The sequence below is a fragment of the Methanofollis sp. W23 genome, from assembly GCF_017875325.1.
Classification (GTDB): Archaea; Halobacteriota; Methanomicrobia; order Methanomicrobiales; family Methanofollaceae; genus Methanofollis.
The window spans coordinates 1,666,447-1,724,117 of the sequence record NZ_JAGGMN010000001.1 but is presented as its reverse complement, the minus strand read 5'-3'; the positions used below and the strand labels follow the sequence as shown (position 1 = coordinate 1,724,117).

At 57.7% G+C, this 57,671-nt stretch carries 48 protein-coding genes and 3 tRNA genes; 10 read left to right on the top strand and 41 right to left on the bottom strand.

Annotated features, from left to right (window positions below; genetic code table 11):
* Positions 1-52: 52 nt before the first annotated feature.
* The 6 genes from J2129_RS07370 to J2129_RS07345 form a co-directional block, all read right to left on the bottom strand.
* Positions 53-1,186, bottom strand: coding sequence for a PD-(D/E)XK nuclease family protein (locus J2129_RS07370; RefSeq protein ID WP_209630249.1), 1,134 nt, complete (start codon positions 1,184-1,186; stop codon positions 53-55).
* A complete protein-coding gene (locus tag J2129_RS07365; protein ID WP_209630248.1) occupies positions 1,183-7,380 on the bottom strand; it encodes a DEAD/DEAH box helicase in 6,198 nt (2,065 codons plus the stop codon). Before J2129_RS07365 ends, J2129_RS07370 begins: the two co-directional genes overlap by 4 nt.
* A complete protein-coding gene (locus tag J2129_RS07360; protein ID WP_209630247.1) occupies positions 7,377-8,426 on the bottom strand; it encodes a hypothetical protein in 1,050 nt (349 codons plus the stop codon). Before J2129_RS07360 ends, J2129_RS07365 begins: the two co-directional genes overlap by 4 nt.
* Positions 8,419-10,575, bottom strand: a complete 2,157-nt coding sequence (locus J2129_RS07355) for a hypothetical protein (RefSeq protein ID WP_209630246.1) — start codon at positions 10,573-10,575, stop codon at positions 8,419-8,421. The genes J2129_RS07360 and J2129_RS07355 overlap by 8 nt, the downstream gene beginning before the upstream one ends.
* A gap of 300 nt (positions 10,576-10,875) precedes the next feature.
* Positions 10,876-11,694: an HNH endonuclease gene (locus J2129_RS07350; RefSeq protein ID WP_209630245.1), complete on the bottom strand. Its 819-nt coding sequence runs from the start codon at positions 11,692-11,694 to the stop codon at positions 10,876-10,878.
* A 435-nt stretch (positions 11,695-12,129) separates the two neighbouring features.
* Entirely contained in the window at positions 12,130-13,107 is a 978-nt protein-coding gene (locus J2129_RS07345; protein ID WP_209630244.1) for a site-specific DNA-methyltransferase, read from the bottom strand.
* Between the two features lie 136 nt (positions 13,108-13,243).
* On the opposite strand from J2129_RS07345, the gene J2129_RS07340 reads away from it, so the two are divergent.
* Positions 13,244-13,429 carry a YegP family protein gene (locus tag J2129_RS07340; protein ID WP_209630243.1) on the top strand — a complete coding sequence of 62 codons (186 nt, stop codon included), beginning with the start codon at positions 13,244-13,246 and terminating at the stop codon, positions 13,427-13,429.
* 16 nt (positions 13,430-13,445) lie between these two features.
* Here the strand turns inward: J2129_RS07340 and J2129_RS07335 are convergent, their stop codons facing one another.
* The 10 genes from J2129_RS07335 to J2129_RS07290 all read right to left on the bottom strand — a co-directional run bounded on the left by J2129_RS07335 (position 13,446) and on the right by J2129_RS07290 (position 23,547).
* Positions 13,446-14,114, bottom strand: coding sequence for a hypothetical protein (locus tag J2129_RS07335; protein ID WP_209630242.1), 669 nt, complete (start codon positions 14,112-14,114; stop codon positions 13,446-13,448).
* A 532-nt stretch (positions 14,115-14,646) separates the two neighbouring features.
* Positions 14,647-15,078 carry a DUF61 family protein gene (locus J2129_RS07330; RefSeq protein ID WP_209630241.1) on the bottom strand — a complete coding sequence of 144 codons (432 nt, stop codon included), beginning with the start codon at positions 15,076-15,078 and terminating at the stop codon, positions 14,647-14,649.
* A gap of 143 nt (positions 15,079-15,221) precedes the next feature.
* Positions 15,222-15,764 (bottom strand): YqhA family protein, encoded by a 543-nt coding sequence (locus J2129_RS07325; protein WP_209630240.1) that lies wholly within the window; start codon positions 15,762-15,764, stop codon positions 15,222-15,224.
* 130 nt (positions 15,765-15,894) lie between these two features.
* A tRNA-Thr gene (locus J2129_RS07320) sits at positions 15,895-15,966 on the bottom strand.
* Positions 15,967-16,031: 65 nt separating this feature from the next.
* Positions 16,032-16,775: a carotenoid biosynthesis protein gene (locus J2129_RS07315; RefSeq protein WP_209630239.1), complete on the bottom strand. Its 744-nt coding sequence runs from the start codon at positions 16,773-16,775 to the stop codon at positions 16,032-16,034.
* 11 nt (positions 16,776-16,786) lie between these two features.
* Entirely contained in the window at positions 16,787-17,635 is an 849-nt protein-coding gene (locus J2129_RS07310; protein WP_348632308.1) for a prenyltransferase, read from the bottom strand.
* Positions 17,632-18,483: a phytoene/squalene synthase family protein gene (locus tag J2129_RS07305; protein WP_209630238.1), complete on the bottom strand. Its 852-nt coding sequence runs from the start codon at positions 18,481-18,483 to the stop codon at positions 17,632-17,634. Before J2129_RS07305 ends, J2129_RS07310 begins: the two co-directional genes overlap by 4 nt.
* A gap of 12 nt (positions 18,484-18,495) precedes the next feature.
* Positions 18,496-19,971, bottom strand: a complete 1,476-nt coding sequence (gene crtI / locus J2129_RS07300) for a phytoene desaturase family protein (RefSeq protein WP_209630237.1) — start codon at positions 19,969-19,971, stop codon at positions 18,496-18,498.
* A gap of 916 nt (positions 19,972-20,887) precedes the next feature.
* The gene (locus J2129_RS07295) at positions 20,888-22,540 is read right to left on the bottom strand and encodes an AarF/UbiB family protein (protein WP_209630236.1); all 1,653 of its coding nucleotides are present in this window, start codon (positions 22,538-22,540) and stop codon (positions 20,888-20,890) included.
* Positions 22,541-22,881: 341 nt separating this feature from the next.
* Complete coding sequence (locus J2129_RS07290; protein ID WP_245320679.1) at positions 22,882-23,547, bottom strand: Dna2/Cas4 domain-containing protein; 666 nt, start codon at positions 23,545-23,547, stop codon at positions 22,882-22,884.
* A 40-nt stretch (positions 23,548-23,587) separates the two neighbouring features.
* Here J2129_RS07290 and J2129_RS07285 point away from each other — a divergent pair, with 40 nt between their 5' ends.
* On the top strand, positions 23,588-23,881 hold the full coding sequence (locus tag J2129_RS07285) for a DUF3467 domain-containing protein (RefSeq protein WP_209630235.1): 294 nt from the start codon (positions 23,588-23,590) through the stop codon (positions 23,879-23,881).
* A 595-nt stretch (positions 23,882-24,476) separates the two neighbouring features.
* Here the strand turns inward: J2129_RS07285 and J2129_RS07280 are convergent.
* The 6 genes from J2129_RS07280 to J2129_RS07255 all read right to left on the bottom strand — a co-directional run bounded on the left by J2129_RS07280 (position 24,477) and on the right by J2129_RS07255 (position 30,842).
* Complete coding sequence (locus tag J2129_RS07280; protein ID WP_209630234.1) at positions 24,477-25,403, bottom strand: nucleotidyltransferase domain-containing protein; 927 nt, start codon at positions 25,401-25,403, stop codon at positions 24,477-24,479.
* Positions 25,400-25,981 carry an L-threonylcarbamoyladenylate synthase gene (locus J2129_RS07275; RefSeq protein WP_209630233.1) on the bottom strand — a complete coding sequence of 194 codons (582 nt, stop codon included), beginning with the start codon at positions 25,979-25,981 and terminating at the stop codon, positions 25,400-25,402. The genes J2129_RS07280 and J2129_RS07275 overlap by 4 nt, the downstream gene beginning before the upstream one ends.
* Position 25,982: 1 nt before the next feature.
* Positions 25,983-26,684 (bottom strand): DUF5612 domain-containing protein, encoded by a 702-nt coding sequence (locus J2129_RS07270; protein WP_209630232.1) that lies wholly within the window; start codon positions 26,682-26,684, stop codon positions 25,983-25,985.
* A gap of 68 nt (positions 26,685-26,752) precedes the next feature.
* The gene (locus J2129_RS07265) at positions 26,753-27,766 is read right to left on the bottom strand and encodes a phosphatase PAP2 family protein (protein WP_209630231.1); all 1,014 of its coding nucleotides are present in this window, start codon (positions 27,764-27,766) and stop codon (positions 26,753-26,755) included.
* A 212-nt stretch (positions 27,767-27,978) separates the two neighbouring features.
* Positions 27,979-28,968: an HTH domain-containing protein gene (locus J2129_RS07260; protein WP_209630230.1), complete on the bottom strand. Its 990-nt coding sequence runs from the start codon at positions 28,966-28,968 to the stop codon at positions 27,979-27,981.
* Between the two features lie 695 nt (positions 28,969-29,663).
* On the bottom strand, positions 29,664-30,842 hold the full coding sequence (locus J2129_RS07255) for a PLP-dependent aminotransferase family protein (protein WP_209631289.1): 1,179 nt from the start codon (positions 30,840-30,842) through the stop codon (positions 29,664-29,666).
* Between the two features lie 261 nt (positions 30,843-31,103).
* On the opposite strand from J2129_RS07255, the gene J2129_RS07250 reads away from it, so the two are divergent.
* Positions 31,104-31,469 (top strand): protease inhibitor I42 family protein, encoded by a 366-nt coding sequence (locus J2129_RS07250; protein WP_209630229.1) that lies wholly within the window; start codon positions 31,104-31,106, stop codon positions 31,467-31,469.
* Between the two features lie 349 nt (positions 31,470-31,818).
* Complete coding sequence (locus J2129_RS07245; RefSeq protein ID WP_209630228.1) at positions 31,819-32,037, top strand: hypothetical protein; 219 nt, start codon at positions 31,819-31,821, stop codon at positions 32,035-32,037.
* A 17-nt stretch (positions 32,038-32,054) separates the two neighbouring features.
* Here J2129_RS07245 and J2129_RS07240 read toward each other — a convergent pair whose 3' ends face one another.
* The 3 genes from J2129_RS07240 to J2129_RS07230 are packed head-to-tail and all read right to left on the bottom strand — an operon-like array spanning position 32,055 to position 35,113.
* Positions 32,055-32,759, bottom strand: a complete 705-nt coding sequence (locus tag J2129_RS07240) for an ABC transporter ATP-binding protein (protein WP_209630227.1) — start codon at positions 32,757-32,759, stop codon at positions 32,055-32,057.
* Between the two features lie 3 nt (positions 32,760-32,762).
* Positions 32,763-33,959: an FtsX-like permease family protein gene (locus tag J2129_RS07235; RefSeq protein ID WP_209630226.1), complete on the bottom strand. Its 1,197-nt coding sequence runs from the start codon at positions 33,957-33,959 to the stop codon at positions 32,763-32,765.
* 5 nt (positions 33,960-33,964) lie between these two features.
* Complete coding sequence (locus J2129_RS07230) at positions 33,965-35,113, bottom strand: COG1361 S-layer family protein (protein ID WP_209630225.1); 1,149 nt, start codon at positions 35,111-35,113, stop codon at positions 33,965-33,967.
* A 1,082-nt stretch (positions 35,114-36,195) separates the two neighbouring features.
* On the opposite strand from J2129_RS07230, the gene J2129_RS07225 reads away from it, so the two are divergent.
* The gene (locus J2129_RS07225; RefSeq protein WP_209630224.1) at positions 36,196-36,681 is read left to right on the top strand and encodes a VOC family protein; all 486 of its coding nucleotides are present in this window, start codon (positions 36,196-36,198) and stop codon (positions 36,679-36,681) included.
* The gene (locus J2129_RS07220; RefSeq protein WP_209630223.1) at positions 36,674-37,174 is read left to right on the top strand and encodes a DUF6141 family protein; all 501 of its coding nucleotides are present in this window, start codon (positions 36,674-36,676) and stop codon (positions 37,172-37,174) included. Before J2129_RS07225 ends, J2129_RS07220 begins: the two co-directional genes overlap by 8 nt.
* Before the next feature lie 1,681 nt (positions 37,175-38,855).
* Here J2129_RS07220 and J2129_RS13190 read toward each other — a convergent pair.
* The 14 genes from J2129_RS13190 to J2129_RS07150 form a co-directional block, all read right to left on the bottom strand.
* Positions 38,856-39,023, bottom strand: coding sequence for a hypothetical protein (locus tag J2129_RS13190; protein ID WP_348632307.1), 168 nt, complete (start codon positions 39,021-39,023; stop codon positions 38,856-38,858).
* Between the two features lie 418 nt (positions 39,024-39,441).
* On the bottom strand, positions 39,442-41,262 hold the full coding sequence (cooS, locus tag J2129_RS07210; RefSeq protein ID WP_209630222.1) for an anaerobic carbon-monoxide dehydrogenase catalytic subunit: 1,821 nt from the start codon (positions 41,260-41,262) through the stop codon (positions 39,442-39,444).
* A gap of 86 nt (positions 41,263-41,348) precedes the next feature.
* Positions 41,349-42,155 carry a carbon monoxide dehydrogenase gene (locus J2129_RS07205; protein ID WP_209630221.1) on the bottom strand — a complete coding sequence of 269 codons (807 nt, stop codon included), beginning with the start codon at positions 42,153-42,155 and terminating at the stop codon, positions 41,349-41,351.
* 690 nt (positions 42,156-42,845) lie between these two features.
* Positions 42,846-43,496, bottom strand: a complete 651-nt coding sequence (locus tag J2129_RS07200; RefSeq protein ID WP_209630220.1) for a flavodoxin family protein — start codon at positions 43,494-43,496, stop codon at positions 42,846-42,848.
* A 57-nt stretch (positions 43,497-43,553) separates the two neighbouring features.
* Positions 43,554-44,006: a NusA-like transcription termination signal-binding factor gene (locus J2129_RS07195; protein ID WP_209630219.1), complete on the bottom strand. Its 453-nt coding sequence runs from the start codon at positions 44,004-44,006 to the stop codon at positions 43,554-43,556.
* Positions 44,007-44,297 carry a 50S ribosomal protein L30e gene (locus J2129_RS07190; RefSeq protein ID WP_209630218.1) on the bottom strand — a complete coding sequence of 97 codons (291 nt, stop codon included), beginning with the start codon at positions 44,295-44,297 and terminating at the stop codon, positions 44,007-44,009.
* 2 nt (positions 44,298-44,299) lie between these two features.
* Complete coding sequence (rpoA2, locus tag J2129_RS07185) at positions 44,300-45,472, bottom strand: DNA-directed RNA polymerase subunit A'' (RefSeq protein WP_209630217.1); 1,173 nt, start codon at positions 45,470-45,472, stop codon at positions 44,300-44,302.
* Positions 45,472-48,129: a DNA-directed RNA polymerase subunit A' gene (locus tag J2129_RS07180; protein ID WP_209630216.1), complete on the bottom strand. Its 2,658-nt coding sequence runs from the start codon at positions 48,127-48,129 to the stop codon at positions 45,472-45,474. The genes rpoA2 and J2129_RS07180 overlap by 1 nt, the downstream gene beginning before the upstream one ends.
* 14 nt (positions 48,130-48,143) lie before the next feature.
* Entirely contained in the window at positions 48,144-49,958 is a 1,815-nt protein-coding gene (gene rpoB, locus J2129_RS07175) for a DNA-directed RNA polymerase subunit B (RefSeq protein ID WP_209630215.1), read from the bottom strand.
* The gene (locus tag J2129_RS07170) at positions 49,955-51,520 is read right to left on the bottom strand and encodes a DNA-directed RNA polymerase subunit B'' (RefSeq protein ID WP_209631288.1); all 1,566 of its coding nucleotides are present in this window, start codon (positions 51,518-51,520) and stop codon (positions 49,955-49,957) included. The genes rpoB and J2129_RS07170 overlap by 4 nt, the downstream gene beginning before the upstream one ends.
* Before the next feature lie 14 nt (positions 51,521-51,534).
* Positions 51,535-51,786: a DNA-directed RNA polymerase subunit H gene (locus J2129_RS07165; RefSeq protein ID WP_209630214.1), complete on the bottom strand. Its 252-nt coding sequence runs from the start codon at positions 51,784-51,786 to the stop codon at positions 51,535-51,537.
* A gap of 75 nt (positions 51,787-51,861) precedes the next feature.
* Positions 51,862-51,935, bottom strand: a tRNA-Lys gene (locus J2129_RS07160).
* 354 nt (positions 51,936-52,289) lie between these two features.
* Positions 52,290-52,928: a response regulator gene (locus tag J2129_RS07155; protein WP_209630213.1), complete on the bottom strand. Its 639-nt coding sequence runs from the start codon at positions 52,926-52,928 to the stop codon at positions 52,290-52,292.
* Positions 52,928-53,302: a roadblock/LC7 domain-containing protein gene (locus J2129_RS07150; RefSeq protein WP_209630212.1), complete on the bottom strand. Its 375-nt coding sequence runs from the start codon at positions 53,300-53,302 to the stop codon at positions 52,928-52,930. Before J2129_RS07150 ends, J2129_RS07155 begins: the two co-directional genes overlap by 1 nt.
* Before the next feature lie 422 nt (positions 53,303-53,724).
* Here J2129_RS07150 and J2129_RS07145 point away from each other — a divergent pair, with 422 nt between their 5' ends.
* The 4 genes from J2129_RS07145 to J2129_RS07130 are packed head-to-tail and all read left to right on the top strand — an operon-like array spanning position 53,725 to position 56,313.
* Positions 53,725-54,651, top strand: coding sequence for a hypothetical protein (locus J2129_RS07145; protein ID WP_209630211.1), 927 nt, complete (start codon positions 53,725-53,727; stop codon positions 54,649-54,651).
* Between the two features lie 9 nt (positions 54,652-54,660).
* A complete protein-coding gene (locus J2129_RS07140) occupies positions 54,661-55,257 on the top strand; it encodes a hypothetical protein (protein WP_209630210.1) in 597 nt (198 codons plus the stop codon).
* A 56-nt stretch (positions 55,258-55,313) separates the two neighbouring features.
* Positions 55,314-56,099: a cell division ATPase MinD gene (minD, locus tag J2129_RS07135; protein ID WP_209630209.1), complete on the top strand. Its 786-nt coding sequence runs from the start codon at positions 55,314-55,316 to the stop codon at positions 56,097-56,099.
* A 1-nt stretch (position 56,100) separates the two neighbouring features.
* Positions 56,101-56,313, top strand: a complete 213-nt coding sequence (locus tag J2129_RS07130; protein ID WP_209630208.1) for a hypothetical protein — start codon at positions 56,101-56,103, stop codon at positions 56,311-56,313.
* Positions 56,314-56,616: 303 nt separating this feature from the next.
* Here J2129_RS07130 and J2129_RS07125 read toward each other — a convergent pair whose 3' ends face one another.
* Together J2129_RS07125 and J2129_RS07120 are read right to left on the bottom strand one after the other, a co-directional pair.
* Positions 56,617-57,474, bottom strand: a complete 858-nt coding sequence (locus J2129_RS07125; RefSeq protein ID WP_209630207.1) for an ARMT1-like domain-containing protein — start codon at positions 57,472-57,474, stop codon at positions 56,617-56,619.
* 22 nt (positions 57,475-57,496) lie between these two features.
* Positions 57,497-57,571 (bottom strand) — tRNA-Pro (locus J2129_RS07120).
* Positions 57,572-57,671: the final 100 nt, after the last annotated feature.

The window sequence follows — 57,671 nt, the reverse complement described above, 5'->3', positions numbered from 1 at the left end:
TGCCTTCATTCATGCAAGTCATGACCATGGTGGATCCCGCGTTGGTACCTTTTCAGTGTTTGGGCACATAGATGGTTGTATACTTACCTTCCGCGAAAACATCTGGTCTATCCTTATATTGTAGGAGAGAGAAGAGGTAAACTTCCTTTTTCTCTCTCTTGAGAGCAGGATGCCTCCCTGAGGAGACCTCAATGACCTTAACCTTAACATACTTGTCCCCTTCGTAAGGGGCGATGTCTAGGTAAACTCTGTCCTTACCCCACCGACCGGTTTCAATAATTGTACCATGGAGGTCATTTGGCCAGTCTTCGTTTGGTGCTCGGGAACGTCCTTCCCAATATGGAGCACATACTGGGCGGAAAAGACAAAGTGAGCACGTCTTCGGCGATGGCTTTGCAAGTGAAGAGAGTGCTTTCCTCTTGTCTAATGAAGCACTCCGTATGGTACAGTTGACCTTTGCGAGCAAGGTGTAGGCTTCCTTGAGGAGACTCTCACACTCGTCATGGGTAAAAGGTATTTCAATTTCTTGTCCCCCATTTGCAACAATTTTCAAAATCGTGGGCCACTCTCTATACTGTGCATGGTAGAGAGCAGCGTAGTATTTTAGTTGGGGGGTGTAGGTGCCTAGGTCATCTCCCATCTCAGCATGAGGGAGTAATACTTTTGATTTATAGTCAATAACCTCGATAACGCCTCCTTTGTTGTTGATACGGTCAACCCGGCCGACACACACTCCATCTCGTGTCTCTAGCCAGAGTTCGTCCCCACATGGTGGCCATATAGGAGGAGACCTCCGCCATTTTCGGCTAAAAGAGGGTTTTATGTCCCGTACTGCAAGCCAACACAATTCTTTTTTTTGTTCATAATTACGTACAGACTGAGAGAGCGGGACAAGATGTGCCTCAGTCCAAGACTGTACCAGCACCTTCTCCTCATTGTGCATACACTGACCCCAGATCTGTTCAAAGTCATCTCTTGACCTCACATGCTCTCTTCTTGCATACTCTATGGCACTGTGGATGACTCTCCCTAGCACTGCACCCGCAAAAGTTGGGAGCGGAGTATTTTGCCGGGCCGCGGACCACACCGCCCTTAGCGGGCACTCCCGATGGGCCTGGAAGGTACTCGGCGTGACACGTCGAAGGGGACTGATTGGTGGGGGTAGAGGGAGGACGCCCGGTCTCATTGGGGCAGGTGTGTCACAGAATTTTCTCCTCTTCCTTGTAAATCCTTGTTAAATTGTGAATAACACCAACTCGGCCGGCGCAACAGGTTGAACGTGTCTATACCATGTGGTGCGTACCCTTTTCTGATCACTTTTGAAACCGCCTTGTTGAAGATCCCTGCCCTAGTGTGTCTGTCCCAGAGGGGCTGGTGGACGATGAGGGCATTATCTCCATGTGTCAGGTATGGCAGCCCAACTTCTTTGGAGTTGTGATATTCAAACCCATAGAGCCTCGAAAAACGTTGTCCTTCCTGTTCTGCTGTCTCGTACCAGTCATGAAGTTCAGGGTGTCTGTAGTCAGCCTCTGTCAGGCCGCAGGTGTATGAGGTGTCGTTGAGGGTGCGTAGATATGAAAGACCAAGGCGCCAGTCCAACAGACCATGGTAAGACATGTTCCTAAAGGACATGAGGCACTGGTAACACGCCGTTCTGCACGGAGGAGTGTGTTCATCACCATATCGGTGTCTATCGGACACTAGTCTACCCATAAACGAGTCCGAATCAGGTGGAGTGTTGAGAACTTCATCCATGACGCTCTTCCAGTTATCAAAAGTCCAACATGCAAACCCGGATCCGTTCGGTAGTCTGTCACTGAGGACAACTCTCCCAACGACTGTTGTGTTATCAGTTCTCGTTGGCTGTACCCGGCATATCTCAAGTTCTTCTGGGTCGATATCGAGCATCTGTGCGATGACCGCTTGGACCAAGAACGCAGAGGAGTAGACGGCGGCCTTTACTCCACCACCTGGAGACAGGGGGTCGAAGTTTAGCCCTCGGGGCACACGCTGAGGCCCGAAGCTCATGATGTTTGTGACCTTTCTGGTCCCTATTGCGAGTTCCTCGATCTCCTCAGGTGAAGGTCTATCATTTTCATTTACTAATTTTTTGATATATGGCTCTGCTATCCACTGGTGCTCAAGGTTGACCCGGGGGTCTAATGAATCGACCTTCTGTGACGTCTTGACAATAGCCCCTCTGAAGTAATGTGGAACGTTCCCCTGACGGTTGTCGTTGATCCGCCAGACCTTCGATCGGTCAGAGAACTCAAGGTGATAGTTGCTAGAATCATCCTCTTCCTTTGGTTCCATTTTTTCTGCCGTAGTAGAGACCATACCAAAATAGGGCTCGTCCTCAAGGGAGTCCCGTCCTTCAGAGAAGTCGGTCCTGAACCCAGCAGGCGTCACGACTTTTGCGTACTCAATGTTCTCCTCGAGTGCCCTCTTGCATACTGGGCAGGCCTTTGGTGCGCCTACGTCATCTTTAGAAACAGAGATGTTCCCACAGGCCTTGCACCGCGCCACCCATCTGACGAATGGTATGGGGTTTGAGTCGTCACCTGAGGTGGCCATCCAATGTTTATTTCCAGCAGCCCATAGAGGGGAAGAAAAACCAATTGATGTGTGTACTGCTTTATCTTTGGTCTTTTGAGCTCCTGGAGCGAACTCTGTTATGGCCATCTCTATGTCTCGCTCGATAGTCCATGGGCTCTTTGAGCCCTTGGGCAAGTGGTGAATGAGGGATCTCACCCGCGAAGGCATGCCATACATTGGGAGGACTGCTGCTTCAGCAAGGCGTTCGGCGAGTCCTTCGCCAGGCAACTCATCGTCTTGTACGATATTATCGATATCCCGTGGCAGATCATCACTGAGGTAGTCTAGGAGTTCTCTCTTCTTCTCTTCGTTTTTCTCAGTGATTCCAGTCAAGGAGGATATGACTTCCTCCCTGTAAGGGTAATTCTTTAGCCAGTCCTTAACCTTTAACTGCACTTCACTTCCGTTCCATTTATCTGCTTTTCCAAACTCACCATGAGAGTCTCTCCCGCTTGGGCCATCCGCCCATGTGACTCCAGCATCCTTGAACGCCTTCCTGAGGCACTCCTTTGCAAGAGCCCTCTTGCGTATCTGTTCCTGGTCATCTCCCATGGTGAGGAAGGGTGCCGGTGGACGGTCACCTGTAATGTGCTCGGGGTATCGGTAATGATAGTCGTCGTGGCTCCGGCCTCCTCTACAGAGGGTGAGGACTGTAGAAAACGCCTGACCACGACGACCTGCACGACCTGCCCTCTGCTGATAATTGAACCGTTCTGGAGGCATGTTCGCCAGCATCACTGCCTGCAAGTCTCCAATATCGATGCCGACTTCCATTGTCGTGGTGACGCTCAGCATGTCGATCTCGTCAACTTCTGGGACTTCGCGTGGGCCTGTACCATTTCCATCACTGATGAATATGTTGCGGAACTGTCTCTGTCGTCTAGGCTGATCATCGGTCTGTCCGGTCAGTTCCTCGCAGTGGAGGCGTAAGAGAGGTCTCCCTGTACGTGTCAAAGAGGAGTAATAGTTCTTATCCCAGATCTCTTCACACAATCTGGTAGGCTCTTCTGGGAGAGGGGCTCCACAGTTTGTACAGATGCCACCTGACCTGTGGAGGTGGGGACGCTCACAGTTTGGACAGTCCCATACAGGATCTAAGACGGAGGCAACTTTAAAGGTCAGGCTACTTGTGGAGATTATCCCTCTATGGTGCCCAGATTCTCTAAGGGCCTTCAGGACTTCTTCACCGAAATCGTCTATCTTACGTTTTCCTACCTGCCCATTGCTTTTAGCTACTGCTTCGACCCACTTCCTAAACCTCCCGTTCCACTTTCCGCTATTCCGATAACCATCCCAGTCATCTTTTTTGAAATCAGAACCTTCGTGCCTGTAACAGTCTCCAAGGACACGGAGGGCCGCATCGCAGGTCTCACGGAATGTGATGTTGCTTATATCTAGCCTTTTCGCTGCTTCTTCTACATCTTCGTCTTTGAGGTTTGCTTTGATGATCCCGAGACCCGAGGATTCAAACCCAAAGTAGATCTTACTGAAGAGGAACTTGCAGACTTCTTCACGAACTTTTTTCTGTGCGGTGTACCTCGCAAAAACCTTCTCGACTGAGAGGCGAGTCCACAACCCAGTCTTAAAATCATACACTTCCTTCCAAGGGACATCTTTGGAATGGTCATCTTGGTTATCTTTGTACTTTTGAGCGCTTTTGTCTGGCCCTGCAGGGTTTATTCCAAGTCTAACGAGACGGCGCACAAGGCTGCCGGGGTCGAGGGGATCTAAAGCTCCACTGCCATCAGGAGGGTGGACGAGTTCATGGAAATGGACCTCTCGTGAAGCACCATCTTTACGGATGGTCTGCAACCTCTCTAATGCTTCAGTGTAGTCCTTACGATTCTTCTGGCGCTTGGCATGCGATGAGCCTTCTTCAGGGTCGTACTCTCTGACGGTGATGAGGTCATCACGTACTTTATTAAGAAAATTTATATCCCATTCAAGGTATTTTTTTGAGGCAGGACAGAGAAATGCCGGGTTGACGCTGTCCGTAGCACTGACCTCTTCATAATGGGCTTCCAGGTCTTCGAGAACTTGTGCCTTTCCGTTTGTCCTTGTCCGAAGTTCTTCGGTAAAGGCTTCCCTGAGTAACTGGAGGTAGTGGTTTCTTTCGACACCGATTGCCGTCCTCGCAGCTTCTTCCCGACTGTCAGAGAACGTTACAACCTTTTTGAGATCGTCTGGGAGTTGGAAAAAGAGTTCATCGGTGAGCAGTTGCGTCATCTTGGCGTAACCAGTCCTGAAACCCCTTACAGGCGAGACCTTTTTTTTGCTGTACTGATAGTCAGCACCACATGCGGCACAACGGGTAGGGAGAGCAGATACAGCGGCTAAGTTCTTTGGTCTCCCCCTGATTCTAACAGGGTCTCGCTCACCTTTTTTGTACACTTGAAAGAGGTATCCAGTCACCCAAACGTCCTCTTCCCCTGACGGGATCTCATGGCCACTTTCTACTTTCCCTGACCTTGTGTCAAGTATCGCCTCCGACCACCGTCCATCGTATTTGGGGTCATTTTTGCTGTCTCCTTTAGATTCATCCTTATAGTCCCTCTTTAGAGGCCATGGTCCATTACCAGCATCGTCATTTATGGACTGGTGAGGTCCATTCGGCCAGAATACCGCGTAATCGACATACTTTCTCTTTTCAACGATCTGTACAGCACCTTTGTCTGGGAGTGCTTCGATGTCTGGTTCAACTGGCAGCATCTCGACGAGGTCATCCTCAGTGACGAGCCTATTCCCTCCGAGGTAGACTGTGCCGCAGTTCTCGCAGTACAGTAACTCAAGCACCCTGCTGGGTTCTTCTCCCCGTGAGGTCAAGTGCGGCTGGGTGAAGAGTTGTCCCACAGGCCTCCCGTCGGGTGACTCCTCTTCTGGGCGTGTAGCAGCCCAAAGCCCGTCCAAGTTCCTGAAGAGCCAGTGAAACCTGAAGGACGGGAGTGGGGATGATGCACCATATTTCCCCTGGACATACTCAGCGGTATCTCTTCCTGAGATCCTCTCGTCCCTTAACTCTGTGCACAAACCTCGCACGATGAAGAGACCACGGACGGCGTTCCTTGCTTTTTCAGACTCGATCTCTGACCCGAAGATCTCTGTCCCAAAGTCCTCAAGGGAAACGGCCCGTGTCCTCTTCTCACTATTCTCAATTTCAGAGCACGCAGTGCGTACTTGAGACGATAAATTGAGACCTGGTGCTTCGAGTTGAGCGAGGAGGGTGACCCTCTTGTCACATTCGTCCATCCCGATGTTTGAACCAGTTGCCTCTGCGATGTACGCAGCAGCGTCCGCCCATACTACTTCAGGTATTGTTTCGACGGACCCAGCACAGTCTGCCCCCTGAGATATGGTGCAAAAAGCTTCGACAAACTCTTCTCCCAAGTGTCTGCTATCCTCAGGGCCAAACTCATCTACAACCTCTTCTACTCCATTAATAATTGTGAAACGCTCTTTTTTTGCCCCAAAGAACTTATGCAGGAATTCCAGTCCTTCTTCTTCGCCTCCTAGGGACGCACTTGAACCGAGTATCCTGAGTTGGGGACTGTCAGGGGTGAGCCCAAGGCGCAGGAGGAGGAGCCGCAGGAGGTACGCAACCTCGGTACCTGCTGTGCCCCGGTAGAGGTGTATCTCATCGATGATGAGATGGAACACATGGCTTGGGTCTTCTTGGAGCCACTCCCGCGTGGCCTCGAATATATTGTCCTCTTCCTCTCGCATCATCATAATGCTGAGCATAGAAAAGTTCGTGATCAGTACGTCTGGGGGCATGTCCTGCATGTCCCAACGGCAACGCATCTCACCACCATCTAAGTGCTGGAAGAAGTACTGTGCTTCTCGCCTCTTTTTCTCATCAGGTGTGCCAGGGGTGCCACCCTGCGTGTACTCCCGCACCTGCCTAGATGTCGAATCGATCTTCTGAAGTTCTTCTACGAGGGAATTGACTTTTTTTTCATTGATCCCCCCTGTTTCTCCGGGTTCGTTGTACTGGTGTCCAGGGACAGGAGTGATACCAGTGTACCTGCCAAAGTAGAAATGGTTTCCATCCCGGCGCTTCCTGAACCATTCTCGTGCGGTATCTGAGTCTAAAGCTCTCCTGAGCCTTGATAACTGGTCTTCGACAAGTGCATTCATGGGGTAGATGAGCATGGCCCGCACCGCTGCAGGCCGACCGGTGGTAGGGGCAGGACTCTCATTTGCCCTTTGGGATACCCAACAAATCTTGTCGTTGCGGAGCAGGTCATCTCTCCACCCTTTGATGTCATCATTTTCCTTCCACCAGTCGTCCTGATGGTCGAGTGGTTTAGCCGGTGTTTTCCATGTCTCTGCAGTGGAGGACTCCTTGATGAGTTCTGCAAAGAGAGGGAGTAAAAAGGCCTCTGTTTTACCTGAGCCCGTACCTGCTGTGATCACACAGTGGCGGCTCCCCTTTAACGCCTCCTGCAGCATCTCTAATTGGTGGGTGTAGAGGGTGAGTCCATCTTTGAAGAGTCCACAGGAGACAAGCTCTTTGAACTCTTCGAGTTGTCTCGCCGTGAGCGCGTTACCAAGGTCTTCTGGAGAGAGTTCTATGGTCCTGTCCCCATCTGTGGCTCGGACCATCTTTCCAGAACTCTTGTATACGGGGAGAGGCTCGACCCACGGGTCTTGGCACAACACTGTTGGGTCATGGAGAATTTCGTCTCTTTCTTGGTTTATCGACTCAAAACGAGTCCCAAACGCGGTACCAATATATTTAATCACATCTTCTTTTACTTCATCAAATGAATTGATTGGGTCGATCATAGAGTCACCAAACCTTGATTGTCTAAACGGAGTTTTTTCTTAATTTCTCTCTGGCCGAGTTTTGACACAATTTGGGACGAGTACTCGGGGGGAATTCCTCTGTATACAGAGACTGGAAAGTGTGGGGGTATGTCTTCTATGGCACTGTCCCCCGTAGAAGCGGTAAGAGGAATTGTCCCAGAGCAGAGTGTCGCAGCGCGCGATAGGAGTCGGGGAAGGGGCAGAGAAGCCGGGACGACCAAGATTTGTTGTTTTTCATCATATACAATCACCCGCCGCCCTGAAAACGAGAGAGCGATGTACCTTCCCCAGTCCCTGTCTACAACTGCTGCAACATCGTTTTTCCAGAACCAGTGGCTCCTCTGGTAGGTTATCGGATTGATATACTCAACAAGGCCGCCTGTCTTTTCTTCTGAGTTCTTTTTCTTGAACGCGAGTTTTGTCGGAGAGAACTCACTTCTCGCCCAATTTAATTCGTCCTCCCTGCAACGGTTCCATGACAGATCCGCCATGTATTCTGGGAGCCCAGCGCAAAAACATAAGAGTGGCCACGCCGTCGGGACGTCAAGAAATGCATGCAGCCCGCATTCACGAGCTAGGTCTGTCATGAGGTCTTTTTCAAGTCCATCTATGAGTATTGCAGACGGGAAAGTGGCGGCTGTCACTTGTCCTCTGTCTCTGTAAGATTCGATGATATTTTGTGACTTTTCGGTCAGGTTTAATGTGTCTGAGTGGTTTTTGATGAAGGATTTAACCTTGTCCAACATCTTTGGGTCACGTACCCCTGTGAGTACAGCCTTGTGTACCCCCCCTCCTGGCAAAGTGACCAGTGTAGGAGGACAGGGGTACACCTTGTTGACCTCAAAGTCAAACTCACAATACCCCATGGCGTCAAGCAACCTGACTGCTTTTCTGCGGAGGTTCTTAATGTTCAATTCATTTTTTACAGCGTTTTCGTTGAGACAGAGTTCTGTAAAAACTTCGTCGAACTTTTTAATAGACATCTCCCCGTAGGTACCGAGGGCGGCTAATAGAAGTTCAGACATGCTTTGCCACTTCCATATATTTTGACCATTTTTTTCGCAATTTTGGGATCTTAGGGGGGTTATTTCTCTTTCTGTTCACCCAGACTGATTCTTTCCATAACTTAAGGGTTTTATGACCAGTCTTTGTTCGAGTGTCCCTTGGTCTGCTATTATCATCTTCTGGTAACCCACAGTAGTGGACGTCTCTGCTGTTCCTTCCAGTTTTTGCGAGTGCCCAGACTGGGCTCCACTCCGTGGGCAAGGGGTCATTTGGCCAACACGCGACCATCCCTGGTTCGGGGCCGAGAAAAGTGATAGAGTTGGACAAGTAGGTCGGTGCACCCAGAGGCACGTTTCCAAATTCGGACACATCAACGCCATATACAACTACCCCCTGTGCAAATCTAAGGGGCTGCCCTCCTTCACCGTACCTCAAGAGTCTACCTTTAGAGTCCAACAGTGGTACGTTACTAAAATCTTCAATCAGTTCTGAGCCTACAAATTGTATCGTCCTGCTATTGCATGCCTTTTTACTGTCTGAAAGGACATCAATGGTGAGCGATTCGCCTATATTGTAACCTGAGGGGATATCCCACTGCATACCTTCAACTAGTTTCTGGGGGATCTCTTCGCCGTTGATCATTACGGTAACATTGCCACTGCTACCCTCTACAACAATAGTGGGCGGTGCAAAGTGCAGGAATTTATTACTGCCTGCCGAGTGGCGTACCCCCCCGACCAACTTGAGTCTGATCTCTTTGGGAAGAGTTAGGGGATCGAATCCCCTACAGTCTGTCTTAGCGTTCTCTCCCTGGAATAGTGACCAACCCTCCGGAATCCCCGAGGAAGAAACCTGTTCAAATTTTTCGGTCTCACTCTCTCCCCAACAGGTAATCCTTTCTTTAAACGAGTCACGGCACGCTATAAGGAATGGACAAGCATGTTCTAAGTGCTGTGCCTCAACGTATGTGTCTGGGAGATTGTCTCGTCCGCCAGGTAGGAACACACGTACATCTGCGGGCCGGAGTACAACCTTCCAGTCCATCTCCCCGTCTACAAAAGTTGCTCCTTCTGACCAGTCAAATAATTCAGCCTTTAGGATCTCTACTCGCCCGTCTTTTGAGGTCTGTAAAGGTCTTGACCATCCAGCCTTGTTTGTTTGATGGCTTGAGAAAACCTCATCCAATAACCGTTTTTCAGTAAGGTAAGGGTTCTCACTGACCTTGAACTCAAGCCCATCTTCTGGGAACACCACGTTGTCTGGGTTTACTTTAAATCTGATATGGGAAGAGAAACCACCGAGTACTCTTGATAAGCAGACTCTTGCATACACGTTCACCCAACGGTGTCCCCTCTGAGTTACTGCTGCCAGCGTGTCCTGTCCTTCTTCTAAAGCCTGTCCACTCTCAGGCACTGTGCCGTCCCATCTTTCAAGTTCTGAAAGCACGAGATCTATCAGTGCACCCAGCAACGTATTTTCTTGGTTCCAATTTGAGTTCAATAATTTTTTTGTTCGATTTTCAAAAAATTCCTCGCCATAACGTCTAAGTTTCGATTTGAGGATATCTTCTGTTGGAGGATCTGTAGGGTCTAGCCCTGCTCTTGAGAATATAGTTGGAAGATTTTTTCTCTCGTTTTCTGAGAGAATAGTCTGTGCATAGATGATGCCGACATTTACGTGGCCACCTCTCCTCGTTATTGTAAAACGACCATAGGCCTCCCCTGTTTTGACTTGACTCCATCTTTGTAAACCTTTCCAGAGATCACTGATATAATCGCTAAACAAAGCGGACATATTGATATCTTGATCGTCACCAACGAGATCCTTGAGTTTTGGGTAGTATGCGTTTCTATCATAGTCCCCGTCTATTGTGGCAGCACAGACAAAGAGAGCCAAATAAGCGATATATGAGGGATATTCCATGTCCATCTGCTTACCACGATTATATGTCTCATATGCCATTTTGCAAATATTTTCAGGGTTATTATTCACAAAATCAGGACCTCGTACTAAACACTGGACAAAATCATCAAAACCTCCCCCGTACGGTTTCCCAATTTCGTCAATAATTTCTTTATTTACAAAAAGGATGACATCTTTTCCTGCGTTATCTTCTTTAAAAAAATATTTAGTAATATGTTTATTCCAATCATGATATGTGAGGGGCATGATTTGCCATTATTCTGCCAAATATAAAGTTTTTATCATTTTTTTGGCTTGGAGTTGGTTTAATCCGATTTTAATTGTGTTTTCATTATGTGCGGTGGTTTGGAGTGGATTTATTCAGTTTTGTTGTTCATAACTGCTGTCTGATATAATATTTCAACAGTATAGGATTAACCACTCCTCTATTCCAGAAGAGAGTGTGAATCACCGATTTCCCCTATGTTCTCACTGGAGACGCTCCTAAAGAGCAGTAGGGTAAGATCAAATCCACTATCTTCCTTATCACCTGAGTTATTGAGATTGTCATCTATAATCGTGACCTTTGGGTTGGTTCTGCATGATCTTACGAAGATCCTCTACTGAAAGCAATTTCTTTCTCCTATGGATCATCCGGTGGCAGTTGGCACATACAGGCACAAGATCCGTTTCAGGATTGACCGCAACTTCCCCCTCATAAGAGGCGACGGGGTTCTTATGGTGGATCTCAATGTAGCCCTCTCCAATAGTGCCATAGGCTTCTGAAAAATCAAAGCCACAGACTGCGCACTTTGTCCCATGGACTTTCAATGCCTCAGCCCTCAGGCGGGGATTACGTTCATAGTAAGTCTGAACCCGTTTCCTCTCCATTCCTTCAATGTATTCTTCAGGTTTTCGGTAGTTAGTAATCGGAACAGAACCGCCGCACTCGTTCGTGCCAACGTCCAATGCTTGGAGGACAAATCTTGTTGGTCTTTCTCCTTTGTGCGAGATATATTGAAATCGCCCCAAGTATCTGAACGCAGAATTAGGGTATTCATTTTTTCTGTTTCGGAAAAAAACTAGCAATTCATTGCCGTCCTCTGCGTGATGAATAATATTTATGTCGGTTCTTCCAGCCATCTGCCCATCAAAATTTAGGATTTGACCATCAAAATCGTCAGAGTAACCGGTCATGCCAGATGTCTTTTCTTTTGTTACGAATAGCCAGACTGATGACTGATCTCCCCACGGGAATACCCCAGTATCTATTCGAGTGTCAAAAATGTCAAACTTTTTTTTCAAATCCTTACGAGAATAGATCTTAAGAAGATCAAGAAATTCTGAGGGCTTCGTCATATGATATGGTGTGACAATGTCAGGCAATAATATTTTGATTCAATTATGTCAAATGTATTGTCAATTGCCCGAAAAGAACACACGAAAAGAAAAGTGATCATGAAGGGGTCGTTGCCGTCCCTGATCCCATCAGATGCGTGTAGGATTCGAGGAAGTCTCCATCCGTCCCATCCCAAACCTCACACACTCCTCCTCGTCCCCCCTCCATCACACACAAACCCAACCTTCTCCAGCACCCGCATCGAAGCACGATTTCCCACTTCCGCCTGCGCCGTCACCCGCACCACCTCGGGACACTCAAACGCCCACCCCAACCCCACCAGGGTGGCCGCCCGACAAACCCGCACGAACCGACGAGCACCCCTCCGCGGAGATCATGTACCAGAGATTCCAGCCCACGCTCTCGGGATCATCCTTCACCCAGAAGAAAAAAAGCGGCACGCCGTCAGCAAAAAGAGATCGTCACCCCTCCCATCCCTCGGCCCGCAACCGCTCCTTGGCGCGTCCCACATACCCCTCGTCCGAGTCCACGCAGACGAAGTGCCGTCCCGCCTGCACCGCCGCGAGTGCCGTGCTCCCGGCCCCGGCAAACGGATCGAGGACGACGTCCCCCTTGAAGGTATAGAGCTGGATGCAGCGGAACGGCAGTTCGACCGGGAAGGGTGCCGGGTGGCCCACCTTCTTTGCCGAGACCGTCGGGAAGGTCCAGATGCTCTTGGTCCACTCCAGGAACTGGTCCCTCGTGATCGTGTTCTCGTGCTCGCCCTTCTTGCGCGAATACGTCCCCTTCGAGAAGACCAGGATGTACTCATGGACATCGCGCAGCGTCGGGTTCGAGGCCGAACACCAGCTCCCCCAGGCCGTCGAGATCCCGGCTCCGGTCGCCTTGTTCCAGATCACCTCGCCGCGCATCAGGAACCCCAGGTCGTGCATGAGCGAGATGATATAACTGTGGTACGGGATGTAGGGCTTTCTCCCCACATTCGCCACATTCACGCAGGCCCGCCCGCCCGGCACGAGCACCCGGTGGACCTCGGCAAAGACCGTGCGCAGGAGGGAAAGATATTCTTCGAGGTCGAGGTCGTCGTCATAGGTCTTGCCGACATTGTACGGCGGCGAGGTGACCATCAGGTGGACGCTGCCGTCAGGCAGGACCGAGAGGTCCCTGCTGTCCTGGCAGAGTACCTTATCAAGGCACTCTTCAGGCACCCTGTTCTCTCCCTCCTCCCCCCGGCTCCCCTCTCCGGCGGCCGCATAGATCCGCCGACCATAGAAGGCGCTTGAGTTGTGGCATTCCCGTTTCGAGACCCCGAACTCGCTGGTCTCGGACTTTCTCCTCCCGAAGGTGACGCGCCGCATGCACGTCGGACAGGTGGTGGAATATTTTGCCTTCCCGGTGTATTCCCAGGAGAAACCGCATGCCGGACAGGTGAGATGCATCGATCACATCTTGTCCCCATCTGGTAATAGGAGTGCCGAAATACTCCCGCCAGGACCGGGTGCTCAGACATGCTATCGGCCGAAGTTTATAAAAAGATATATATGGGGTAGGCGCATCCATAGCCCAGGTGGAACTATGCCTAAAGGGAAATTTGAGGTGTACCGGGATAAAGGAGGCGAATACAGGTTCAGACTGAAGGCCTCGAACGGCCAGGTCATCGCCACCAGCCAGGGCTACAAGTCACGGGAGTCCTGCATGAAGGGGATTGACAGCGTGAGAAACAATGCCCCGAATGCCGAGATCATCGAAGTAAGCGAGTGACTCTTTTAAAAAAAGATTATTTTTTGACCTGGCAGAAAAGCCGGTCCATGATCTCTGGTGCCCGGTCTTTGAGACCGAAGCCGACGATGATCGCAATGGCGGCACCGATCCCGAGCCCCACACCCCATGCCAGCGGCCCGATGAAGAGATAGATGATCGTGAGGTCGAAGGCGAGCTGGGTCAGCGCGAGGATGATCACGACAAAGTACAGGAAGAGCCTCACCAGGAGGATCATCGGGCCGATCAGCGCGATCTCCATGTGTGTTCCATAGCGTTCCATCCAGTCTGCGAAGAAGTCGATGAGCAGGATCCCGACGACCAGGATCAGGACGAAGGCCACGATGTTGGGGATGTAGGCGACGATGGCGGCCATCATCCGCGAGAGCGACTCGATCTGAAGGACGTTGGTCGCCGCCGTGATGGCGATGAGGTAGACAAAGATTCTCACGATGACGTCGAAGAGATGCACGATCGATAACCCGCTCTTCTCGATCGCAGTGCCGGGTTCTGTTTTCCTGAGGGCGTCGTCCACCCCGATCTTGTCGAGGAAGACCGAGATCGCCTTGCCAAGCACCCGCCCGATGATCCACCCGATGAGCAGGATGATGATGGCGGCGATGATGTTCGGCAGGAAGATCACCACTCCGCCGACCATCTCAGAGACCTGGGACATGATATCAGCCATAAGACATCACGCCACAAATTATAATAGGAATATATATAATTTCCTCAGGCCCCGCAACCCCATCGTCCCGTGAATATCATGGTCAGAATATCTGGTCCTGTTTGCCGGGCGGTACCTGAGAGGGGATCTCCCAGGGAGGATGCGGGGGATCCATGGGAATTACACTGCTTGTTTCTCCGGCAGGAGGGTGCCCTCTCCATGGGGGGTGTATGGTCTTGTGGGAGGAGAGTAAAAATGGACGCTATAGAATCCTCCCAGATGCCCCTTCGCCTGCGTCTTGGAGGAGGATGAGTGGGCCGGGAAGGTGGAACGGCGGCCATGACAGGGGGTGCTCCTCCCCGTCTCTTCAGGGCCGTTTTTTGTTCAGGGGATGTTTCACCGCTGGCGGTACCGAGGAGTTCTTCGAAGACCTGGTGTTCTTCTCGGGCTATTCATGCTGGGTGGGGGACGGCTGAACGGTATTCCCCCCCCCTTGAGGGGGCGTCCGCACTTCCTGATCGCACCCGGGCTTTCGACCCGGAGAAGTGCGCCCTCATCCCATCCCGATCTCGACGAGGCTGGGGTACTTCCGCATGATCGCATACACGATCGCGTTCGAGACCCAGAGCTTTCCTTCCCGCATCTCGCGCATTTCGCTCAGTTCGCCGAGTGCCTGCAGCGCCCTGAACGCCGTCTCGTCCCTGAGATAATAACTGTCGGTGATGTCGAGGGTGGAGTAGAAGGTGACCGGGAGCATGAGGCGGAAATGGAACTTCTCGGGCAGACGTTCGCCGAGCATCTGGACCGCCTCCCGGTCGAAGGCATGTTCTTTCCCTCCTTTTGTCACCGCTGAGGGGGACGACTCTGTGAGCAGGCGGGCAAGGGACTTTTTTTCGGCCACCAGCCCGTCTTTGATCCTGCCGACCTCCAGGGAGATCCATTTTTTGAGGACCGACTCCTCGCCAAGGTTGGGGCGGTACGACATCTGATCCGCGGATAGGAGTGTGGAGATATATACCTTTGCTCGGACAGGGGCTCGGGCCGCGGGAAAAAAGCAACATCTATCGGAAACCATTGGTTCTACGAAGAAAACCGGCAGAGTGCTTCCCACTTCAGGCGGGGGAGCAGTCACCGTTTTACCCAGAGATAGACCGATATTGCGATGATCGTGACGCCGATGCCCAGACCGAAATGGAGGATTGAGGCCTCCCCCCGCCAGGTCACGGCCTCGCCGAGGAAGAGGACGGCCAGGGCGATGACGACGACGCCCAGGAGTTTGGTCTTGAGGTCGTCGAGGGTGCGGATCTCCGCCCACCCAGGAAGAGGCGCTCTCGCGATGAAAAGTTCGTACAGCCCAAGAGAGATGATGTAGAAGACCGTGGCCACCAGGAAGGTGTCGATGACCTTGACGGAGGTGGAGAGGATCTCGACCAGCACCTCGGCACCGGCCCTCCAGGCGACGAACATCTCGATGATCGTGATGAGAGAGAGAAAAAAGCCGGAGAGAAAGAGGGTGACGGCGGTCAGGGCTGACCCGACCACCGCCAGGGTGAAGAGCACCCTGCTGGACGAGGCGATGACCCGCACGCACCACTCTGACGACCCGCTCCCCTGACGGTCGTTTGTCGAGGGGTCTCCTCCGACCGGTCCCTCCTCCTTTTGTCCACTCATCACGTTCTCTTGCGGGACAGACCGCAGGAGGGGCATGGGATTGGGAGGATATAAATCTCATCGCTGTGATGAGGGCGAGACGATCCCCAGGACCGCAAAAACAGAGTGCAGAGAAAAGATGTCTGAAAAGAGCCGCTGGAGGGATTCGAACCCTCGGCCTGCTGATTACGAATCAGCCGCTATACCACTAAGCCACAGCGGCACGTCACCTCTCTGGGTGCTCTACAATGTTGGCGTCGCTCAATAATAAAGGTACGTGTCGCCCCCTCAGCCTCCCGTCTCCTCTCCAGACCGCCCAGACGGGAGGAGGAGAAAGAGCGCAACGAGCGCGGCCCCAAGGAGTGCCGGGAAGAGGAGACTCTCGCGGAGCAGATACCCGGTCCAGAACCCGAAGATCAGCACCGCACTCGACGCGACCTGTGGAGGGGGGACGTTCCCGCCGGCGGCGCGGTGGAAGATCCAGGCATAGAAAGCCCCAGTGAACGCCCAGCCGACAAAGTTCACCGCCGGGATCCCGTAGTAGATGCCGGTCCCCTCCCAGGCCCAGAACCCGGCCCAGACCGCCGCCGGGTCGAGGACGAGGTCGGCGGCGACGAGAAGGAGGGCGCTTGCCGGGAGAAAACGGCGAAGAGCAGTCCCGGCACCGATGCCCGCCGCCGTGACGACGGCAAGAAAGACCGGTGGGTAGGCCACCCCCACGGTCCAGGGGACCAGCCCGAAGACCTTCCAACCCAGGGCGTCGGCGTACGCGAAAGAACCGTACGGCACGCCGGTCGCCACCGCCGCCGCCTCGACGAGGAGGGGGAGGGCGGTCAGGATCCCGAGGAGCACCGCACCCCGCCGCGCCCCGAGCCAGGCGAGGAGAGCGGCATAGGAGGGGAGGGCCATGAGCACGAGAAAGAGCGCCGATGCCGCACCGGTCTCTGCCCTGAAGTCCACGAGGGCGAACCCGACGAGGCCGAGACCCAGGGCGCCGAGGCCAGACGCCGCCCGCCATGCACGCATGTTCATCTCATCTTCTCCTAGATGGCCTTCGAGAGGGTGACGGCCGTAAAGGCCAGGCCCCCGAGAGCCGTGTTGACGAGCGGGAGGTACCAGTACACCCTGCCGATGCGCATCCTCCGCGAGAGGAGGAGCAGGAGGGGGACCGCCGGGAAGAGGAGGACCGGCAGGGCGAGAGGTGAGAATCCTGCAAGTCCTATCACCAGGAGGGCGAACCCGGACCAGAAGAGCAGACACAGAAGAAGCGACGCCCGCTCGCCGACGAGCACCGCCGTCGTGGTGATCCCGGCCGCCCGGTCGCATTCGATATCAGGCACCGCCGAGAAGAGATGCATCGCGGCGATGTGCAGGAATCCCGCGGCGACGAGGAGGAGAGGCGGGAATGTCCCTGAGGCCAGGAGATACCCGAAGACGCCTGGCATGATATAGAGCATGTTGGAGGAGAAGTCAAGGACCGGTACCTCCTTGAACCTGAGCGGCGGGGCGCTGTAGAAGTACGAGAGAAAGAGGAAGAGGAGAAAGACGAGTTTTTCCTCCGGCGTCTGCGAGACGAGGAGGAGGAGACTGAACCCGGCGACGAGGAGGAGGACGGTCCTGAGATCCTGGCGCTCGGCGTCGACGAGGTAATGCTCCTTCTCCCTCTTCTTCTGGTTGAGACGGTCGGTCTCCCGGTCCCAGCGGTCGTTGACCCCGTAGATGAAGACGTTTGCCGGGAAGAAAAAGTACAGGAGATAGAGAGCGTATGTCGGGAGGAAGAAGGCCGTCCACGAGGCCATCCCGAGGGCGTAGCCGAGCACATAGGTGCCGCCGGTATAGATCCAGAACCGCGGCCTGGAGACCGAATATGCCAGGGCAAGAAGAGCGGTCACCAGGTCTCACCCCGCCCTGGCCAGGTGAGGACGAGGGTATTGGCACAGGCGCGGCCGACCGCTCGCAGGGGGGAGGGCTTGACCTTCTGGCGGTAGACGACGAACGGGTCTTTTCTGATCTCCTCGGCCGTCCAGCGGTAGAGGTCTGAAGCCGTCTTCACCGGCACCAGGTACCTGAACGGGATGGACCCAAAGCCCGCTTCTCCCTCCTTCTGCCAGAGGAGGTAGCGCTCGAGTTGTGCCCTGACAAATGAAGCGAAGGCCTCCGGTGCGGCGGCGGCCGCGGCATGGTCGAGCGAGGAGAGACCGAAGGCCGCCAGTTCGTCCTGCGGGAAGTAGGTGCGGCCGAGTTCAAGGTCTTCTGCAATGTCCCTGATGAAGTTGATATATTGCATCGCCTTCCCGAGGGCGCGGGCGGCCTCCTGTGCCTCTTCGGGGAGGTCCATCACCCGCGCCATCATCAGCCCGACCACCTCCGACGATCCGTACAGGTACTCTTCGAGGTCGGCGATCGTTGCATAGGTCGCCTTCCAGAGGTCGCACTCCATCGAGCGGAGAAACGCCTCCACCCATGCCGGTTCGATCCCCTTCCTCTCCATCAGGTCGACGAAGGCGTCGACGACGAGGTCGCCGCCTGGTTCGCCCCCGAGCGCTCCGAGGTAGCGCTCCTTGAAGGCGACATATGCAGCGGTCTCCTGGGGGACGGCGTCGACGAAGTCGTCGGCGATCCTGACAAACGAGTACAGGAGAAAGACGTCCTCTCGCACCGGCCGAGGAAAAAAGAGCGTGCTGTAGAAGTAGGTCGTGCTCCCGTGCCTGAAGATCTGGTAATGGGTGGGCGTGACCATGACCTCGCCGCCCTACCCCCGGTGCCGTTCGGCGATCTCGCGTGCCACGATGCTCGAGGAGATGAGGGTCATCGGCACCCCGATCCCGGGGTGGGTGTACTGCCCGGTGTAGTAGAGGTTCTCGACCTTCTTGCTCTGGTGTGCGGGTCGCCAGAGGGCCGTCTGGAAGAGCGTGTGCGAGAGCCCGAGGGCCGTGCCCTGGTAGGCGTTGTAGCGCTCCTCGAAGTCGTGCAGCGCAAAGATCCGGCGGACCACCACGGCGCTGCGGAGGTCGTCGCCCAGTTCTCGTTCGAGGTCGCTGATGACTCGCTCGAAGAACGCCTCTCTCAGGGCCGGCGTGTCCTCGAGGCCGGGCGCGAGGGGCACCAGGATAAAGAGCGCCTCGCCGCCTGGCGGGGCGGCCGTCGGGTCGGTCTTCGAGGGGACGTTGACATAATACGAGGGATGGTCAGGCCATGCCGCCTTCTTCGGGTCGAAGATCAGGTTGAACCCGGCCTCCCAGTCACGGTCAAGGACGAGGGTGTGGTGCGCCAGCCCCTCCACCCGCCGGTCCAGGCCCAGGTAGACGACAAATGCCGAGGGGGCAAGTACCCTGGACCGCCAGTATTTTTCCGGGTAACTCCGGTGGGCGTGGTCCAGGAGGTCAAGTTCGGCATGGGCATAGTCGGCATTGACCAGCACCAGGTCGGCGTCGCGCCGTCCTGCGGCGGTGACGACCCCGGTCGCCTCCTTGCCCTTCACCTCGATCTGCTCCACCGGTTCGTTCAGGGCGACTTGAACCCCGAGAGATCGGGCAAGCGAGGAGAACCCGCCGACCACCGCCCGCATCCCTCCGGCCGGGTACCAGACGCCCATCGTCATGTCGATATGGGACATGATATGGTAGAACGACGGGGTGTTCTGCGGCGAGCCCCCGAGGAACCCGATGGAGTACTGGACGATCTTCTGCGCCTCGTCACTCTCGAAATGCCGCGTGACGAATTTCTCCAGGCTCTCGAAGATATGCATCCGCCGCCCCTGCATGATCAACCGCCCGCTGAGAAAGTCGAAGATCGAGCGGTAGTCGCGGTACAGGAACTCGTTGATCGAGAGGTCGTAGAGCTCCTGTGCCGAGTCGAGATATGCCTTCAGTTTCTCGCCGCCCCTCTCCTCGAAGGAGTCGAAGAGGGCATAGTCTTTTTCCAGTCCGGCCGGGAGGTCGACGACCTCGCCGCCGCCGAAAAAGATCCTGTATGCCGGGTCAAGACGTTTGAGTTCATAGAAGTCGGCCGGACGCTTTCCGAACTCGTCGAAGAACCTCTCGTAGACGTCTGGCATCAGGTACCACGAAGGCCCCATGTCGAAGGAGAACCCCCCCTCCTGGTAGACCCCTGCCCGGCCGCCCACCTGCTCGTTCTTCTCGACTACCTCCACCTCGAAACCCTGGCGTGCCAGCAGGGCCGCCGCCGAGAGTCCGCCAAATCCTGCTCCGACAATGATCGCCTTCATCGCTCCACGTCCCCCCACAGGGCCGCAACGGCCCGGGTGCTTCATCTGCAATTGGGCATAAAAAAGGTATCGTCAGGTCAGGAGAACCAGGGATATGTTCCTGGTATAATCTCGTTCAGAGGAGATCATCCCGGAATGGAGTCACCCTTGCTCTCCCTCCTTGCGGATGAAGAGGGGGGCAGGTTCCCACTCCTCGCCGCCCCTCAGATCCCTTCGTCTGTGGGGTGAGATCAGATCGACGTGCCTTCCCACACCCCCGCACCGGGATGGCGAGAGGACGGGAAGGCAAAGCGATGATCGTGAAGGCGGGACGCGACCCCCCGCCACTCTTCATCGGCGGGGGTCCGGGGGGCGGCCAGCCCCCCGGTGGAGGAGAGGGTTCAAAATTTCAGGAAGGAAATGCTTCGGTTCGATGAGATGGCCACCCCAGGAGAGTTTTGGGATATGGGCTCTGTAGAACCCCTCACTTCCTCTTGGTGCAAGGGTGACTCAATCGCCTTCCCACACAATCACGCCGGGGGCGCTGCCCCCGGACCCCCAGGATGAAGATTGAACCGGGAAGGCACACAAAATGACCATGAAGAGGGGATTGCCGTCCACGACCTATCATGGCAGGGGGGGTTCGGAGGGCGGCCAGCTCCTCGCCGGAGAGAGACATCCAGAGGGTTTCTACAGAGCCGATATTCAGGATCATTTTCATGGTAATCTGGCATGAACCCATGGTTCAGGCATAGGGGATGAACATGATTGGAGGGGGTCTGGGGGCAGGGCCCTGGCACGAGATTGCAGTGAAGAGTCTACAATGGGGGCGGCCGTTCAGAGCGGCGCATCTTTCCACGCCCCCGCGCCGAAGGCGAGTGCGTGCGTCACACCCCCTGAACTGTGAGATGCCGTACACCATTGTCATGCATGAGGGTCACCTCCTCCTGACCAGGACCATATACACCGCCGCGACCCCGATGACGACCGCCGCCAGGTAACCAAGGAACGTCACCGACGAGACCACGCTGCAGAGTCCTGCAGAGACCGGGCGGTCGGTGGAGAGCATCACCAACGACGACCCCATCATGAACCCGGCTGCGACCATCCCGATGAGAAGCAGTCTGGCGGCGTACCGGATCGAGGCGCCGAGGGCGAGCATGTCGGGACTCTCGATATAGAACTTCACACTCCCGGCCGCGACCTTCTTGAGCGTGGTGTTGGCGGTCTGCGGGAGTTCGAGGAGGTCGCCGAACCACCCTTCCGCCGCCCGAGAGACCTCTGCAAGGTGTTCAAGGGACAGAAGATGTTTTTTCCTGATCTCGGCGATCCTTGGACCGGCGTGAGCAGGAAAATTGAACCCCGGGTCGAGGTCCCGGCAGATAGCCGTGAGAAAGATGAGCACCTTGACCACCTGCATCATCGTGAGCGGGACCGTGAGATGGTAGCGGCGCAGGGTGTCGGGGATCTGCTGCATCACCTCCTCGAAGTCCACCTGTCCGAGTTCGTATGTCCGAAACTGGCGGAGCGTGGCGTAGATCTCGTCCTTGAACGCGTCGAGATCCTCCTCGGCCGGGACGACCCCCAGGTCATGGTAGGCGGCGACGATCCTCTCGACGTCCTCGTCCACGACGCCCGACATAAGACGGATGAAGGTGTCCCTCCGCTCGGGCCTGAGGACCCCGACGGTCCCGAAGTCGACGAAGGCGAGTGTGCCGTCGCGGGTCACGAGAAGGTTGCCGGTATGGGGGTCGGCATGAAAAAATCCGTCTTCGAAGACCTGCTTGAGATAGGAAGTGAGCAGAAGGTCGGCGACCGTCTCTGGCCTGACCCCCGTCGCCGTGATCCCTTCGAGGTCGTCGATCCTCACCCCCTCGATATAGGTCATCGTCAGGAGACGCGGGCCCGAGTGGTCCCAGAAGATATCAGGGACGACGACGCGGGGGAGGTCCTTCAGGTTGTGGCCCAGGACCTCGGCATGTTTGCCCTCCTGCACAAAGTCGAGTTCACGCCTGATCTGGACTGAAAATTCCTGGACAAGACCGACCGGGTTGTAGAGCGCAAGGTCGGGGTACCGCTCTTCGATCTGGCGGGCAAGCGAGGCGAGGATCTCAAGGTCTTCCTCGATGACCTTCCTGATCCCTGGGCGCTGCACCTTGACGGCCACCTCGGTCCCGTCTTTCAGGACCGCATGATGGACCTGGGCGAGGGAGGCGGCCGCCACCGGGGTTCTGTCGAAGGAGGCAAAGGCGTCCTCGACCGGGCCGCAACACTCCTCGATCACCGGCCGCACCGTCTCGAAGGGGAGAGGCGCCACCTCGTCGGTGAGGCGCGTCAGTTCTTCGGCAAGGGGTTGGGGCAGGAGTTCCCGGCGGGTGCTCAGGATCTGCCCGAACTTGATGAAGGTGGGCCCGAGTTCTTCCATGGCCAGGCGGACCCGGCGGTAAAATGGGACGCCCCCATCGGCGCTCGCTCGCGTCCAGAGCCCGAGCCTTGCCAGGGGGGGCACGATCCCCTCGAGGGCGGCACCGAACCCGTACTTCACCAGCACTCCGGTGATCTCCCGGTACCTGCCAAGATGCCTGATCATGGTTCTCCCCCCGACCACGTCGTGGGAAGGGAGGCCGATCAGATATAGATTACCGGTCCTGGAGGAGACGGGGGAAAAATTCCGGAGATGCGGGCATAAACCGGGATGAGTGCAGGCGTGGTGTATTCTGCACGAGAGGTTTATGAGGAGCATGTCCCCCCACTCTCCAGGGGTGACTATCTCCTCGAACAGGGACGATTTTTTCCAGAAATTCTGAACCCTCCTCTATCCGGGGGCGGCACTGAGGCGGCGGTCTCACAGGGAGTCCTGTGCTGAAGGGGGGCACAGGTTTGCGTAGGCGTGAGCCCCGGGGTCATGCTCGAGTCTATAGAGCCGCCCTATCACAACAATTCAGAAAGCCGCCTGGGCCCTGGTCCGCACCGTTCCTGGTGCGGGCACCTGGCACACGGCGGGTTGAGGGGTTTTTTCGGAACCTGCCCCTCTTCAACCTTTTTTGCGGCGGCGACCGCCCTGAGCATGATCCGCCGGTCCCTGGGGCCGGGGGTGCAATACCTCAGGACACCGGAAGGGACATACTCCACCCACCCGCCGTCCACCTCGAACCCCAGGCTCTCGGAAACACAGGCGGCATAACAGGCGACCCTGATCCGGTCGGCCCCCCAGACCCCTGCCTGCGGGGCCTCGCTCGCCCTGGCCAGGGCAAAGGCCGGGCGCACGGGGTCGACCTTATCGGCGGTCCCCCTGACCCCGAGACGCATCGAAGCGACCGGGACGTCGAAGTCTGAGAAGAGCGGCCACTCTTTGCCCTGGCAGTTCGTCACGCACTGCTCGAAGAGGGTGCGTTCGTCCTCCCCCGCATATGGGAGGACGGTACACACCTCCTCCCAGACGGCCTCAGGCTCGAAAGGGGTGCCGAGGTGATACGAGACCTGCTTGCAGACCGCATAGCGCGGCGGTTCCTCGTGCTCTTCCTGGCGGTCGAGGTAGAGACGGAGAGGACAGAACCGGGCAGTGAGGACGGCGGCGATACCGATCAGGTCATCCATCACACAAATCCTTTATTGTTCCCTGCTTATACTTTACCCCATGGCACAACACGAACTCTCGGTGAACGTCCCGCAGACGCTTGACCCGGTCTATGCCAACCGGATCCAGGTGGCCTATAAGGAAGACGAGTTCACCTTCATGTTCCTTCACGAGATCCCGGGGACCAACCAGGCCAGGGCCAAGTCGATCGTCTCCATCACTCCAAAACATGCCAAAAATCTCCTTGCCGTCCTTTCAAAGAGCATGAAAGATTATGAAGAGAAGTTCGGGACCATCCAGCCGCAAGAGGAGAAGGCGCCAAGCACGAACGTGACCATGCGGGGCTACTCGTAAGGCCGGTCCCACCGATCATATCTCTTTTTGGCTCTGTAGAAATCCTTTTGATGAATCTCTCTGGCGGGGTGCTTGTCGCCCCCCGAATCCCCCGTCCCACGATAGGTCGAGGACGGCAGCACTCTCTTTATGGTCATCTATTCAGCCTTCCCGACCCTATCGTGGTCCCGGGGGTCCGGGGGCAGCGCCCCCGGCCAAAGAGGTGGGGAGGCGGGTGATACACGTCTCCCCCACACAAGAGGTGAAGGTTTTTACAGAGCCCTCTTTTTTGAATATCCTGGAACTCTCGTGGGGTGACCATCCCCTCGGACCGACGTGCTTTCTTTCTGAAATTCAAACCCCTCCCCTCCACCAGGGGGCGTGCCGTCCCCCTGGCCCCCGCACCACGATAGGTCATGGACGGTAATCCCCCTTCAGGGAGTTCGGATATCCCTTCCTGGCTCAATCTTCATCTCGGGGGGGGGGTCAGGGGACGGCGCCCGCGGCACGATTCAGGAGGGAAGGCATTTGAGTCGCGCACGTACCCAGAAAGGGTAAGGGTTTCTATAGAGCAAAAAAGAGAGACCAGTAGGAAGAGAGGCGCGGCCCCTCCCCCTCAGGCCTCTTCCATCAGGGTCTTTGAGACGATGTACTCGCCCTTCGCCTCGCGGGTCGTGCCCACGATGAGCCACTGGGTATCGCCGTGCTGCTCCAGGACGCCCTGGGCCTCGATCACCTCGCCCGCGAGGGCCTGGCCCGAATAGGTGTGGGTGAACGAGATCACCCGCGAGACCGACTCGTGCTCCACCTCATAGACCGCCGGGGAGTCGAAGGCCTTCGAGGCGTCGGTGACCGTCGCCTCGATCCGCCCTCTCCCGAGCACCGGACCCTTGCCGGTGGGGACCGAGGCCAGGTCGTCGTACGACCGCGTATACAGGAGGTCGAAGTAGGTGTCCCCGAACTCGCCGCGGTTCCATTTGCGCGACTCGTGGAGGACAAAGACCTCATAGGAGATCTCAGGGATCCGCTTGTGGTAGACCTTCTGCCACATCTCCTCGCTCATCCTCGGGAGTGTTCCGGCCTCGACCAGGCGTTTCAACTGGGCCTGAGCCGAGAACCATGCCTGGCCATAGACGACCAGGTCGATGTCTGAGGCCCCGTTCTCCAGGCCGAGCACCCGTGACCCGGTGCACCCGACCGCTCCCTTCGGGAGGTCGAAACAGTCGAGGAGACGCTGGACCCGTTCATCGCGGGAGGCGATCCACTCGATCTGCTCGTCAGGTTTGTAGACCTTTGTGATGTCGCCGCGCGGCACGCGGTGGAGATTGTCGAGGTACTCGGGCTTGTACTTCCTGATGTATTCGAAGGCAGGTTCGAAGTCCAGTTTGGTGTACCGCTGGCCCTCTGGGCCCACCCGCTCGCCGTGCTCGTCAGGGACGTACCTGAGCACGCACCCGACCCGTTCGTTGTTGTCATATGCCGAGACAGCGTAGAGACGGCCGTCGGTATCCTCGATAAAGTCGCGTAATCTTATTGCGTTCATTCTAATGCTCCCAGGAATGCTCCGACCTCCTCGACCTTTGCGCCAGGTCGCAGGATCGTTCGGTGCACGAGATCGACGACGGTGCTCGGCGTACCCGGGAGGACGCCGCCGTCGATGAGAAAGTCGTGGGGGACATGGACCTGGTCAGGGGTGATCGGGTCAGGGCCTCCATGGATATTTGCGCTTGTCGCCGTGATCGGGGCGTCGAGTTCCCTGATCAGGGCGAGGGCGACCGGGTGGTTCGGGATACGAACCCCGATCTGCCCGGTGCCTCCGGTGAGGGCGGGCGGGAGGCATGACTTGGCCTTCAGCACCACCGTCACCGGGCCAGGAAGGAACCGGTCGACGAACGCCTCGGCCGTCTCGTCGAGGCAGGCGACTGCCCCGAGCATCTCGATGTCGCAGACCGCCACCGAGACCGGCAGCGAGGACGGGCGTATCTTCGCCTCGTACACCCGCTCGACGGCAAGTTCAGAGAGTGCATCGGCCCCGAGGCCGTAGATCGTGTCGGTTGGGTAGACCACCAGTCCGTCGCGCTTGAGCACCTGGACCGCCTGCTGGATGACCGCTTCGTCCATCTTAAAACTCCTGCCCGCGGACGCGGGCGATATTGAAGACTGCACGCTTCGAGATATGCATCACTGCAAAGACCCCGGCCTGGATGGGGTCGGTGACCACGAGGTCGGCGTGTCTCGGGACGCTCCCGGCCATCTTCAGGGCGATGACCGGGATCCCAGCCGCCCGCACATGGTCGACCGCCGTCGAGATCGTCCCTCCCATCAGGGACCCGGCCAGGACCAGGATCGAGGCTCTGGGGAGGCGAGCGACGGCTTCGACCGCTTCGGTCAGGTTCTTCTCGCCGACGAGCGGGATGGTGTCCACCGAGATCCGCTCGCCCCTGATGTTGTGCCGGTCGGCCTCGTTCACCGCCCCGAGCGCCACCTGCGCCACCTGCGCCCCGCCGCCCAGGATGATCACCCTGGACCCAAAGATCTTGGAGAAGGTGTCGAGGGTGGTGGCCTGGTGCATCGTCGGGACGGCCACGAGGTCGGCGATCACCTTGCCGATCCCGCCGGCACACTCGACCTCGAAATAAAAGAGCGCTCTTCCCGCGTGGTCCCCGGAGTGCAGGATCGACTGCTGGACGGTGACCACGTTTGCTCCGTTTGCGGCCATAATCCCGGCGATGTCGCGCAGGACGCCGGGCTGGTTCTCGGCGATGATGCTGACCGCATGGAGTTCGAGGATCTCAAGTGCGTGCAGATGTTCAGACTCTTCCATATGTCGTAGAGACAGGAGTCAGGCCTGTCCCCCTCCTTTCGCAATATGAGAGTCGATGGCTGTACTCTTTAAGGTGTTTGATTCGGCGCATCGTACGACGTGCGACCCGTGGGGTTCACCTCTTCGGGCTCCATGAGTCCGGCTCTGGCAAAGAGGCGCGGGGCGCCCCCGGCCATCCAGAACCCGAGGGCCGCCGGGAGGACGAGGTCGAGGAGCCAGGCCACCGCACCGCCTGTCCACCAGGAGACGAGGACGAGAGGCGCCGTGATGAGGAGGGCAATGAGCATCCCGAGGAGGTAGCGGGCGGCCCGCATCCTGAGACGGCCACCGGTGCGGAAGGCGGTCCCGGTCCAGGCCGCCCCGGCGCCGGTACCGAGGAGGGCGCCGGCCGCGAGGAGCGCCGGAGTCATCGAGTACGGGTCGAGGGGATGTGCCGCCGTCCTGGTCCACGCGGGAGGGAGGGGGGCCTGGAGGAAGAAGACGGCCGTCGCCGCGGGGACGGCCAGGGCGGTCGCCCCGAGGAGGAGGACGGCGATCTTTGCCGGCCAGGAGGCGCTCGCCGCCCAGGCCGAGACCGGCCTCTCCAGCCAGAGAAACCCGAGGAGGAGGATGGCCCCGATCGCCCATCCTGCCAGGACGTCTCCAGGAAAGTGGACGCCGAGGACGACCCGCGAAAACCCGGTAAGGAGGATGAGCACCGTTGCCGCGGCCACGGCCCACCGTTTCCACCTGGTCCAGGCGGCCAGGAGTCCCCAGAAGGGGACGGCGTTCTGGGCATGCCCGGAGGGCATCGAGAAAGAGGGGTGGGTGGCGAGGGGGTGCACCGCGGCGCTCACCCAGTAGGGTCTGGGGGTGGCGAAGAGCAGTTTTGCGCTCGTATTGACCCCGACCGAGACCGTCAGCAGGAGACCGAGCCGCAGTCCGAGGCGCGGGCTGACGCACCAGTAGACCAGGGGGAGGATGAGAAGAAAGAACGCCGCCGACCCGGTGAAGGAGACCGCGGTCCAGAACGGGGCGGTCCATCCAAGGTGTGCCTGGGCGTCGAGGACGATCTCGGTCTCAGTCAGGAGCGCACCTATCATCGCTCCGGGTATGGGGGGTGAGGGGTGATATGGGTTGTCCCTGTCGGCTCCTGGGGATCAGGACTCTGGTCGCTCCTTGAAGACCTTCACCCTGGACTTCATGCTCCCGGGTCGGGAACAGATCTCTGTGGCGCCTGTCACGATCACTCTCATGCGGCAATGAATGAACTGTGAAATCGCGGGGGGAGGGGGGGTATTGAGCGCGAGGAGGGTCAGGCGAGATCGATGATCGTGCGAGAGACCTGTTTTGTCAGGACCTCGTGATCGATAAAGAGCGAGAGCAGTTGTTCGCCATTGATCAGAGTGATCGGCATCTCATCCTGCCCCTTTGCCTCTGCGATTGCACCTTTGCTGAAGTCGCTAAAGGTGATGAACACGCCCTGTTCATGGTGCTGCAGGGCACTCCTGAGTTTCTGAATATCTGGAGATTGCACTTCTTTTTTGTTCCAGTGCTTGACCTGCATCGCAACCTGGATCCTCATCACCTCCCCTATGATAAGGGTGCCCTGTATATCGGGTTCCCCTTCATGGGGAGAGGGGGTGACGGCCACGTCTTCGAACCCAAGGGCGGGCAGGAGGTCATAGCCAATCAATTTTTTAAATTCCACTGCATCCAGGTCTGCCACCAGTGTTTTCAGGTCCTCCCTGATCCCGTGGTTGTGGCCTTCAATCACCCTGGTCAGGGGATTGAGATGCCATCGCTGCAGCCCGATCATCCCGTCCCTGTAGATCTCAAACCTGGCCACATGCCCCTGTGCGGTCATCCTCCTGACCTCCCGGTGGATCGCCGAGTACATCGTCTTCCCTGGATCAAGAGCCCTGCTCTGGATCAGATCGAGACACTCTGCCATATCTGCGATATCTGCATAGTGCATCGGTTTGTTCTTGCCATAATGCTCCAGCACATATTCTGCAGCATCGACACGGGTGAATGGACGCACCTGGTCCCTGGGAGTGACATGGTTTTCCCTCAGATTAAAGAACCCGTAGTATTCACTCGCTCGATCATCGATACGATAAAATAGGGAGTTGTCGCCGAATCTACTGATATCGTCATATAATATGTTATATACTATCTTTGCAGGGTTTCTGCTCTTTGTTTCCCAGATCTTTAGATCAAGCATCTGCCGGGCGATCTCATGGCAGTCTCTGGGGTTGCCTGCCTGGCGGAGGACCTCATACGCGGCATCCAGCGTCTTCATCAAAATATCACCTTCCCTGGTGAGGGGGGAGTCGTTGGTGGAAGAGACCGGGAGCTGCAAGGACGGGAGATTTTGCAGGTCCTTGAAGTGGGGGGGGCGCTCTCTTCTGGTCTCGATATGCCCCGGGGAAATGGGGCGAATCGTGCGGAACCTGACCCGGGAGAACCGGCACACGCTGTCCGGGTGACGATCAGGATTGGTTTTGATTTCATTGCTTGTATGGTCATGGGATCATAAACTGGTCTGCTACAATGAAGGGAATATGTAGATTTATTATTTATAGTTATTCTTTATTTTTTACATATTTTTTAGTCGTATTTATGGTTTTTAGATATAATTTTCATGTTAATTACTTGAAATGCGGTGAAAACACATTAAATCAATATGCGGGTCAAACGAGAGAAAAGACTCTCTCATGGTGCATCTTGTGGAGTATAACGCCCGGTAAACGATAAAAAATGATAAAAATAGCCCTGTAGATCCCCTTGCTCATTCCAGGGAAGGGCGAGACTCGCCCGCCTACATCCCCCTCCGACCAGGACGGCAGGACCGATGAATCTGAAGAAAACTGTGCCGTCCACGCCCTCTCTTCATGCAGGGGCCCGGGGGGTCTCCCCCCGGCGCCTTCGATGTGGGAAGGCGGTTGGTTCACGCCTGTGCCTGGAAGAGGTGAGAATTTTTACACGGCCACTCTCTCAGACAAAGGAGGTGATGACGCGGGAAAGCCGTTCCATTCCCTCTTTGATGCTTGCGTCATCGGCATTGGAGAAGTTGAGACGGATGGTGTTCTCCCCGCCGCCGTTTGCATAGAAGGGGACACCAGGCAGGACGGCAACCCCTTCCTTCACCCCGGCATAGAAGACGTCCATCGAGGAAACCCCCTCGGGCAGCGTGACCAGCATGAACATCCCACCCCGGGGAGTGGTGTGGGTGACGCCCGCAGGGAAGCGGTCGTCGAGGAGGTCGCACATCAACCGGCAGCGCTCGCCATAGATCGCCGAGACCTTCCTGACATGGGCGTCGAGGTCGGTCTGGGAGAGGTAGCGGTGGAGGATCATCTGGCAGAGGAAGTTGGAGTGGAGGTCGGCCGCCTGTTTGGCGACATTGAACTGTTCCAGGAGGGGGGCGGGGGCATAGATCCATCCGATCCGCATCCCTGGCGAGACGATCTTGGAGAAGGACCCTGAGATGAGCGCCCCGTCAGGGAGGTACTTCTTCACCGGCAGGCGCGGCTGACCGTCGAAGAAGAGTTCTCCGAAGGCGTCGTCCTCGTAAAAGACGGTCCCGGAATCTTCGAGGATCCCGGCGATGGCCTGCCGCGTCTCCTGTGAGTAGGTGAGGCCCGAGGGGTTCTGGGAATTGGGGATCCCGTAGAAGAACTTGGGGGCCTTCTCGGCGACCATCCTCTCGAAGGCCTCCAGGTCGGGGCCGTCCTCCTGGAGGGGGACGGCACAGAACTCAGGCTCGTACATCGAGAAAGCCTCGATGGCCCCAAGGTAGCCGGGGCGCTCGACCCCCACGACATCGCCGGGGTCGAGGAAGATCTTGGCCACCAGGTCGAGGCACTGCTGGGAACCGTTGACGATCTGGATCTCCGAGGCAGTGGCCGGGATGCCGAGACGTTTCCGGTAGCGTTCTGCGATGAACTCGCGGAGCGGCAGGTAGCCGTCGGTCGTCGAATACTGGAGAGCGCACTGCCCCTCCTCCTCCATCACCTCGCGGGTCGCACGGGCGATCCCGGCCACGTCGATGAAAGAACCGTCAGGGAGGCCGCCGGCAAAGGAGATGACGCCGGGTTCTCCCGAGACACGGAAGAGTTCTTCGATAAATGATTCTGGGGCTTTGTACATCCGGTCTGCAAAACGATAACTCACCACGACTCTTACCTCACTCAGATCTCTGGTCTCACAGGCACCCCGGACCTTGAGGCCCCCCCGTGCCGGACGCTGTGAGAGAACGTATCTCACAGATTCGAGGAGAGAGGCCAAAAATATATCCCGCCGCCGTGAGGTGACCGCCTCCCGGTCCCCTGGTCAGGAGAGAGTCGGGGACGGCACGCCCCCCACCGGAAAGTCCTGCCCTGGGGGTCTCCACGAAGCCCAACATTTATCACTTCCCGAGATCGATGCCGGTCAATGAAATCTCTGGTCACGCCCATCATGCTCCTGGTCCTCGTCCTCACCCTCGCTGCTGCCGGGTGCACCGGCGCCCCTGACCTGGTCAGGGTCGGGGAGGAGGAGAACGGGAACACAGTCACCGTCGCCTCTGGCGGGCAGGTGGTCATCACCCTCCCGTACGACACCATCACCGGAAGTCAGTGGCAGACCGACCTCAGCGACGGCCTGGTCATCACCGATGACGAGACCCTCCCTGGGACGCAGGAGTGGACGGTCGAACCCCTCTCCACCGGGACCTTCACTTTCAGGGCCTCCCTGGTCGGGGCATGGGACCCGGTGACAGATGCGGAAAAAGAATTTGTGCTGACGATCAGGGCGGTGTGAAGGGGTTGTATGGTCCTGAAATCGGAGAGATCGACCGAAGAAAGGCCGATCATGGGTTCATATAATTCTGCTCTGTAGAATTCGGCATGAGTTCTTGACCCCCATCCTTACAAACGAGGAGCGAATCGAAGTCGAGCATCGTGCCGCCCCTCGGCTCTCTTCGTCGTGGGGGGTCCGGGGGTTTTCCCCCGGCGCGAGACAGCAGGGAAATCTCGAGGATTGGGAGCGGCAGATCCATCAGAGGGATTTTCTATCCTCTGCGTATCGGCTTCAACGGGATATGGCGAGTTCACACTCTCATGCAAACCTGAAGAGAGGATCTTCTGGATCATTTTCATGGTAATTCGGCATGAACCCCGTGGCTCGGACATATGGGATGAGAATTTTTTTGCCGCCTGATCTCCCCTATGAAGACAGGAAAATCGGTGGAGATCGTGTTCAATTCGTCGCCCCCTCCCTCTTCATGTCCATTGGTTCTGCCTTCCCGGTCCCCTCTTCATCCCGGGGATCTGGAGGTGAAGATCTTGAACAGGACATCGTGGTCTTTTCACTCATATCGTGTGACTGAAGGACCGGCGTTCCTCCTCACCGCTCCTTCCGCATTCTCCTCGGCACGCACTCATCGGTCCGCTCGATCAACCCGTCCTTCAGGTAGATCACCCGGCAGAAATAGTCGATATGCCAGTCCTCGTGGGTGACCATCACGATCGTCTGGCCCCGTTCCTCGTTGAGGCGCTCGAAGAGATCGAGGATCGTCTTCGAGGTGACGGTGTCGAGGTTGGCACACGGTTCATCGGCAAAGAGGATGGACGGGTTGTTCACCAGGGCGCGGGCGATGGCCACCCGCTGCTGCTCGCCGCCGGAGAGTTCGCTCTGGAGGTGGCCCCGCCGTTCCCATAACCCCACTTCGGCCAGGATCTCTCCGCTTATCCTGATCGCCTCCTCCTTGTGCATCCCCCCCACCAGGGCCGGCAGAAAGACATTCTCCTCCACAGTCAGTTCGGGCATGAGGGCATAGTCCTGGAAGACGTAGCCCAGACGATGCAGCCGAAACCTCGTCTTCTGCTTCTCAGAGAGGGCGAGGACATCGGTCCCGTCGATCGCGATCGTGCCCGCCGTCGGGCGGTCGAGGAGCCCGAGGGCATGGAGGAGGGTCGACTTGCCAGAGCCCGACGGCCCCATGATCCCGACGAACTCCCCGCTCCCTATGGTGAAACTGACCCCGCGCAGCGCACGGACCGCGACCGCTCCCATCATATAGGTCCTGGCAAGATCGGTGACGACGATCATCTCCTACCCCCTGATCGCATCCAGGATCTCCTCCCTGGTGGTCAGCCATGCCGGGACGTATCCGGCGACGAGCGAGACGGCGAAGAGCCCGAGGATACTCCGGGCGATGATCCAGGCCCCGACCACCGGCCGCACCTCGCCGCCAGGGAAGACCAGGGGGTTGGCGGTGAGGTACAGGAAGAGGGCGGCGGTGAAGGCGAGCCCGACCGCCGTCCCCAGGAGGGCGATGAAGGCGACCTGGGCGACGTACGAGTTGACGATCACCTGGCGTTCGATCCCGATCGCCTTGAGGATCCCGATCTGCTTGCGCTTGTTGACGGTGTTGATGAAGATGATGATGAAGATGACGACGATGGCGATGATCAGGGAGACCAGGGTCGAGATGGCATTGATGATGTCGAAGCTCCCGATGGCGTCCTTCACAAACCCCTGCGCCTTCTCCCTGAAGGTCTTGACCTCCTCCTGGACGCCGTAACTCAGGAGGGCGACCTTCATCTCGGCCTCGGTGCCGGGCTCGACCAGCCTGACCAGCACCTGAGAGGCCTGGTCCGAGATGCCGTAGACCTCCTCGATCTCCTGCGTCGTCACATAGGCCTGGGCGTCCACCCCGACCGCCTGGGTCTCGATGATCCCCTTCACCCGTAGGTCCCTGGCCACCCCGTTCCCGAAGGTGACCGTGACCGTGTCGCCGACCTGCACCCCGCCCAGCGAGTCGACCTTGTCCTTGGTCTCGTCCTCGTTGCCCGCAAGAAGGGTGCCGAGGAGGACCTGGCCCCTGTCGCCGTCGGAGAGGAACTCGCCGTCCACGACCCTGGAGGCGATCTGCGTCACCTCCCGTTCCTCGCTCGGCTGGAACCCGACGACTGAAGTGGCAAGCGACGTGCCCCTGTACTCGATGGTCGCCCCGACCTGGACCCGCGGCGAGGTGCCGGCGACGCCCGGCACCCGGTCGACCCGGTGCGTGAGGCGTGAGACCTCGTCGATATAGAGGTCGTCGTCCCGTGGCTCGATGACCAGGTCGCCATAGGTGTAGTCGACCGACTGGCGGTCGAAGATATCGATGACCCCAAGGATGATGGAGGGGAGGAAGACCAGGTTCACAAAGACGAGGGCAATGATCGCCACGGTCAGGAGGAAGGTCCACCTGTTCCCGCGCTGCACCGCCCGTGCCGCCAGGAAGAGCGAGACCGAGAGACTCATCCCCTTCACTCCTCCTCGTTTTTCCGCCGCCTCATCCAGAGGACGACCGCGGCCGCCGCCACAACGAGGACGGCGAGGGCGATGAGAAGCCCTGAGCGGTCGGTGGCCTCGACAGTGAGAGCGAGGTTCTCTTCGACGACATGCTCGCCCCAGTCGTCCTGGTAGGTGACGGTCAACCGGTAGGGCCGGTCGCCGGCCTCACCGGCCCTGAGGAGGAAAACCGCAGGTGCGTCGTTGTCGGGCTCGATCGTCCCGACAAAGGCTTCTTTGTTCCCCTCGAACGGGAGGTCGATCGTCGCCCGCACCGAGTTGGCGTCGTCGGTGCCAGTGTTCTCGATCCTGATGATGAGGGTGAAGGGGTTGCCAGAGGCAAGGCGCGGCGGGTCGGTGGAGAGGGAGGCGATCCCCATCTGGGCCTGGCCCTTCACCTGCACCCCGACGGTCTCGGTCATGTTCGTCCTGGTGGTGTCCGGGGCGCGGTAGGCGAGGGCGAGCGGGACCTGCTGGACGCCGGTCGGGGTCTTTCGGTCGGTCGAGAAGGTGAGGTTGAGCCCGACCTCCTCGCCTGGTTCGAGCGACTCGAAGTAGTAGTGTTCAGGGGTGAGGGAGACGAGGGAGTCGTTTGTCGAGACCTGGACCGAGAGGTCGCGGGCCCTCGCCCCGCCGACGTTCGTGAGGACGAGCCCGAGGGAGAAGGACTCGCCGGGGATCACCTGGTCGGGGACGGTCCGTGCCACCGTGATCGCCGGTCTCTTGATGACGGCATAGGCCGAGTTCACATTGACCGGGACCGGGAACTTCACGCTCCGCGCCCCCTGAACTCGCACCCAGACCTCGGGAAAGTAGATCCCCTCCTCGGCCGGGGCCCTGACCAGGAAGGTGAGGGTGACCGACTGGCCTGGGCCGACCTCGCCGACCTGGCCGTAGGCCCCGTTCAGCACCTGGAGCCCCTTACCCTTGAGGCTGACACTCTCGACATAGGCGTTGATGGCCGTGCTCGTCGTCTCGGTCCTGGTCCCGGTACCAGGTTCGGTCGAGGTATCCGAACTGGTCCTGACCGCCTCCTTTGCGGTGTTGGTCAGGGTGACGGTGATCGTCCCCTCGTCCCCAGGCATCAGCACCTGCGGGGTGAGCGTGGCATTCGAGACGATCACCGTCGGTTCGTCGGCGGCCCCCTGGGAGACCAGGCAGAGGACGGCAAGCAGGATGAGCGGCGGTATGCGGTGGTCCGTGGAACTCCCCCCACACCTGGATCAGGAGGATGACTTATTATGGTTTTGTCCGGGGTGTGGGCCCGCTCGTACCCGCCCCAGAATTGTGAAATCAATATTGTCTGGGTCCTGTAGAATCGGGCATGAACCCCTGGTTCAGGCATACGCGATGGAAATTTTTCATCACAGATCTCCAGGGTGTGTGGATCCGTGCTCCCCCTTTCGCGCGGGATACCACGGAGGGACCACCACTCACCTGCCGCTTCCACCTCTCCTCTCTCGGGGGGTCACGGGGTGCGTGCACCCCCGGCGCGGTGAGGTGGGAATGCAGAACGCCGATCATGCTGAAGGTTTTTCTCTCATCGGCTTTGTAGAAGCCCTCACTTTCTCTCGGTGCAAGGGTAACTCAATCGCCTTCCCACACAATCACGCCGGGGGCTCTGCCCCCGGACCCCCGGGACAACGATGGAGCCGGGAAGGCATAAAAAATGACCATGAAGAGGGGATTGCAGTCCACGACCTATCATGACGCGGGGGGTTCGGGGGGCGGCCAGCCCCCCGTCGAAGAGGACCATCAAGAGGGTTTCTATAGAGCCCTCTCATCTGTATATCCTCTTCAACGAGATCAGGATGGTTCAAATTCTCATAAAAACCCGGAGAGATTATTTTCAGGATCATTTTCATGGTAAATCCTCTTGATGGTTGTCTTCGACAGGGTGCATGCCTCCCTCAGAATCCCTCCTGCGAAGATAGGTGGGAGACGGCAACCCCCTCATCATGGCCATTAGTTCTGCCTTACTGCTCCTATCCTCTTCCCGGGGGTTCGGGGGCAACGCCCCCGGCGCGAGCATTGAGCACGGCGGCCGAGGCACGCGTGCACCAGGAAGAGGTGAGGGGTGTCTATACCGCCATAATCTGGCTGTTATTCCAGATATTCTGTACATTTGGTAGGGCAGGGGAGGATTTCCGCGCCCCCGGTCTGCCAGCACCAATCGATTTATGACGGTAGATGAAGAGGGGAGATCATGGAGATTGCGTTCAGAGGCCCGGTCCTCTTTGTCAGGGATATGGAGCGTGCGAAAGAATTCTATGTCAATGTCCTGGGACAGGAGGTGGGCCTGGACCTTGGGGTGAATGTCGGATTTGTCGGGGGGTTCGCTCTCTGGGAACGGGGGTATGTGAACGACTTCCTCTTCGAGGGGAAGATGCCGGGAGACGAGGGGGCACCCAGGGTGGAGATCTACTTTGAGACGACTGCGGTGAGGGAGGTGGCCCGGCGGGCAGAGGAGGCCGGGGCCAGGTTCCTCCATCCTCTCACCGCACAGCCCTGGGCGCAACTGGCGGTGCGGTTCTATGATCCTGACGGTCACCTGGTCGAGGTGGCCGAACCGATGGACGCGGTGGTCCTCCGTCTTTCCGATGAGGGACTCTCTGCAGACGAGATCGCAGAGCGGACCCTCCTTCCCATGCCGGTGGTCGAGGCGTTCCTCCGGGGAGAGTGTTGTGACTGAGGTGAGGTACAGGGAGGTGCAGCACTTCACCTCCCCCTGGCTCTGGGGGCTCCTGATCTTCATCGCGGGATTGATCTGGTGGGGCGCAGTGCAACAGCTTGTGCTGGGTATCCCTTTTGGGAATAATCCGGCGTCTGATGAAGGGATCGCGGTCGTCGCCCTCATTTTCGGGATACTCTTCCCCCTTTTCTTCGTCGTCACGAACCTCACCCTTGAGGTGCGGGACGACGGGATCTATTATCGGTTCTTCCCTTTTCACCTCAGGTTCAGGGCGATCCCCTGGGAGGAGATCACTCGCCTGGAGGCCTGCACCTACCGTCCCTTTGCAGAGTTCGGGGGGTGGGGGATCAGGTGGGGCGGTCTGAGACAGAGGGGCTACTCCACCGGCGGGAACCGTGGGGTGCGGGTGTACCGCAGGGACGGGGAGATGGTCCTTCTTGGGACCTGTGACCCTGCGGCACTCGTTGCTGCGGTGAACGCGGAAATGAAATGAGAAACACTACATGAAGGGCCTGGCGAGGGTTGCGAACTCTACGCACTCCACTCATCTGTGATGAGAACCGGTGAATAGTGGCTGAACAGAGAACGTTCTTCATAAGGTTCAGTATAGACCCTCACTAATTCCTGGTGTGAGCGCGACTCTCCCGCCTTCCTTCAACTTCTTGCCTGGGGCTCTGCTCCCGGACCCCAGGATGACGATAGAATTGGGAAAGCAGAATAGACGACCATGACGAGGGCGCTTGCAGTCCTCAACCTTTTATCGTGTGACAGCGGGTTGTGGAGGCGGCACCTCCCTGCACAGAGCATCATCTCAAGGATTTACCATGAAAATGATCCAGACGTTCAATTCTGGAGTTATGGATGAGCATATCCCAAAAGTATCCCAGGCTCGATCAATCATCAGGATCGAGACATTTTCCAGCCATTCCTCTGCCTCCTCCACTTCAATCCCAGAGGTCCAGGGGGGGGGTGGCCCCTGTGCGAATGACAGAGAAAGGCAGATCGATCAGCCATGCCGCCCACAGAAAGAATAAAGAATGTTTCCTCGCTCTCTCCTGCTGAGGGGAAACCCTCCGGACCCTCCACGACGAAGGTAGGGGTGGGGCGGCAACAATCTCTTGAACGACACCCTGCTTCAGAAACGTCTTTCACTCACCGATCAAGGCCAGAGAAGTTTTGGGATAACTTCGATGAGAACTCGAAAACAGGGCTCTGTAGAAACCCTTACTTTTTCTGGGTGCGAGCGCGATTCAACCGTCTTCCCCCATCTTCTCGCCGGGGGCTCTGCCCCCGGGCCCCCGGGATGAAGATAGGGCCGGGCAGGCAGAATCGATGACCATAAAGAGAGTGCTGCCGTCCTCGACCTTTTCGTGTGGCGGGGGGTCCGGGGGGTGAAACCTCCCGGCAGAGAGATCCATCCAGAGGATTTCTACAGGGCCGAAAACAGAGATATCCCTCATACCTTGATATACGGAGAAAAGAACCGTCCTCAGAACGTTCAGGCTCTCTGCCTTCCGTCCCTATCGTCATGCCCGGGGTCCGGAGAACGCGCTTCCGGGGTGCCGATCCGATGTGCCGCCCCTCATTGCAGAATCTTTCCTGTCATCTCTCGCGCCGGGGGGTTGCACCCCCCGGACCCCCACGACGAGGAGAGGTGGGGGCGGCGATGAAACAAGACCCCCAGCGGATTTTCAGTCTTGAAAAAGAGTGAGCAAGCGACGAGATATTTTCCTCCCGTATGCGTGAAGCGTGCCTTCGCTTCATGAGTAATTCTACAGCATCTGTCATGAAGATCGTATCCCCTCCTGCGCGAGACGAAGGTGATGTTCTACACAACCGGGCCCTCTTACGTTCCGGTCCGCCGGTCCATGTAGCGTGCGAATTGTATTGATTTATACATGAAATCCCCGACGACGGCGAAGGTGACGACCGGCGAACATAGGAAGGGACGTGCAGCCCGAAGGCGTCGAGGAGCATCACCAGGCCCAGACAGAGGATGAGTACATTGCCCCGTTCTTGAGAAAGACATAGCGCCTGATCTGCTCGATGTTCCCGACGCTCACCTGCCGTACCCCCACTGCCCTGATCCATCCCATTACCGGGGATGATGGAGGGGACCGAGAAGGTGAAGGCAAAGGCCCCGAGGACGCCGTCGATGGAGAAGGTGGCATCGATCACTTCGAGATGTCTGAGAGGTGTGCCTCTTTCAGTTGCTGTTCTTTAAGCTCGGCATTGTTCCGAAACTCCTGCACGATAAAAAATGCCGTCGAACCCATGACCGCACCAAAGGCCATGAGAGGTTCGCGGGTGATCGCGAACCAGACGATGATTGCAGGGGCCACCGAGACGGCGGCATAAAACCAGACGCCCTTCCCGGCAAGGTAGCGTTCGCCCCGCCCGCCGCAGGGTCGTCGGAGAAGGTGGCAATGAGCCCCCTGACCACAAAGACCGCGAGGAGTAGACCCCAGAGAAGGAACCAGCGCCTGGCACGCCCCCCCATCGTGCCGAGCACCTTGTCGATGGAGGAGATGGTCTTGAAAAGACAGAGACCCGCGACCGTGAGGACGATCCTGAAGAGGTCGAGCATGGGCGGTCAGGGGGAATGGCCCTCATGGGTGATATAAAGAGGGGATGCCTTCCCATATCTTCTGCCGGGGTTTCACCCCCGGGCCCCCAGGACGAAGATCGGGACGAGAAGGATCTGGTGAGGAGACACACCACCGATCACTGCGAGGGCCATATTGATGAGAGAGGAGACCCTTAAATTCTGAGCTCTTCCCTCTTCTGCATGATGTGCGCCTCGATGAGGTCGGCGGCCCCGAGTGGCGACGGCTCCACGAGCAGGGTCGCGCCCACCACCCCGGCAAGGTCTGTTGTCAGGAGATCGACGACCTTCTGGCTCCCGGCGATCATCGGCATCACTCCGAGGACGGTGGTGATCCCTGACGCAACAAAATAGAGCGCAATCGAGACCGCCTTCTGGGAGTACCATTCAGGTGCCGCACCTGCCAGGGGGAGACGGTCGATCCCCACGTTGAACGCCTCTGCCAGGGCCGCGGCCAGGGTCAGCACCCTGGAGTTGTCGACGCATGAGCCCATATGGAGGACTGGCGGGATCCCATAGGTCTTGCAGAATGACGCAAGCCCTGGCCCGGCGGCGTCCGCCGCCTCCCGTCGCATGAGTCCGGCCTTTCCTGCAGCGATGGCCGCACATCCGGTTCCGACCACCAGGATATCGCGGCTGAGCAGTTCCCTCACAAGGGTCACATGCCCGGCGTCATGACTGACCTTTGGGTTGTTGCACCCGACGACCGCCGCAATTCCCTGGACCTGCCCATCGGTAAGGGCCCTGGCAAGAGGGTCGAGTCCGCCGCCGAGGGCATGGGTGAGCGCTTCTACCGAATACCCGGTCATGGCACGGACCGGACCCCCTGGGATGTACGCCCTTTCATGGTCCCGGTGCTGGAAGTTTTCCACCGCGAGGCGTATGATCTCGTGGGCCGTCTTGTGTGCGCTCTCTTGGTTGAACGGTATATAGAGCGCCCCAGGCAACCGCGCCTTCTGACTCGTGGAGATGATATGTGTGTGGAAACATGCCGCGGTCTGGGGGAGGGATGGGAAGATACACTGGTAGTCCACCACCGCCGCCTCCAGTGCTCCGGTGGCGATGACAAGTTCCTGATCGAGGTGGTTGCCGGCCAGGGGTATGCCTCCCCGCATCAGGAGTTCGCTCCCTGTGCAGCAGAGCCCGACAAGGTTGATCCCGGTCGCACCCAGGGCCCTGGCACGGGCCAGGAGGTCGGGGTCAGCGGCGCCCCTCACCATCTCTGCACAGAGAAGTGGGTTGTGACCATGGAGGGCGATGTTCACCTGGTCATCCCTGAGCACCCCCAGATTCACCTCGGCGGTGCGGACTGTCGGTGTGCCAAAGAGGAAATCAGAGCATTCGGTCGCAACCATCGAGCCTCCCCACCCGTCGCTGAGGGCTGTCCGCAGTCCGTGCAGGAGGAGAGACCGATAATCCGCTCCCACCCCCATGTGGACCCGGTGCATCGCCTCCACGATCTCCCTGCCCACGCCCCGCGGGCTGATCCCGGCTTCTGCCCAGATCGCCCTGGTCTGTGCGGGAGCAGACCTGACCCCGCTCGTTTCGCTCCGTGCACTCCAGCACTCCTCATAGAGGGCATGCGCCAGGTCATGGGCGACATGAGTGTCGTCCTGGGGGTCGGTCTGGACTCCGTGTCGCCTGGCACTCTCTCTCAGTTCCCCAGGGTCGGCACCAACCCCCCCGGCCTCTGCCATCCGGTGCAGTGCTTCTACAAGATCGAGGCCATGGTCGGCATGCGCCGCCGCTCCGGTGACGATGGTGTCAAGGAGGTTTCTGGCCACGATCAGGTCGGCGTCGGCCCCGCAGACCCCATGCACCCGACCGGTCGCCGGGATGATCCGACATGGCCCCATGGCACATCGGCTACACGAAACCCCCTGTGCACAGAATCGGCAGGGTGGTTGCTGCTGCTTAAACCGGTCCCAGACGGTCTCGATTTCTTTCCTGGGATTCTTGTCCTTTCCACACCTCATCACGAGTATATTCAGGAGGAGAGTTATATATGACGCCCGATATGACTTAAGTCTGTTATCGGGGTTTTAGATATGGGGAAGAGATTTTATCTCCGGTCTGTCCTGGATAAAATCCTGAATATCCCCCTGACCCCGTTCATGAAGGGCGTCTCCTCCTGGAGAAGAGGAAAAACCGCCGGCCAGGCCCGTCCCACCCCCTCGTCGTACGGCAGGTAGGTGATCGTGGTAAAGAGATGACAGGGACCGATTGCCCGCCCCACCTCCTCCAGGTCGGTCTCCCCGCAGACCTGGTTCACCACCAGGTGGATCTCATCGATCCCGCGGGTGTGGACAAAGGCGGCCGCCCTGAGCGCGACAGAAAGTGCGCCCTGTGAAGAATCGGCCATCACCAATGCCCTGGAAAATCCTTCTGCCGTCGCCTGGTAGAGGTGCTCCGCCCCCGCAAGGGTGTCGAGGAGCACCACCCCTTCGGTCAGGCGGAGAAACTCACGGGTCATCTCCCCGAACCTGCCATACCCGGTGCCGTCGAGATCTCCGGTGATGCACAGCGTGAGGCGGTCTGCGAGACGCATCTCACAGCATTCATGAGGACCTGAGACCTGCGGACCCAGGTGCAGGAGCGTACCCGTACCATTTGCGTGCTGCTCTTCTACCCCGCCTTCGTAGAGTCGTGCCAGCGGGAACCCGAGTGAGGCCGCAAGATGCTGCTCGGGGTCGGCGTCCACGGCAAGCACCTCCATGCCCTGCATGGCGAAGAGGTGGGCGAGCAGGGCAACAAGGACTGTCCGGCCTGTGCCCACTCCGCCGGTGACAAGAAGCCTGGACCCCTTCCCCGCCCTGGCGACGTCGTGCATGGCCTCATGTGCCTGACAGGCCCAGTCTCTCCTGTTCATGCACTCCGCTCCAGGGTCCGTGCCTCTGGCTCAGCAGTTCTCTCCTGACAGGCATGGCCTCCTTCCACCCTGCCCGGGCCATGAGGGACCGGTGTCATCTGTGCGAGCCGCCCCTCTCCCTCCGGTGGAACCGGGATCAACCGACAGTAAAAGTCTTCAGACCTATCCCCATTGCTCATTCCCCCTCCGGAATTCCGGGTGTTCCATACCTCTCCATGGCAATAACTCTTGGGGAAGGTACCATGTCCTGGAGGTGGGGGGGTATGGGAAGAAGAAGTGCCTGATGAGATGTATCACCGGCGGTTCTAGAGAGTCAATACAGGTTTTCGTTCAGGCTCTGTAGAATTCGTCATGAACCCTGGACGGGTTCAGGCATAGGTGATGAGGTCATCTCAGAACTCTCGTCTTCCCCCTTTTTGTTGCGCACCTGTGCCTGCCTGCCTGCCTGCCTGCCTTCTCCCGCCACCACGCCTGGGGAAGCCCCCACGACGAGGGGAGGCGGGGGCGGCCATATGATGATCTTCCTGCATGGTGTCCCAGGAGACCTATGATCATTTTATGCCATATGCGTGAGCCAGGGGTTCATGCCTGATTCTACACAGTCGCTCTTCGAGATCATATGTATGGTAAATCCTCGGGTGCCGCTCTCTGCAGACCCCAGGCGTCTTGTTCAAGAGGCCTGGAGACAATTCACCGGCTGACCCCCCGCGCCTCCTCATCGAGCGCCTTCAGGTCGGTCGGGATCGGGTGCGCCTTCAGGAGCCCGGCCATGAACACCAGGTTGTGGACCATATAGCGCACCGTCCGGTTCGTGTACAGGTGACGGTCGCCTCCCGCCTCGATATAACTCGGCCCGGGCCCGGCGTCCCCCACCCAGTAACAGTCGGCATTTGGCGGGATCGTGCACCCCAGGTGCGTGAGATTGAAGAGCGTGTGGGCCGCCACTGTATGGGCCCCGTCCTCGTTGCCGGTGACGATCACCCCGGCCACCTTCCCGTACAGCGGGTACTGCCCGTTCTCGGGATCTCCCTCGGCATATGTCCCGTCCAGACGCTCGAGGACCTGCTGGGCCACCGACGACCGTACCCCAAACCAGATCGGCGACCCGATCACCAGGATATCGCAGTCCTTGATCTTCTGGAGGACCGCCGGCCACTCGTCCCCCTCTCCCTCGTTTGACGACGTCCCAAACCTCACCGCATATTCGGTAAGCCGCACCACCTCGCTCTCCACCCCGAGGTCGAGGAAGAGTGCCGCCGCCTTCTGGATCAACGCCTCGGTATTCGAGACTTCAGGGGAATACTTCAGGGTACAGTTGAGAAAGAGCGCCTTCAGTACCATGCCAGGGCAGGGGTTGCCTATCTATATAGACGATCCGGTTGCCAGAAAAAAAGAGGGTTAGAAGTCCTCGTCGTCCTGCACGAGCTGCACATCGCCGATGCTGTGCTGCCGTTCCGCGAGTCTCTTTGCCTTGAAAATGTTCTTGCCTTCCTTTCCGATGGCAAGACCGCGTTCTTCGGGCTTTACGTCGACGTACGCAACAGTCTCACCCTCTTCGTCTTCCTCGAAGGTGACCGAGAGAACCTGAGCCGGCATGAAGCAGTTCTTGACAAACTGCTCAGGCTCGTCCGAATACTCGACGACCTCGATCCTCTTGCCGAAGATCTCGGAAGCCTTCTTGATCGTCGAACCCCGCTTCCCGATTGCAAGCCCCATATCGCCAGGATTGATGACAAAGATGATACGATCGTTTCGCTCGTCGATGATGCAGTCGCGGCTCCCGGCGCCGGTCATATTCTCGAACTGAGAGATCAACTGCATGCAGTCTTCAGTGATTTTAATTTCCGCCATTTAGGCCCTCTTGATGCTGAGGATGTCGGACTCGCCTCCGTCTACGATGGCGAGTGCGCTGACAACATGCGGCCTTCCGCACGCCTTCCCGAGCTGGACACCTGAATCATTGTAGACATATGTCTCGATGTCCTCGCGGGCCAGCATGGCCTCTTTGAACTCTGCAGGGCAGTTCTTTGCGATGACTACGAGTTTGGCCTTCCCCGCCTTGACACACTCTTCGGTCGAGTTCTGTCCAAGGAAGACCTCTCCGGTTTTGATGGCTCTTCTTAAAGACTCGTTAAAGTCCATTTTTAATTCTCCTGGTGTAAGGGTTTTGCAATCAACTTGACATCTCCAGTCCCGAGCTGGATCGGCTGGCCGACGATGACGTTCTCGGTCACGCCGTTGAGAATATCAGTCTCGTGCGCGACTGCAGCATCGAGAAGGTGGTTAACCGTCACCTCGAAGGCTGCACGCGAAAGGACACTCTCCTTCTCGCCTGCGATCCCGTGCCTCCCGATCTGCTTGACCTCGCCGTCCATGCACATCATATCTGCGATGAGCATGATGTGACGGACATCGACCGAGATACCCTGTTCTCCCAGGGTGCTTTTCATCTCGTCGATGATCGCGTTTCGTGCCGCTTCGATCCCGAGGATCTGGGAGATCTCGTTGATATTGTTTGTGCGGGTACGGGTGGTGTCGACACCCACGACCTCGAACACATCCTTTAGGTTGGAGCCTTCAGTATAAAGTATATACTCTCCCTTCTCTTTCCTGACGACGACCCGCTCGATGTCGTCAATCCCCTGCACGATCACGCCCCTGACGTGCTCGGCAAGCTGGAAGAGATTCTGGTAACTCTCGTTCTTGGGGAAAAAGGTGATCCTCGCCTCGGCGACGTCCGCCTCTGACTCGAAGTCCCGGTAGTGCCGGCGTTCCTTGATCTTCTGCGGGGCCCGTTCCAGGATCTCCTCGACCGAGATCTTGCGCTTGTCGCAGACCGCCGGGTTCAACCGCATCTCCACCTTCAGGTTTGCCATGTCGGTGACGACATCCCCGAACTCGTGGAGCGGCGCCGCCTCGATCTGCCAGGAGACCTCTCGTGCTTTGTCACGGTCTGAGGCGTACTCATCTTCGAGATGGATGGTCATCGTCGGAGTGGACGGTTCCTTCCTGGCGTCCATGATCTCGATAAGACGCGGGAGACCAAGGGTTACGTTGATCTCGGCCACACCCGCGTAGTGGAAGGTACGCATGGTCATCTGCGTACCAGGTTCGCCCAGGGACTGGGCAGCCACGATCCCACAGGCCTCGCATGGTTCGATCCTGGTCTGCGTGTACTCCTCGGTGATCCCGGCCATGATCGACTCGAACTGTTCAGGAGTGAGCTCCTTCTCTTCGAGGTACTTGACCATCTCCTGCTTAGTACTGTCCGGGATCTCGGCATGACTGATCGCGTCATGCATCCCCTCGTCCAACATCAGATCTCCTCCTTGAGCACGTTCTCGATCACACCTTTCACGTCCACCGGTTCACCATAACTGCTCTTTGTCGGGTCGGTCCCGTCCTCGCCGTACTTGAACTGGAGGATCCGCCCGCCGGTCGTCCGCACTGAACGGTCATATTCGACCTTGAGGTCCTGGAGGGCGTTGATCATCCGCCGCTGCAGGTAGCCGCTCTGTGACGTCCTGACCGCCGTATCGACCAGACCTTCACGCCCACCGATGGCGTGGAAGAAGAACTCGGTCGGGTTGAGCCCTTTCTTATATGAAGACCTGACAAACCCGTGGGCCCCCGCGCCCCGGTCGCCGCGCTTGAAGTGCGGCAGGGTCCGCTGGTCGTACCCACGCACGATACGCTCACCACGGACAGACTGCTGCCCGACACACCCGGCCATCTGGGTCAGGTTCAGGATCGAACCACGAGCACCAGAGACCGCCATCACCACTGCACTGTTGGAGAGACCCAGGTGCCTGGAGGCGATCTCACCGGTGCGGTCACGGGCCTTGCCGAGCACCTGCATGATCTGCATTTCCAGGGTCTCTTCCTCGGTCCGGCCAGGCATCGGTTCGAGCTGGCCTTCCTCGTAGATCTGGATCCGGCGGCGGACATCGTCCTCGGCCTTGTCGAGCATCTCGTGGATGAGGCCATATTCGGTCTTGGAAAGGTCTTCGTCGTTGATACCGAAGGAGAACCCGTCGTGCATGATCCCGCGGATGGAGAGCCTGGTCACATCGTTGATGAACTGTGCGCCCCGCTTCTGGGAATATTGACGGATGATACGGGTGACGATCTCACCGTCGAAGGCGCCGATCGCCTTTTTGTCGATGGTGCCCGAGATGAGTTCGCCGTCTTTGATCCGCACATAGGCGTCACGCTCGCATGCCTCCCGCTTGCAGACCTCGCAGTGCTCGCAGGACGAGGCCTTGAAGATCATGTTGATCTTGTCGGGGAGGATCATCGAGAAGACCTGCTTGTTCGTCCAGTAGGGCTTTCCGTCCACGACCCTGTCGGGCTCTGGGAGGTGTTCGATATGGGCGTAGCGCAACAGGTAGAGGGTCTCGCTCTTATCGAACCAGCGCTTTTCGTGAGTTAAAAGGAAGATCCCTGAGATGTGGTCGTGGATGCCCCCGATGATCGGCCCGCCAAAACGCGGCGAGAGGATGTTCTCCTGGACATTGACCAGAATCTCGGCCTCGGCCCGCGCCTCCTCGGTCTGCAGGACATGCATGTTCATCTCGTCGCCATCGAAGTCGGCGTTGTATGGAGGACAGACCGCCGGGTTCAACCTGAAGGTCTTGCCGTCCATGACCTTGACGTGATGGGCCATGATCGACATCCTGTGCAGGGAGGGCTGACGGTTGAAGAGGACGAGGTCGCCGTCCTGCATCTGCCGCTCGATGGTCCACCCTGGTTCGATCTGGTCGGCGACGTCTTCCTTGTTCTCTTCGGAGAGACGCAGGCGCCGCTGGTCAGGGCGGATGGCATAGTTGGCACCAGGCGGTTCGGTGAGTTTTGTGCGTTCAGGGCCGTTTCTGATATATGACCTGGCCACTTCGATGTTCTGGGAGGTCACCGGGACCGGGATCGTCATCTCGTTGGCGATAGCCAGGGGTACCCCGACCTCGTTTACCTCCAGGTACGGGCAGGGCGAGATGACGGTACGGGCCGAGAAGTTCACACGTTTCCCAGAGAGTGAACCCCTGAACCGGCCGTCTTTCCCTTTCAGACGCTGGGAAAGGGTCTTGAGGGGCCGGCCAGAACGGTGGCGCGCTGGCGGACACCCGGCCACCTCGTTGTCCATGTAGGTGGTCACGTGGTACTGGAGGAGTTCCCACAGATCCTCGATAATTAACTGGGGTGCCCCGGCGTCCTGGTTCTCCTTGAACCGCTGGTTGATCCTGATGATGTCGACGAGTTTGTGGGTGAGGTCGTCCTCAGACCGCTGCCCGTTCTCCAGGATAATCGACGGGCGCATTGTCACCGGCGGGACCGGGAGCACGGTCAGGATCGTCCACTCAGGCCGCGCCACCGTGGGATCGATCCCAAAGAGGCGGAGGTCTTCGTCAGGGATCCGCTCGAGTCTGGCGCGGATGTCCGCCGGGGTCAACTTGTGCTCCTCTTTCTTCTCCTTTCCATTGTCGTCGGTGACGATGAAGACTTCAGAGAAGGTCGTCGGTTTCTCGAAGTTGACCTTCAACTGCTGCTCGCCGCAGTAGGGGCAGACCCGTTCTTTCTTGATATCTTTCTCGGTGACCAGTTCCCCAACGACCTCGTCTTTCTTCTCCCCGACGATCTTGGTGATCTCCTCGGGGGAGAGGAGGATCCTGCCGCAGCTGCGGCAGGCGACACGCAGGAGTTTCCTGATCAGCCTGGTGTACCCGACGTGGATCACCGGCTTTGCAAGTTCGATATGGCCAAAGTGCCCTGGACATTCGCTTGCTTTCTGGCCGCAGGTCTTGCACCGCATCCCCGGGTCGATGACCCCGAGGTGGAGGTCCATCAGCCCCTGCGAATAGGGGTAGCCGTCGTCGTCATAGGTGTCAGCCCAGATGATCTTCCTGACTGACATCTGGCGGATCTCTTTCGGCGAGAGCAGGCCGAACTCGATCTTTCCAACTCTTTTCGGACTTGTCATCTCTTTTCCCCCCCTTATACCATGTCTTCAAGCCGCATTCTGGGCGCGATCCCCATACTCTTCATCTCGTCGAGGAGGAGTTTGAACGCATAACTCATCTCCACCGGGTAGATGTCGGTCTCGCTGTCGCAGGTAAGGCACCTGGTCACGTTGCGCTTGCGGTCGACCATCGCGATCATCCCGCACTTGGCGCAGACATACTGCTCCACCTTGTCGGACTCCTCGAGCAGACGTTCTTTGAGGACCATGGCGGCGCCGTGCCCGATCATCACGTCGCGCTCCATCTCACCGAACCGCAGACCACCCTCGCGGGCACGACCTTCGGTCGGTTGTCTGGTGAGCACCTGGATCGGGCCGCGGGACCGGGCATGCATCTTTGAGGAGACCATGTGGTAGAGTTTCTGGTAGTAGATGACCCCGACGTAGATGTCGGTGAGGAAGTGTTTGCCGGTGTAGCCGTCGTACATCACTTCACGGCCGGTATGCGAGAACCCGAATTTTTTCAGGGACGCTCTGAGATCTTCTTCTTTCTCGCCACGGAATGGGGTGGCGTCGATCCGCCGCCCTTCCAGTGCCCCGACCTTGCCGCCGAGCATCTCGAGCATGTGCCCGATGGTCATCCGGCTCGGGACGGCGTGGGGATTGATGACGAGGTCAGGGGCGATCCCTGCCTCGGTGAAGGGCATGTCCTCCTGCGGGACGATCCAGCCGATGACACCCTTCTGCCCGTGCCTGGACGCAAACTTGTCCCCGACTTCGGGTACCCTGAGGTCGCGAGTCCGCACCTTGACGAGGCGGGCCGAATTTTCGCCCTCGGTGATGATCACGGTATCGACGATCCCGTGCTCGTTGCTGCGCATCGTCACCGAGGTGTCGCGCCGCTTCTCGACGGCGATCAGTTCGCCGCTCGGTTCTTCAAGGAACCGCGGCGGGGATGTCTTGCCGATGAGGATGTCCTTCTCGCGCACGACGGTCTCGGGGTTGATGATCCCGTCGTCGTCGAGGTTTTGATAATATTCTGCGCCATGGGCGCCTGAGACCTCTTCGTCCGGGATCTCGATCCGGTCGACTTGGCCGCCGGGGTACCGCCGCTCTTCGCCTTCATAGGTCCTGAAGAAGTGGGACCTACCAAGCCCGCGCTCGATGGAGGCCTTGTTGAAGATGAGGGCATCCTCGATGTTGTAGCCTTCATAGGAGAGAATGCCCACGACGAAGTTCTGGCCTGCAGGCCGGTCGTCAGATCCGATCAGGTCGGAGGCCTGGGTGTAGACCATCGGTTTCTGGGCATAGTGGAGGAAGTTGGCCCTGGTGTCAGGACGCAGTTTCATGTTGGCGGTCGCAAACCCGAGGGCCTGCTTGACCATGCCTGCACCCATGGTGACACGCGGGGAAGCGTTGTGTTCTGGGAAAGGAACGTGGGCCGCTCCGATTCCGAGGATCAGCGAAGGGTCGATCTCGAGGTGGGTATGTTCTGGAGTGACCTCGTCCTCGGTGATCGCGATGAAGAGGTTCTCTTCCTCTTCTGCATCGACGTACTCGATGAAACCCTGGCCTACAAGATCTTCGAAGGTTTCGTCATGGTTTTGAAGGTGAGCAAGGTCTTCATTGGTGATGAGGGGTTTGCCGTCCTTGAGGACGATAAGGGGACGGCGTGCCCGGCCGCGGTCGGTGTTGATGACCACGTCGCCGTTGAACTCCTCGTAGGCAATGTTCACCTCGTTTGAGATTGCGCCGTGGCGGCGCATTGCCTTGGCCTTTTCGACGAGTTCTTTCGGGTTTTCTACCAGCCCGATGAGTGAACCGTCCAGGAATATGCGTGATTTTTTCACTGCTGTTCACCCCCGAGGGTCAACGGTTCAACGCCGAGGTTGTAAAAGATGTTCTTGACCTCCTCTGTGTTGTCATAGCCTTTTGAGATCTCTACCATCTGTGCAAAGTTTTTCACAAGCCCACAGTTCGGACCTTCTGGGGTCTCGGACGGACAGATCCGACCCCATTGGGTCGGGTGCAGGTCACGGGCCTCGAAATGGGGTTGCGACCTGGACAGCGGCGAGATGACCCTGCGCAGGTGCGAGAGTACGCTCATCCGGTCGGTCCGGTCCATCAACTGGGAAACCCCCGTCCTTCCGCCGACCCAGTTCCCGGTGGCCAGGGGGTGGAGGAGGCGTTCGGTGAGCACGTCGGCCCTGACCGCGGTCGAGATCGAGAGGTCGCGGTGGCGCATGCTTGCCCGTTCGAGCTGGTATTTGACGTCCCTGGTAAGCCGGTTGAGGGAGATCCTGAAGAGGTCTTCCATCAGGTCGCCGGCAAGTTTGAGCCGTTTGTTTGAGTAGTGGTCCTTGTCATCGACCTTACGCCGCCCGAGCACGAGGTCGAAGCACGCTTCGGCCATGCGTCCGAGATAATGCGCCTTCGCAAGTCTCACGCTTACGACCGCCTGTTCATATCCCTCGTCGCCTTCCTTGAGGTGCTCGGGCATCAGGTAGTTGAGGTGCGGGAGGAGATAGGAGTCGAGGACAAACTCGGCCCGCCGCCGCTGGTATTCTTTGGTCTGGTTGGGCGCGAGTTTCTTGCCCACGTACATGATCCCGCTCTCGATCGAGTCGCACTCAGATGCTTCGAGGTTCTGCATCATGTAGGTGAGGATCTCTTCGTCGGTCGAGACGGCCTCCACGACCTCGCGGTCGGTTCCAAGCCCGAGTGCCCGCATCAGGTCGACGAAGTTCAGGTGGCCGGCGACCGAGGGGAACGAGACCTCAAGAAGGTTCTTCTTGTTCTTCTCCACGACGACGAGTGCACGGTAGCCACGGTACTGTGAGAAGACCTTTGCCACGTAGATACGCTCGTTGTAGCGCTCGGTGAACTCGGTCATGATCTTGTTCGAGGCAAGGTCCTCAAGGGTCATCAGCACCCGTTCTGAGCCGTTCACGATGAAATAGCCACCTGGATCATAGGCGTCTTCGCCGTGGGTGACCCGCTCAGATACCGGGATCTCGGCCAGGTTGCAGGCCTCTGACCCGATCATGATGGGCAACTGCCCGATCACGGTGGTGATCGGTTCGCCGCGTACATCGCCCTGGACCAGAGTCATCTCCAGTTCGAGTGGTGCTGCGTAGGTGAGGTTGCGCAGACGCGCTTCGGCTGGGAAAAGAGTGCTCTGGGAACCGTCAGCCTCCCTGACGACCGGTTTCTTGACACGGATCGTCCCGAGTTCGACCCATACCGCCTCACTGTTCTTACCTCTGTTCTCGATGTCAGTCTCAATGATGCGCTGTTCGTCCACCACCTTCTGCAGGTTGTGTTCAAGGAAGTGATTGAACGAGTCCAGCTGGTGGCGGGCAACATGATCGCCTGAGAAGTATGCCCGCGATAAAATACTTCTATCCAACAGGTTTATCCGCCCCGTTATTTTTTCGGTCTCTTGACCACGTACCGATACGACTCGGCAAGTCCTGCTGTCTGACTTTTCCGAACAATTTTGATGACGTCTCCGGTTGTTGCTCCGATTGACTTCACTGCCGGATCGTCGCCATAGATCCGTGGAAGCTGGTCGAGCGTGATCTGGTAGCGGGACAGCAGTTCCGCAACCTCCCCCTCGCTCATTTTCTGGTGGTCCGGCACCATCTCGTGCTCTATAACATTAAATTTGGTGCTCAATTTTTGTCCCCCGAGTGAGAAAGAGTCAAGTTCAGGTGTATCACCACATAAAAACCACAGTCTGCGCCATGGCAGCGGGCCTAGAGGGATTTGAACCCCCGACCACCTGGTTAAAAGCCAAGCGCTCTACCTAACTGAGCTATGGGCCCATTGTGCAGACAGCACTATTACAATGCTTTCAGAGAAGATAAGGGTTTCGGACCGTTCGGTCTGGGCCCTACCCATCTCAGACTCTATGAGTCATGTGAGGATATAACTGCTCCGATCTGTTTCATCGAGCGGGAAATTGCATGAATTGGGGGGGTATGGTCCTGAAATTGTTCCAGATGGGGCGTTGATCCTGTCATGTGACCTCCTGCCCAAATCTGGGTGGTCAGGGGAAAGGCGTGAAGATGAATTCCTGGATGCATCCAAAAAAAGTGTGTGGCTCAGATGTTCTCGCCATAGGGCGATCGGTCCGGGGCGCATGCCTCGCGGCCGCCCCAGGATCTGATGTCAGGGGGTCACTCCTGGGTCTGCTTTCCCTGGAGTGCTTTGATCTGTTCCTTGATCTGCGTGAGCCGGTTTTCCTGAAACTTGATGCTGTTCTCCATATTCTTGATCGCCAGCGAGATCTTCTCGCTTGCCTTGGAGTCGTGGATATTGTAGGTGGTCTCCAGGATGCGCAAGAGTCGCGAGTTCACGTCGACGCCCTTGGCAAGACGGGTGTATTCGTCGACCAGGTGCTGGTCGAGCCCGACCTGCTGTGCGTTCTCGACATCGCTCCTGATCATCTCGCGGCGCTGGAGCACTCGTTCGATCGCCTCGTACAGCTCGCGGTGGGTGATCGGTTTGAGAATATAGTCCTCGATGTACGACCCATATCCCTCCGCTTCGTCTGGGGTCAGCTGCTTGGCGGTCAGCATCAACACCGGGACCTCCCTGGTCTTCGGGTTGATCTTGATGTTCTCAAGCGTCTCCCAGCCGTCCATCGGTTCCATCATGATGTCAAGGAGGATGAGGTCGGGGGTCACGGTCTTGAGGATCTCAAGCCCCTCTTCTCCACTGTAGGCCGCAATGGCCTGATAGCCCCCTCGCTCCAGCATCGTGACAAAGACGTCTACGATGAAGGGACTGTCGTCGATCACCATGACGGAGTACATTACAGTACCTCCGCGATCTCGTGCGCGATCTCTGTGAGGGAGGTATAGATCTTTTCGTGGTCGGTGTTGTCGTCGACTATTGCTGCAATTAGTGTCCGCTCCCCTGCACTGATCACCATCAGCGACGCCCCCTCGCTGGTGGCCACGATCTGTTTGGGGGGATGGACGTGTGCGATGCTGGCGGCCGCTTCGGCGGATGCGAGGAGTGTTGCACTCATCGCGGCGAAAGAGGGTGCTGATATCCCGTCAGGAAATGCCTTGCCGATCAAGATCCCATCTCTTGAGGAGAGAGCGCAGGCCGAGACGCCCTCCACTCCCATGATGGCCTTGATAAACCGGTTGATCCTCTCCTTCAATCCCAGTTGTTCTGTCATGCCCACCGTACCTTACCTCTGCTCATATAACATTTTTTGCTTTCTCTCGGTCTACATATGGGGCGTACCCTCCGATAAAGAGAGCTCAGATCTCCCTTCGCGGTACGATCTGGAATCTTTGTTGAATTTTTTGGATTTTTTGTCTTTTGAAGCTGATTTGCTCCATTTCTGAATCTGCCCGCGGGGTTCTGTGTGAAAATCTTCTATTTCAGTCTATGGCCCAAGAAATGAGGTTATCTGCAATAGGTATATTTTTATCGGTATCTCACTACCATCGCATCGTCATATATATCTTATTCCATTTGGCCCAATTAACATATAGTTATAATATCTACAAACGCTACAACCTAGTAATGGATATTCCGAGAGGTAACTTCTCTTCCATCAAGCGAGATATTCCTTTATCTACCATACTCGCTGAGATGGCAGAAACCTCGTTCTCAGGTTATGCGATGGTGAACCACGGGGGGACCTCAATCTCGCTGGTCTTCTCGGAGGGCACCTGCATTCTCGCCGAGTATCAGACCCTGCAGGGGGCCCGTGCATGGGACGCGGTCAGAACTCTGGAGGGCCCGGCAGAGGTGGCTCTCTATCTCCTGACCGGCCCGCAGATCCGGTTGGCGGCTGAGTTCAATGCAAAGGCGGCCGTCCCGCGCCCTGAAAAACGTCAGGAAGAGGGTCCGGTCAAAAATCAGAGGCCGGACCCGAGACCGGCACAGGGTCAGGCCACTCCTCTCCAGGTGCCCAGGGGTCGTCTCATTGAGATCAGGCAGGGTGTGGTCGGCAACACACTTCTTGAAGAATTGGAACGTGATGGTTTCACGGGATATGCCATTTTCAACCTTGATTCAAGCAGTCACACCCTCGTTTTCTCGGGCGGTGCCTGTGTCCTTGCAGGGGGCGGGCGCGAACGCGGCGCTCCTGTGCTCAGAACGATGCGGGAGACGGATGGGCCCTGTGTGGTGGCTGTCTACTCGCTGACCGGCCCGCAACTCGCTCTCGCCATGGAATTCAATCAGGAGTGCAAGGTGGGGGGCGGCAGGACACGTCCCGCGTCCCCCCCTCCCGTGCTGCGCCGCAGGCGCGAGGCCGATGCCGCACCTGTGCCCGTGCGTCCTGGTGCTCAGGGTACGGTCCCAGGACTGGGCCCGGAAAAACGTTCAAAAAAAGTGCATCATCCCGGGGAACCCGCACCTGAGTCTTATGTGGACCCGGTCCTCAAAGACCTGGCCGCCCTTGATACCATTGATGCGGATCAGATGGCGGTCGATCTGAAAGAGAGTTATCTCTCGATACTCGACCGTCTGGAACTTGGCCATCTCGTAGAGAAAGAGAAGAAAAAGGAGTGAAGTAAGAATATGGATGACGGAACGATGCTCGTTGTTTTGGGAGAGATCATAGTGGTCCTCCTTACCCTGATTGGTGTCGGCATCGCCGGGTGTGTGCTCCAGTTGATCAGGGTCAGGGGGCTCATTGAAGAGGTCAAGACCGAGACGCTTGAGACCCAGCAGGCCGGACGCCTGCGGGAGATGGTCGGTGGGACGGCGGCCCAGGGGCCGGTCGATATGTTCAAACTCTTTAAACATATCCAGCGGTCCCGCGAGGTCGAGTGGGAAAAGCCGCCCCGTGAGACCGATCTTATTGAGGGGCGTGCCGATATCATGGGGAGCATGAAGGCGCTCTGTGAGAAGTATTACCTTGACTGCTTCACGATTTCGACCGACGACGGTCTTGTTGTTGCCTCTTCTGAGGAGGATGCCGCCTCGGACGCCGCGAAGTATAGTTACATCTTCTCAGAAGGAGGATATCCTGACGACCCCACGGTGATGCTCTTTGGTATCCAGCACAAGGGATCGAACCTGGTGGGCATCCTGCGTACAGAGCACAACATCCCTGAACGGTGGGTGCAGGACATGGAGCACGACGCAGTTAAGATCCTGCAGCAGTGGCTGTAGTTCGTTTGTGGTGCACACCCACATGAAGGAACACTGAAATTTGGACGAGGAATGAGATGATCAAAGCATATACGATCGCTTCAGGCAAGGGCGGAACGGGCAAGACGACCACGACGGTCAATCTCGGGACCGCGCTCGCACAACTCGGCAAAGAAACCTATATCCTCGACGCTGACGTGGGCATGGCCAACATCGGGATCCTGCTCGGGCTTGAAAATGTGCCGGTGACCCTCCATGAGGTGCTTGCCGGGAAGGCCACCATCGACGAGGCGATCTATGATGGGCCTGCCGGCCTGAAGGTGGTCCCCTGTGGGATCTCGCTCCAGGGTTTCCAGGACTCGAATCCTGACAGTCTTCGCGATGTGATGCATGAACTCACCAACCGGTGTGACTATCTCCTCATCGATGCCCCGGCTGGCATCAGCCGGGACGGGGTGGTCCCGCTTGCGGTTGCCGACGAGGTGATCCTGGTGGTCAACCCCGAGATCTCCTCTATTGTGGATGCCCTCAAGACAAAGATCCTGACCGAACTGGTGGGGGGTCGTGTCCAGCATGCCATCATCAACCGGGCCGGGAGAGACAATATCGATCTGGTCGAGCACAAGATCGAAAAATCGCTTGGAGTCAGGACGCTGGGTGCGGTTCCAGAGGACACGTTTGTCAGGGAGTCGGCGGCGTATAAGACTCCCATGGTGATCAGGCACCCGACGTGCCCTGCGTCGCGGGCGATCAAGAAGATCGCGGCGGAGATCGCAGGGTGTGAGTATCATGACGAGGGCGGCGCCGCGCGTGAAGGGTTCATTGACCGTCTTGCAAGAACATTGTTCAAGGTGAAGAATTAGAATGACAGCAGAAGCATTTGACATGGGAGGGATTCTCCTCATTATCTTTGGCATCGTGATCGTGATCCAGCTCTTTATCATGTACGTCATGTACGTCAGGATCCAGCAGCTCCTTCATGAGGTGGATGTCCTTGGGAGCAGGATGCAGATTACGGACAGCGAACTTGAAGCGCTCACAAAGAATGTGGAGAAGTTCAAAGAGCTCAGGATCTGATTGGTCGGTCGATATATCCTGGAATCATTCTCTTTTTTGGTTCAGTAAGGTCTCTCGCCAATATTGGGTGTGTGTGGCCTTGCCTGCCTCTTATTGTAAAAAAATCTTCATTGTAATTTCGCACCGGTGAGTCCAACCCCCCGGACCCCCTATGATGAGGGCTGGCGGGGCGACGCATTGAACACGGCTCTCACTGATTTTCCTGCCTTTATATGGGAGATCACGCGATGAAAAAATGTTCATCCCGTATATGTGAGGCGCGATCTCGCCCCATGCCGAATTCTACAGGCCCGGGTGGTGCGGTTACTCCCTGAGGAGGGCAACCCGCGACCCCTTCGGCACCCCGACCATCTCCGCGATCGTCTCGCACTTCACCGCCATCATGTGCGCGACCGGTGGGAAATCGTCGTACTCGGTGAGTGATTCATAGTTTGCCATCCCCTTGGCGATGACCAGCGTACACCGGTCGAAGGCGTCGAGCAGTTCGGGCGTGGCCACGTCCAGGTTCACCCCGAGTTCGCGCTCCCCTGCCGTCGTCGTGAGCAGATGGTCGGCGAGCGTGTCCAGGCCCAGGGCATGGGCGTCCTCGAGCGTGGCGTCGTTGAGGATGGGGGCACCCCGTACCACGACCGTCACCTCGGCCCCGGCCTCCTTGAGGTACCTGATCAGGAGGCGGTCGAAGACGACCTCGCCGCAGTTGTCGGTCAGGTATACCACCCGGTCGCAGAGGGGGAGGATCGCATCGGTCTCGTCGATGGTCAGGCCCTTCGGGAACTCTTCATCAAAGAATGCAAGAAAGTCGTCGGTTACATGATGCGACTGGACGCCATAGTCGAAGGTGTTGGCAAGCACCGCCGCACAGACATGGTCCCTGAAGGTCGAGAGGCGGGGGGCGACCACTTTTGCTGCGGCAAGTGCGTCGGCATTGTTCTGTCGTTTGAGTTCAGAGTAGGGGTCGTTTGAACCGATCATCTTGTAGGCGCACCGGTGCACCGTGCTTGCGATGACCGGGGCGGCAATTCCGCGGTCCTTCCCTTCAGTCAGAATACTCTCGGCAGTGCGGCGCACTGCTTCGATCTGGTCCTGGTCGTCGAGCACCAGGCCTGCCTCATAGACGGCACGGGAGATGAGGCAGTCAGTACATCGTGGCTGAAATTTCATAAAAACACCAAAAACAAAGGAATGGGGTCACCGCGATTCGAACGCGGGTCAGAAGACCCCCAGTCTCCTAGGATGGTCCAGGCTACCCTATGACCCCAATGACTCATTACTATTCGACTTCACGGTATATGTACTCTTCCGTCCTGGGATATGCCTGGCAGGGCAGGGGGGTGCGCAGCCCTCCTTATCTGCCGACA

Bases quoted from the DNA above. Each gene is read 5' to 3' on its own strand.
- J2129_RS07370 (WP_209630249.1), bottom strand. From the start codon at position 1,186: ATGAGACCGGGCGTCCTCCCTCTACCCCCACCAATCAGTCCCCTTCGA.
- J2129_RS07365 (WP_209630248.1), bottom strand. From the start codon at position 7,380: ATGATCGACCCAATCAATTCATTTGATGAAGTAAAAGAAGATGTGATT.
- J2129_RS07360 (WP_209630247.1), bottom strand. From the start codon at position 8,426: ATGTCTGAACTTCTATTAGCCGCCCTCGGTACCTACGGGGAGATGTCT.
- J2129_RS07355 (WP_209630246.1), bottom strand. From the start codon at position 10,575: ATGCCCCTCACATATCATGATTGGAATAAACATATTACTAAATATTTT.
- J2129_RS07345 (WP_209630244.1), bottom strand. From the start codon at position 13,107: ATGCATCTCACCTGTCCGGCATGCGGTTTCTCCTGGGAATACACCGGG.
- J2129_RS07340 (WP_209630243.1), top strand. From the start codon at position 13,244: ATGCCTAAAGGGAAATTTGAGGTGTACCGGGATAAAGGAGGCGAATAC.
- J2129_RS07335 (WP_209630242.1), bottom strand. From the start codon at position 14,114: ATGGCTGATATCATGTCCCAGGTCTCTGAGATGGTCGGCGGAGTGGTG.
- J2129_RS07330 (WP_209630241.1), bottom strand. From the start codon at position 15,078: ATGTCGTACCGCCCCAACCTTGGCGAGGAGTCGGTCCTCAAAAAATGG.
- J2129_RS07325 (WP_209630240.1), bottom strand. From the start codon at position 15,764: ATGAGTGGACAAAAGGAGGAGGGACCGGTCGGAGGAGACCCCTCGACA.
- J2129_RS07315 (WP_209630239.1), bottom strand. From the start codon at position 16,775: ATGAACATGCGTGCATGGCGGGCGGCGTCTGGCCTCGGCGCCCTGGGT.
- J2129_RS07305 (WP_209630238.1), bottom strand. From the start codon at position 18,483: ATGGTCACGCCCACCCATTACCAGATCTTCAGGCACGGGAGCACGACC.
- crtI (WP_209630237.1), bottom strand. From the start codon at position 19,971: ATGAAGGCGATCATTGTCGGAGCAGGATTTGGCGGACTCTCGGCGGCG.
- J2129_RS07295 (WP_209630236.1), bottom strand. From the start codon at position 22,540: ATGATCAGGCATCTTGGCAGGTACCGGGAGATCACCGGAGTGCTGGTG.
- J2129_RS07290 (WP_245320679.1), bottom strand. From the start codon at position 23,547: ATGGATGACCTGATCGGTATCGCCGCCGTCCTCACTGCCCGGTTCTGT.
- J2129_RS07285 (WP_209630235.1), top strand. From the start codon at position 23,588: ATGGCACAACACGAACTCTCGGTGAACGTCCCGCAGACGCTTGACCCG.
- J2129_RS07280 (WP_209630234.1), bottom strand. From the start codon at position 25,403: ATGAACGCAATAAGATTACGCGACTTTATCGAGGATACCGACGGCCGT.
- J2129_RS07275 (WP_209630233.1), bottom strand. From the start codon at position 25,981: ATGGACGAAGCGGTCATCCAGCAGGCGGTCCAGGTGCTCAAGCGCGAC.
- J2129_RS07270 (WP_209630232.1), bottom strand. From the start codon at position 26,684: ATGGAAGAGTCTGAACATCTGCACGCACTTGAGATCCTCGAACTCCAT.
- J2129_RS07265 (WP_209630231.1), bottom strand. From the start codon at position 27,766: ATGATAGGTGCGCTCCTGACTGAGACCGAGATCGTCCTCGACGCCCAG.
- J2129_RS07260 (WP_209630230.1), bottom strand. From the start codon at position 28,968: ATGAAGACGCTGGATGCCGCGTATGAGGTCCTCCGCCAGGCAGGCAAC.
- J2129_RS07250 (WP_209630229.1), top strand. From the start codon at position 31,104: ATGAAATCTCTGGTCACGCCCATCATGCTCCTGGTCCTCGTCCTCACC.
- J2129_RS07245 (WP_209630228.1), top strand. From the start codon at position 31,819: ATGAACCCCGTGGCTCGGACATATGGGATGAGAATTTTTTTGCCGCCT.
- J2129_RS07240 (WP_209630227.1), bottom strand. From the start codon at position 32,759: ATGATCGTCGTCACCGATCTTGCCAGGACCTATATGATGGGAGCGGTC.
- J2129_RS07235 (WP_209630226.1), bottom strand. From the start codon at position 33,959: ATGAGTCTCTCGGTCTCGCTCTTCCTGGCGGCACGGGCGGTGCAGCGC.
- J2129_RS07225 (WP_209630224.1), top strand. From the start codon at position 36,196: ATGGAGATTGCGTTCAGAGGCCCGGTCCTCTTTGTCAGGGATATGGAG.
- cooS (WP_209630222.1), bottom strand. From the start codon at position 41,262: ATGAGGTGTGGAAAGGACAAGAATCCCAGGAAAGAAATCGAGACCGTC.
- J2129_RS07205 (WP_209630221.1), bottom strand. From the start codon at position 42,155: ATGAACAGGAGAGACTGGGCCTGTCAGGCACATGAGGCCATGCACGAC.
- J2129_RS07200 (WP_209630220.1), bottom strand. From the start codon at position 43,496: ATGGTACTGAAGGCGCTCTTTCTCAACTGTACCCTGAAGTATTCCCCT.
- J2129_RS07195 (WP_209630219.1), bottom strand. From the start codon at position 44,006: ATGGCGGAAATTAAAATCACTGAAGACTGCATGCAGTTGATCTCTCAG.
- J2129_RS07190 (WP_209630218.1), bottom strand. From the start codon at position 44,297: ATGGACTTTAACGAGTCTTTAAGAAGAGCCATCAAAACCGGAGAGGTC.
- rpoA2 (WP_209630217.1), bottom strand. From the start codon at position 45,472: ATGTTGGACGAGGGGATGCATGACGCGATCAGTCATGCCGAGATCCCG.
- J2129_RS07180 (WP_209630216.1), bottom strand. From the start codon at position 48,129: ATGACAAGTCCGAAAAGAGTTGGAAAGATCGAGTTCGGCCTGCTCTCG.
- J2129_RS07155 (WP_209630213.1), bottom strand. From the start codon at position 52,928: ATGTACTCCGTCATGGTGATCGACGACAGTCCCTTCATCGTAGACGTC.
- J2129_RS07150 (WP_209630212.1), bottom strand. From the start codon at position 53,302: ATGACAGAACAACTGGGATTGAAGGAGAGGATCAACCGGTTTATCAAG.
- J2129_RS07145 (WP_209630211.1), top strand. From the start codon at position 53,725: ATGGCAGAAACCTCGTTCTCAGGTTATGCGATGGTGAACCACGGGGGG.
- J2129_RS07140 (WP_209630210.1), top strand. From the start codon at position 54,661: ATGGATGACGGAACGATGCTCGTTGTTTTGGGAGAGATCATAGTGGTC.
- minD (WP_209630209.1), top strand. From the start codon at position 55,314: ATGATCAAAGCATATACGATCGCTTCAGGCAAGGGCGGAACGGGCAAG.
- J2129_RS07130 (WP_209630208.1), top strand. From the start codon at position 56,101: ATGACAGCAGAAGCATTTGACATGGGAGGGATTCTCCTCATTATCTTT.
- J2129_RS07125 (WP_209630207.1), bottom strand. From the start codon at position 57,474: ATGAAATTTCAGCCACGATGTACTGACTGCCTCATCTCCCGTGCCGTC.